Source organism: Streptomyces sp. NPDC033131, assembly GCF_055578365.1.
Map to the genome: position 1 here is coordinate 57,264 of NZ_JBVIPA010000011.1, position 55,656 is coordinate 112,919.

At 71.5% G+C, this 55,656-nt stretch carries 52 protein-coding genes, 1 tRNA gene, 1 pseudogene and 1 riboswitch (2 of these 55 running past the window's edge); of the genes and pseudogenes, 15 read left to right on the forward strand and 39 right to left on the reverse strand.

Annotated features, from left to right (window positions below):
- On the forward strand, positions 1–374 hold the 3' portion of the coding sequence (locus ACZ5XS_RS16415) for an NUDIX hydrolase family protein (protein ID WP_217236484.1). It extends 163 nt beyond the left edge of the window; 374 of the gene's 537 nt are visible here — the last part of the coding sequence; its start codon lies beyond the left edge, outside the window; it ends in the stop codon at positions 372–374.
- 62 nt (positions 375–436) lie between these two features.
- On the forward strand, positions 437–511 hold the full coding sequence (locus ACZ5XS_RS16420; protein WP_468652059.1) for a hypothetical protein: 75 nt from the start codon (positions 437–439) through the stop codon (positions 509–511).
- A 156-nt stretch (positions 512–667) separates the two neighbouring features.
- Here ACZ5XS_RS16420 and ACZ5XS_RS16425 read toward each other — a convergent pair whose 3' ends face one another.
- Together ACZ5XS_RS16425 and ACZ5XS_RS16430 are read right to left on the reverse strand one after the other, a co-directional pair.
- Positions 668–1,000: a DUF2218 domain-containing protein gene (locus tag ACZ5XS_RS16425; protein ID WP_468651784.1), complete on the reverse strand. Its 333-nt coding sequence runs from the start codon at positions 998–1,000 to the stop codon at positions 668–670.
- 110 nt (positions 1,001–1,110) lie between these two features.
- Positions 1,111–1,184: transfer RNA gene (locus ACZ5XS_RS16430), tRNA-Pro, on the reverse strand.
- Positions 1,185–1,318: 134 nt separating this feature from the next.
- Between ACZ5XS_RS16430 and ACZ5XS_RS16435 the strand changes: the two genes are divergently transcribed.
- A complete protein-coding gene (locus ACZ5XS_RS16435; RefSeq protein WP_468651786.1) occupies positions 1,319–2,026 on the forward strand; it encodes a transketolase in 708 nt (235 codons plus the stop codon).
- A 39-nt stretch (positions 2,027–2,065) separates the two neighbouring features.
- Positions 2,066–2,986 (forward strand): transketolase family protein, encoded by a 921-nt coding sequence (locus tag ACZ5XS_RS16440; RefSeq protein WP_468651788.1) that lies wholly within the window; start codon positions 2,066–2,068, stop codon positions 2,984–2,986.
- Positions 2,987–3,102: 116 nt separating this feature from the next.
- Here the strand turns inward: ACZ5XS_RS16440 and ACZ5XS_RS16445 are convergent, their stop codons facing one another.
- The 10 genes from ACZ5XS_RS16445 to ACZ5XS_RS16490 form a co-directional block, all read right to left on the reverse strand.
- Positions 3,103–3,462: an MmcQ/YjbR family DNA-binding protein gene (locus ACZ5XS_RS16445; RefSeq protein ID WP_468651790.1), complete on the reverse strand. Its 360-nt coding sequence runs from the start codon at positions 3,460–3,462 to the stop codon at positions 3,103–3,105.
- Positions 3,463–3,492: 30 nt separating this feature from the next.
- Entirely contained in the window at positions 3,493–3,969 is a 477-nt protein-coding gene (locus ACZ5XS_RS16450; protein WP_468652060.1) for a GNAT family N-acetyltransferase, read from the reverse strand.
- A gap of 48 nt (positions 3,970–4,017) precedes the next feature.
- On the reverse strand, positions 4,018–4,920 hold the full coding sequence (locus tag ACZ5XS_RS16455) for a LysR family transcriptional regulator (protein WP_468651792.1): 903 nt from the start codon (positions 4,918–4,920) through the stop codon (positions 4,018–4,020).
- Positions 4,921–4,974: 54 nt separating this feature from the next.
- A complete protein-coding gene (locus tag ACZ5XS_RS16460) occupies positions 4,975–6,174 on the reverse strand; it encodes a glycine C-acetyltransferase (RefSeq protein ID WP_468652062.1) in 1,200 nt (399 codons plus the stop codon).
- Positions 6,175–6,191: 17 nt separating this feature from the next.
- The gene (gene tdh / locus ACZ5XS_RS16465; RefSeq protein ID WP_468651794.1) at positions 6,192–7,220 is read right to left on the reverse strand and encodes an L-threonine 3-dehydrogenase; all 1,029 of its coding nucleotides are present in this window, start codon (positions 7,218–7,220) and stop codon (positions 6,192–6,194) included.
- A 176-nt stretch (positions 7,221–7,396) separates the two neighbouring features.
- Positions 7,397–7,975, reverse strand: a complete 579-nt coding sequence (locus ACZ5XS_RS16470) for a GAF domain-containing protein (RefSeq protein WP_468651796.1) — start codon at positions 7,973–7,975, stop codon at positions 7,397–7,399.
- 61 nt (positions 7,976–8,036) lie between these two features.
- Positions 8,037–8,636: a GTP-binding protein gene (locus tag ACZ5XS_RS16475; RefSeq protein WP_217236497.1), complete on the reverse strand. Its 600-nt coding sequence runs from the start codon at positions 8,634–8,636 to the stop codon at positions 8,037–8,039.
- On the reverse strand, positions 8,614–8,985 hold the full coding sequence (locus ACZ5XS_RS16480; protein WP_217236617.1) for a DUF742 domain-containing protein: 372 nt from the start codon (positions 8,983–8,985) through the stop codon (positions 8,614–8,616). The genes ACZ5XS_RS16475 and ACZ5XS_RS16480 overlap by 23 nt, the downstream gene beginning before the upstream one ends.
- Positions 8,986–8,987: 2 nt before the next feature.
- The gene (locus ACZ5XS_RS16485) at positions 8,988–9,422 is read right to left on the reverse strand and encodes a roadblock/LC7 domain-containing protein (RefSeq protein WP_217236498.1); all 435 of its coding nucleotides are present in this window, start codon (positions 9,420–9,422) and stop codon (positions 8,988–8,990) included.
- A 68-nt stretch (positions 9,423–9,490) separates the two neighbouring features.
- On the reverse strand, positions 9,491–11,581 hold the full coding sequence (locus ACZ5XS_RS16490) for a sensor histidine kinase (protein ID WP_468651798.1): 2,091 nt from the start codon (positions 11,579–11,581) through the stop codon (positions 9,491–9,493).
- Positions 11,582–12,197: 616 nt separating this feature from the next.
- Here ACZ5XS_RS16490 and ACZ5XS_RS16495 point away from each other — a divergent pair.
- From ACZ5XS_RS16495 to ACZ5XS_RS16510, 4 genes are read left to right on the forward strand one after another with little or no spacing between them, the layout of a single operon-like run.
- On the forward strand, positions 12,198–13,103 hold the full coding sequence (locus tag ACZ5XS_RS16495; RefSeq protein WP_468651800.1) for an AAA family ATPase: 906 nt from the start codon (positions 12,198–12,200) through the stop codon (positions 13,101–13,103).
- Positions 13,100–14,281, forward strand: a complete 1,182-nt coding sequence (locus ACZ5XS_RS16500) for a hypothetical protein (RefSeq protein WP_468651802.1) — start codon at positions 13,100–13,102, stop codon at positions 14,279–14,281. Before ACZ5XS_RS16495 ends, ACZ5XS_RS16500 begins: the two co-directional genes overlap by 4 nt.
- Positions 14,278–16,866 carry a hypothetical protein gene (locus tag ACZ5XS_RS16505; protein ID WP_468651804.1) on the forward strand — a complete coding sequence of 863 codons (2,589 nt, stop codon included), beginning with the start codon at positions 14,278–14,280 and terminating at the stop codon, positions 16,864–16,866. The genes ACZ5XS_RS16500 and ACZ5XS_RS16505 overlap by 4 nt, the downstream gene beginning before the upstream one ends.
- A 32-nt stretch (positions 16,867–16,898) precedes the next feature.
- Positions 16,899–18,140, forward strand: a complete 1,242-nt coding sequence (locus tag ACZ5XS_RS16510) for a toll/interleukin-1 receptor domain-containing protein (RefSeq protein WP_468651806.1) — start codon at positions 16,899–16,901, stop codon at positions 18,138–18,140.
- 598 nt (positions 18,141–18,738) lie between these two features.
- On the opposite strand, the pseudogene ACZ5XS_RS16515 reads toward ACZ5XS_RS16510, so the two are convergent.
- A pseudogene (locus ACZ5XS_RS16515) lies at positions 18,739–20,265 on the reverse strand (diguanylate cyclase domain-containing protein); the annotation flags it as partial.
- A gap of 191 nt (positions 20,266–20,456) precedes the next feature.
- Positions 20,457–21,722, reverse strand: coding sequence for an MBL fold metallo-hydrolase (locus ACZ5XS_RS16520; RefSeq protein ID WP_468651808.1), 1,266 nt, complete (start codon positions 21,720–21,722; stop codon positions 20,457–20,459).
- Positions 21,723–21,883: 161 nt separating this feature from the next.
- On the opposite strand from ACZ5XS_RS16520, the gene ACZ5XS_RS16525 reads away from it, so the two are divergent.
- Both ACZ5XS_RS16525 and ACZ5XS_RS16530 read left to right on the forward strand, forming a co-directional pair.
- A complete protein-coding gene (locus tag ACZ5XS_RS16525) occupies positions 21,884–23,062 on the forward strand; it encodes a glutamate dehydrogenase (protein WP_468651810.1) in 1,179 nt (392 codons plus the stop codon).
- 124 nt (positions 23,063–23,186) lie between these two features.
- Positions 23,187–23,798 carry a TetR/AcrR family transcriptional regulator gene (locus ACZ5XS_RS16530; RefSeq protein ID WP_468651812.1) on the forward strand — a complete coding sequence of 204 codons (612 nt, stop codon included), beginning with the start codon at positions 23,187–23,189 and terminating at the stop codon, positions 23,796–23,798.
- A gap of 165 nt (positions 23,799–23,963) precedes the next feature.
- Here the strand turns inward: ACZ5XS_RS16530 and ACZ5XS_RS16535 are convergent, their stop codons facing one another.
- The 4 genes from ACZ5XS_RS16535 to ACZ5XS_RS16550 all read right to left on the reverse strand — a co-directional run bounded on the left by ACZ5XS_RS16535 (position 23,964) and on the right by ACZ5XS_RS16550 (position 29,440).
- Positions 23,964–24,749, reverse strand: a complete 786-nt coding sequence (locus tag ACZ5XS_RS16535; RefSeq protein WP_468652064.1) for an SGNH/GDSL hydrolase family protein — start codon at positions 24,747–24,749, stop codon at positions 23,964–23,966.
- A 145-nt stretch (positions 24,750–24,894) separates the two neighbouring features.
- A complete protein-coding gene (locus tag ACZ5XS_RS16540) occupies positions 24,895–25,611 on the reverse strand; it encodes a DUF6250 domain-containing protein (protein ID WP_468651814.1) in 717 nt (238 codons plus the stop codon).
- A 273-nt stretch (positions 25,612–25,884) separates the two neighbouring features.
- Complete coding sequence (locus ACZ5XS_RS16545; RefSeq protein ID WP_468651815.1) at positions 25,885–26,898, reverse strand: M23 family metallopeptidase; 1,014 nt, start codon at positions 26,896–26,898, stop codon at positions 25,885–25,887.
- A gap of 2 nt (positions 26,899–26,900) precedes the next feature.
- Positions 26,901–27,060: riboswitch (cyclic di-AMP (ydaO/yuaA leader) on the reverse strand.
- 307 nt (positions 27,061–27,367) lie between these two features.
- Positions 27,368–29,440, reverse strand: coding sequence for an alpha-galactosidase (locus ACZ5XS_RS16550; RefSeq protein ID WP_468651818.1), 2,073 nt, complete (start codon positions 29,438–29,440; stop codon positions 27,368–27,370).
- 181 nt (positions 29,441–29,621) lie between these two features.
- Between ACZ5XS_RS16550 and ACZ5XS_RS16555 the strand changes: the two genes are divergently transcribed.
- On the forward strand, positions 29,622–30,419 hold the full coding sequence (locus ACZ5XS_RS16555; RefSeq protein ID WP_468651820.1) for a tyrosine-protein phosphatase: 798 nt from the start codon (positions 29,622–29,624) through the stop codon (positions 30,417–30,419).
- Between the two features lie 4 nt (positions 30,420–30,423).
- Here the strand turns inward: ACZ5XS_RS16555 and ACZ5XS_RS16560 are convergent, their stop codons facing one another.
- The 20 genes from ACZ5XS_RS16560 to ACZ5XS_RS16655 all read right to left on the reverse strand — a co-directional run bounded on the left by ACZ5XS_RS16560 (position 30,424) and on the right by ACZ5XS_RS16655 (position 51,584).
- Positions 30,424–30,546 carry a DUF6126 family protein gene (locus tag ACZ5XS_RS16560; protein WP_329335324.1) on the reverse strand — a complete coding sequence of 41 codons (123 nt, stop codon included), beginning with the start codon at positions 30,544–30,546 and terminating at the stop codon, positions 30,424–30,426.
- Entirely contained in the window at positions 30,543–31,187 is a 645-nt protein-coding gene (locus ACZ5XS_RS16565) for a helix-turn-helix domain-containing protein (protein WP_468651822.1), read from the reverse strand. The genes ACZ5XS_RS16560 and ACZ5XS_RS16565 overlap by 4 nt, the downstream gene beginning before the upstream one ends.
- A 75-nt stretch (positions 31,188–31,262) precedes the next feature.
- Positions 31,263–32,681, reverse strand: coding sequence for an aspartate aminotransferase family protein (locus tag ACZ5XS_RS16570; RefSeq protein WP_468651824.1), 1,419 nt, complete (start codon positions 32,679–32,681; stop codon positions 31,263–31,265).
- Complete coding sequence (dxs, locus tag ACZ5XS_RS16575; protein WP_468651826.1) at positions 32,678–34,597, reverse strand: 1-deoxy-D-xylulose-5-phosphate synthase; 1,920 nt, start codon at positions 34,595–34,597, stop codon at positions 32,678–32,680. The genes ACZ5XS_RS16570 and dxs overlap by 4 nt, the downstream gene beginning before the upstream one ends.
- A 27-nt stretch (positions 34,598–34,624) precedes the next feature.
- The gene (gene ispG / locus ACZ5XS_RS16580) at positions 34,625–35,782 is read right to left on the reverse strand and encodes a flavodoxin-dependent (E)-4-hydroxy-3-methylbut-2-enyl-diphosphate synthase (RefSeq protein WP_468651828.1); all 1,158 of its coding nucleotides are present in this window, start codon (positions 35,780–35,782) and stop codon (positions 34,625–34,627) included.
- Positions 35,783–35,786: 4 nt separating this feature from the next.
- On the reverse strand, positions 35,787–36,809 hold the full coding sequence (gene hpnH / locus ACZ5XS_RS16585) for an adenosyl-hopene transferase HpnH (RefSeq protein WP_468651830.1): 1,023 nt from the start codon (positions 36,807–36,809) through the stop codon (positions 35,787–35,789).
- 5 nt (positions 36,810–36,814) lie between these two features.
- Positions 36,815–37,462, reverse strand: coding sequence for a phosphorylase family protein (locus ACZ5XS_RS16590; RefSeq protein ID WP_468651832.1), 648 nt, complete (start codon positions 37,460–37,462; stop codon positions 36,815–36,817).
- Positions 37,462–39,453: a squalene--hopene cyclase gene (gene shc, locus ACZ5XS_RS16595; RefSeq protein ID WP_468651834.1), complete on the reverse strand. Its 1,992-nt coding sequence runs from the start codon at positions 39,451–39,453 to the stop codon at positions 37,462–37,464. Before shc ends, ACZ5XS_RS16590 begins: the two co-directional genes overlap by 1 nt.
- A 118-nt stretch (positions 39,454–39,571) precedes the next feature.
- Positions 39,572–40,636: a polyprenyl synthetase family protein gene (locus ACZ5XS_RS16600; protein WP_468652066.1), complete on the reverse strand. Its 1,065-nt coding sequence runs from the start codon at positions 40,634–40,636 to the stop codon at positions 39,572–39,574.
- Between the two features lie 71 nt (positions 40,637–40,707).
- Complete coding sequence (gene hpnE / locus ACZ5XS_RS16605; RefSeq protein ID WP_468651836.1) at positions 40,708–42,135, reverse strand: hydroxysqualene dehydroxylase HpnE; 1,428 nt, start codon at positions 42,133–42,135, stop codon at positions 40,708–40,710.
- A complete protein-coding gene (locus tag ACZ5XS_RS16610) occupies positions 42,132–42,272 on the reverse strand; it encodes a DUF6380 family protein (RefSeq protein WP_468651838.1) in 141 nt (46 codons plus the stop codon). Before ACZ5XS_RS16610 ends, hpnE begins: the two co-directional genes overlap by 4 nt.
- Entirely contained in the window at positions 42,272–43,222 is a 951-nt protein-coding gene (hpnD, locus tag ACZ5XS_RS16615) for a presqualene diphosphate synthase HpnD (protein WP_468651840.1), read from the reverse strand. Before hpnD ends, ACZ5XS_RS16610 begins: the two co-directional genes overlap by 1 nt.
- On the reverse strand, positions 43,219–44,106 hold the full coding sequence (gene hpnC, locus ACZ5XS_RS16620; RefSeq protein ID WP_468651842.1) for a squalene synthase HpnC: 888 nt from the start codon (positions 44,104–44,106) through the stop codon (positions 43,219–43,221). The genes hpnD and hpnC overlap by 4 nt, the downstream gene beginning before the upstream one ends.
- A gap of 402 nt (positions 44,107–44,508) precedes the next feature.
- The gene (locus ACZ5XS_RS16625) at positions 44,509–45,288 is read right to left on the reverse strand and encodes an ABC transporter ATP-binding protein (protein ID WP_468651844.1); all 780 of its coding nucleotides are present in this window, start codon (positions 45,286–45,288) and stop codon (positions 44,509–44,511) included.
- Positions 45,281–46,210 carry an ABC transporter permease gene (locus ACZ5XS_RS16630; RefSeq protein WP_468651846.1) on the reverse strand — a complete coding sequence of 310 codons (930 nt, stop codon included), beginning with the start codon at positions 46,208–46,210 and terminating at the stop codon, positions 45,281–45,283. The genes ACZ5XS_RS16625 and ACZ5XS_RS16630 overlap by 8 nt, the downstream gene beginning before the upstream one ends.
- Positions 46,211–46,306: 96 nt before the next feature.
- Positions 46,307–47,152 (reverse strand): glycosyltransferase family 2 protein, encoded by an 846-nt coding sequence (locus ACZ5XS_RS16635; protein WP_468652068.1) that lies wholly within the window; start codon positions 47,150–47,152, stop codon positions 46,307–46,309.
- Between the two features lie 44 nt (positions 47,153–47,196).
- The gene (locus ACZ5XS_RS16640; protein WP_217236524.1) at positions 47,197–47,976 is read right to left on the reverse strand and encodes a CDP-alcohol phosphatidyltransferase family protein; all 780 of its coding nucleotides are present in this window, start codon (positions 47,974–47,976) and stop codon (positions 47,197–47,199) included.
- Positions 47,954–49,015 (reverse strand): iron-containing alcohol dehydrogenase family protein, encoded by a 1,062-nt coding sequence (locus ACZ5XS_RS16645; protein ID WP_468651848.1) that lies wholly within the window; start codon positions 49,013–49,015, stop codon positions 47,954–47,956. The genes ACZ5XS_RS16640 and ACZ5XS_RS16645 overlap by 23 nt, the downstream gene beginning before the upstream one ends.
- Positions 49,003–49,755: a phosphocholine cytidylyltransferase family protein gene (locus ACZ5XS_RS16650; protein ID WP_468651850.1), complete on the reverse strand. Its 753-nt coding sequence runs from the start codon at positions 49,753–49,755 to the stop codon at positions 49,003–49,005. Before ACZ5XS_RS16650 ends, ACZ5XS_RS16645 begins: the two co-directional genes overlap by 13 nt.
- Complete coding sequence (locus ACZ5XS_RS16655; protein ID WP_468651852.1) at positions 49,752–51,584, reverse strand: DUF5941 domain-containing protein; 1,833 nt, start codon at positions 51,582–51,584, stop codon at positions 49,752–49,754. Before ACZ5XS_RS16655 ends, ACZ5XS_RS16650 begins: the two co-directional genes overlap by 4 nt.
- 288 nt (positions 51,585–51,872) lie before the next feature.
- Between ACZ5XS_RS16655 and galE the strand changes: the two genes are divergently transcribed.
- The 3 genes from galE to idi all read left to right on the forward strand — a co-directional run bounded on the left by galE (position 51,873) and on the right by idi (position 54,704).
- On the forward strand, positions 51,873–52,844 hold the full coding sequence (gene galE / locus ACZ5XS_RS16660; protein ID WP_468651854.1) for a UDP-glucose 4-epimerase GalE: 972 nt from the start codon (positions 51,873–51,875) through the stop codon (positions 52,842–52,844).
- A 143-nt stretch (positions 52,845–52,987) separates the two neighbouring features.
- Positions 52,988–53,923 carry a cation diffusion facilitator family transporter gene (locus ACZ5XS_RS16665; RefSeq protein WP_468651856.1) on the forward strand — a complete coding sequence of 312 codons (936 nt, stop codon included), beginning with the start codon at positions 52,988–52,990 and terminating at the stop codon, positions 53,921–53,923.
- Positions 53,924–54,110: 187 nt separating this feature from the next.
- The gene (gene idi / locus ACZ5XS_RS16670; RefSeq protein WP_468651858.1) at positions 54,111–54,704 is read left to right on the forward strand and encodes an isopentenyl-diphosphate Delta-isomerase; all 594 of its coding nucleotides are present in this window, start codon (positions 54,111–54,113) and stop codon (positions 54,702–54,704) included.
- A 6-nt stretch (positions 54,705–54,710) separates the two neighbouring features.
- On the opposite strand, the gene ACZ5XS_RS16675 is transcribed toward idi, so the two are convergent.
- A complete protein-coding gene (locus ACZ5XS_RS16675; protein WP_468651860.1) occupies positions 54,711–55,220 on the reverse strand; it encodes an ATP-binding protein in 510 nt (169 codons plus the stop codon).
- 302 nt (positions 55,221–55,522) lie between these two features.
- On the opposite strand from ACZ5XS_RS16675, the gene ACZ5XS_RS16680 reads away from it, so the two are divergent.
- On the forward strand, positions 55,523–55,656 hold the 5' portion of the coding sequence (locus ACZ5XS_RS16680) for an enoyl-CoA hydratase/isomerase family protein (protein ID WP_468651862.1). The gene runs 619 nt beyond the window's last position; 134 of the gene's 753 nt are visible here — the first part of the coding sequence; it begins with the start codon at positions 55,523–55,525; its stop codon lies off the right edge, out of view.

The following is a 55,656-nucleotide window of genomic DNA, read 5'->3' on the forward strand; positions in this document are numbered from 1 at the left end:
GAACGGTCAGCCGGACTCTGGTCTCGGGCCGCGTCCTGCACCACGAACGGGTCCGCGACGCCCTGCTGCGCAACCTGGAGAAGGACCTCGGCCCGATGGCGCTGCCCCAGATCCCGCCCTCCCTGCAGCCCTTCACCGTGGCCGAGTACTTCCCCACACAGGGCGTCACGCCGTACCACGACCCCCGTCAGCACGCCGTGTCCCTCGCCTACGTCGTCCCGGTCAGCGGCGACTGCCGCCCCCGGCAGGACGCCCTCGACCTGGTCTGGTTCAGCCCGCAGGACGCCCTGTCGCCCGCGATGCAGAGCGAGATGCCGGGCGGGCACGGAGTGCTGCTCAAGCAGGCGCTGGCGCACGTGGGCTGCTCGGTCTGAGCGGCGGCCCGGCGGCGGCTGCGCCGGTCGCGGCCGTCGGGGCGGGGATCGTCGGTTCGTCGATCGCGTACCACCTGGCCCGCCGCGGAGCCTCCGTGGCCCTGGTCGACCTCGGTCCGGCCCCTGTCACGGGGTGACCGGCGCGTCCTTTGCACGCATCGGCGGCTCCGGCGGGGACTGGCCGGGTGGCGCGCGCGACCGGACGGCTGGTCGCGCAGGACATCGTCACGGGGTGCCGGCAGCCCGAACTGCGCCGGTGCCGGTTGGCGCGCGGCGGGTCCTGACGCGCGAGGTCACTCCGGGTCTTCGGGCTTGCGCTGGGTCGTGCCGGGTTCGCCCGTTTCCCGGCGCCACTCGACGACCAGCTCGTCCTTGGTGCCGAAGCGGACCAGGTGACGGCCGACGACGTCTTCGAGGAGGTCGAGGTGTTCGGTCTCCGTCTCCACCGAGAGCAGCAGGGCCCCGTCGACGGCGGTGAGCGAGCCGGTGCCGTTCTGGAAGATCAGCCGGCCCTCACCGGTCTCCTCGTCCCAGTGGGTCTCGCTGCGCCGGCCCAGGTGGGAGGCGAGTTGCTTGGCGTAGCGGTGCGGCCGGTCGGTGACGACGCGGGCCTCGGAACGGGACATGGCATACTCCGGGGGATCATGGTGCGGCGAACGGCCAACCGCGAAGACCGGGTCCGGCCAACGCGAAAAGGGCCCTCACAAGCTCTCGCCTACGAAGACCCCTCGCACCGTCGGGACGACAGGATTTGAACCTGCGACCCCTTGACCCCCAGTCAAGTGCGCTACCAAGCTGCGCCACGTCCCGGTGCCGTCTGACCTGGGGTTTCCCCCGGCCGATCGCGCATGGAAACAATACCGCACTCGGGTCCGTGGTCGCGCCCACGTTTCACCGCACCCGCTCTTGACCTCAACTTTGCTTGAGGTTGCACGATCGTCGGTATGACGATCACCGAAGAACGAGGTCGCGGGTACGGGTACCGCGACCTGCCCCGCCTCATGGAGCTGATGACGGGCGACGAGAAGCACGGACCGGCGGCGACGTCGACGCTGGACGCGTTGTGGGTCCTCTACGACCGAGTGCTCCGGGTCGGGCCCGAGCGGCCGGACGATCCCGCGCGGGACCGGTTCCTGTTGTCCAAGGGGCACGGGCCGATGGCGTACTACGCGGTGCTGGCCGCCCAGGGCTTCGTACCCGTGGACTGGCTGCCGGGCTTCGGCTCGTACGACTCCCCGCTCGGCCACCACCCCGACCGCGTGCTCGTGCCGGGGGCCGAGATCGGCAGCGGCTCACTGGGACACGGGTTGCCGATCGCCGTGGGCACGGCGCTCGGGCTGCGCGCACAAGGGCTCGACGAGCCAAGGGTATGGGTGCTGGTGGGGGACGCCGAGCTGGACGAGGGCAGCAATCACGAGGCGATCGCCTTCGCCGGGCCCGCCGGGCTGGAGCGGCTGCACACCGTCGTGATCGACAACGCCTCCGCCAGTCACGCCCGGCCCGGCGGGATCGCCGCGCGCTTCGCGGCCGCCGGCTGGTCCGCGGCCACGGTCGACGGCCGTGACCACGAGGCCCTGTACGCCGCCTTCACCGCCCCGCACCCGGGCCGCCCGCACGTGGTGGTGGCCCGGGTCGAGCCGAAGTCCGCCTGAACGTCCGCCCCGACCTCTCCGGAAAGGCCCGAACCTTCCATGGACACCATGCGTGACCGTCTCCCCGCCGTCGTCTCGCGCCTGCTCGACGAGGATCCGCGGGTCGCGGTCGTCCTCGCCGAGATCGGCCGGGACGGCTTCACGGAGGCCTGGCACCGGCACCCCGACCGGGTCGTCAACGTCGGCATCCGCGAGCAGCTCCTCGTCGGGGCGGCCGCGGGGATGGCCCTGACCGGGCTGCGGCCCGTCGTGCACACCTTCGCGAGTTTCCTCGTCGAGCGGCCCTTCGAGCAGATCAAGCTGGACCTCGGACACCAGGACGCGGGGGCGGTGCTGGTCAGCGCCGCCGCGTCCTTCGACTGGCCCGCGGGCGGGTACACCCACATGTCGCCCGGGGACGTGGCACTGCTCGACACCCTCGACGGCTGGACCGTGCACGTGCCGGGCCATCCGGACGAGGCCGAGACCCTCCTGCGGCATGCGGTCGCCGCCGCCGACGACAAGGTGTACGTACGGCTGTCCGTGCAGGCCAACCGGGAAGCGTTCCCGGTCGACGGCGAGCGGTTCCGCACCGTCCGCGAGGGCCGCTCGGGTGTGGTCGTCGCCGTCGGTCCCCTGCTGGACGCGGTGCTCGCCGCCGTGGCGGACCTGGATGTGACCGTGCTGTACGCGACGACCGTACGGCCCTTCGACGCGGCCGCCCTGCGCCGGGCCACGGAGACGGCGGGAACCGACGTCGTGCTCGTGGAGCCGTATCTCGCGGGTACGTCGACGGCGGCCGCGAACGACGCCCTCGCCGACGTACCCCACCGGGTGCTGGGCCTCGGTGTGGGCCGCCGCGAGCTGCGGCGTTATGGCCGCGTCGAAGAACACATCGCCGCGCACGGCCTGGACGCCCGGTCCCTGCGGGAGCGGATCGGCGGGTTCGTGGCGGGTGGGGCGGTGACGGGGGATGCGTGAGACGGACCGGTCGTGGACCGGGCCGGCGTGAGACGGGTCGGTCTGTGGAGCCGGGCGGGCCTTCTCCCCCGAGGCCGTCCGCTCCCGTGCCGCCGCCGAACCCGAGCCCGCGCGTCCTACTCCCCGGCCGGCCGGCCCAGTTCCGGGTGCGCGTCGAGCAGTCGCGTCGGTGCCGCCTGGCGCCAGGAGTCCGCGAGGATGTCACGCACCTCGTCCTCGTCCTCCAGCGCGGCCAGGCGGGCCCGCACCCAGGCGAACTGCGCCTCGTGGTCGGCGATCCAGAACTTCTCCGGTTCGGCCAGCACCAGTTCGTTGCGCTCCTCCTTGGGGCAGCGCACGGCGAGGGACGTCTCGTCCTCGGGCAGTGTGGCGAACATCTTCCCCGCCACCCGGAACGTGGGCATGCTCCAGGCGATCTTCTCCGTCGTGTCCGGCAGGGACAGGGCGATTCGGCGTGCGTCTTCGGCGTCCGGCATGACAGGCACCGTAGTGGCTGCCACTGACAATCACCTGGTGACAGCTGTGACTCCGCTCCCTGCGGCCGCCCCCACGTACTTGCAGCGGAGCGTCGTCGGCCGCAGCACCCCGGCCGGGTCCGCCGCGTAATCGGGGATCACTCCCGCCCGCGTCCGGCCGGCGGCCGTGTAGAGGTGCTCGGCGGGGCTGTCGGTCGCCGTGTCCAGGTGGAGGAGGGTGATGCCCGCACCGACGGCCGCCTCCTCGGCGGTCGCCGGCAGCCTGCGGCCGAGGCGCCGTCCGCGGGCCTCCCGGCGCACCATCAGCTTGACCAGTTCGGCGCGGTGGCGGCTGTTGGGCTTGTCGGGGAGCGCCAGGCTCACGGTGCCGAGTGTCCGGCCGTCGTCCCGCGCGACCCACACGGCGAGCTGCCCGGCGGCCACGCCCGCCGCCCGCTCCCGCCACCAGGCGAGGGCCGCCGCCCGCCCTGGCGGGCTCGTCGCCTCCGTCAGGGCCGGAAGGGTCATCGTCACACGCATGACGGTCCAGCCTGCGTGCGGCCGGTGGCCGATTCCCTACCCCCGTGCGGCGTCTGCGAGCGCGTCGAGGACCGGCCGGATCAGCGGGTGTTCCTCGGCTCCCCGGCGTACGGCCGCGAAGACCCGGCGGGTGGGCGCGACTCCGTCGACGGGCCGTACGACCACACCGGCGAGGTCCATGCCGATCAGCGCCGAGCGGGGTACGAGCGCCACGCCCGCGTCGGCGGAGGCCAGGGCCACGACCGCGCGGAAGTCGTCCGAGGAGTGTTCGAGGCGTGGCTGGAAACCGGCACTCTCGCAGGCCAGGACGACCACGTCGTGGCAGGGGTTGCCGGGGTAGGGCCCGATCCACGGGTCCTTGGCCAGGTCCGCGAGCGGGACCTCCCCGGCGTCGGCGAGGCGGTGGGCGGGGGGAAGGACCGCGTCGAAGGGCTCGGCGTAGAGGGGCACGTGGGTGAGCCGGGGGTCGTCGGCGGGCGGGGCCCCGCGGTACTCGACGGCGACCGCGACGTCGACCTGCCGGTCGAGGACCATCGGCAGGCTGGCATCGCCCTCGGCGTCCTGGACGCGGAGGCGGATGCCGGGCGCGGACTCGGCGAGGCGGGCCACCGCGGGCGCCACGACCAGGGCGATGCCGGTCGCGAAGGAGGCGACGGTGACGGTGCCGGCGGCGCCCGAGCCGTACGCGGCGAGCTCGGCCTCGGCCCGCTCCAGCTGGGCGAGGACCAGGTGGGTGTGACTGAGCAGGATCTCGCCGGCCGGGGTCAGCCGTACGCCCTTCGCGCCGCGCTCGACCAGCCGGTGGCCGGTCTCCTGCTCCAGGGCGGTCAGCTGCTGCGACACCGCCGAGGGCGTGAGGTACAGCGCGGCGGCAGCCGCGGTCACCGTGCGGTGGTCGGCCACCGCACGGAGGATGTGGAGCCGCCGCGCTTCGATCATGAAGACGATTATCGCAATATGTCCGGCCGGGCTGTACGTCTGTACCTGTAGCCGTCAGCCTTCGAGTTCCGCGCGGGCCGACACGAACGCGTCGACCGCCCGGTTCACGTCCGCCGTCGAGTGCGCGGCGGACAGCTGCACCCTGATGCGGGCCTGGCCCTGCGGCACGACCGGATACGAGAAGCCGATCACGTACACGCCACGCTCCAGGAGCAGTTCCGCCAGGCGGGCCGCCTTCGCCGCGTCGCCGATCATGACGGGCGCGATGGCGTGGTCGCCGGGCAGGACGTCGAAGCCCTCCGCGGTCATCCGGCGGCGGAAAAGGGCGGTGTTCTCGGCCAGCCGCACCCGCAGGCCGTCCGCCGATTCGAGCAGGTCGATCACCTTCAGCGAGGCGGCGGCGATCACCGGGGCGAGGGTGTTGGAGAAGAGGTAGGGCCGGGAGCGCTGGCGGAGCAGGGCGACGATCTCGGCCCGGGCGGCGACGTAACCGCCGGAGGCGCCGCCGAGCGCCTTGCCGAGGGTGCCGGTGATGATGTCGACGCGGTCCATGACGCCGTGCAGCTCGGGGGTGCCGCGGCCGCCGGGGCCGACGAAGCCGACGGCGTGGGAGTCGTCGACCATGACCATGGCGTCGTGGCGGTCGGCGAGGTCGCAGATCTCGCGCAGGGGGGCCACATAGCCGTCCATCGAGAAGACGCCGTCCGTGACGATCAGCTTGCGCCGGGCACCCGCTTCGGTGGCCTCCTTCAACTGCCGTTCCAGGTCGGCGAGATCACGGTTGGCGTAGCGGAAGCGGCGGGCCTTGGACAGGCGGATGCCGTCGATGATGGAGGCGTGGTTCAACGCGTCCGAGATCACCGCGTCCTCGGGGCCCAGCAGCGTTTCGAACACGCCGCCGTTGGCGTCGAAGCAGGAGGAGTACAGGATCGTGTCCTCCTGGCCGAGGAAGGCCGCGAGCCGCGTCTCCAGTTCCTTGTGCACCTCCTGTGTGCCGCAGATGAAGCGCACGGAGGCCATGCCGTAGCCCCAGCGGTCCAGGGCCTCGTGGGCGGCGGCGATCACCTCGGGATGGTCGGCGAGGCCGAGGTAGTTGTTGGCGCAGAAGTTGAGCACTTCGCCGCTGCGGCCGCCCGCGGTGACGTTCACGGTCGCGGACTGCGGGCTGCCGATCACGCGCTCGGGCTTGTGCAGGCCGGCGGCGCGGATCTCGTCGAGGGTGGCACGGAGGTCGTCACGCACGGAGTCGAACATCATCAGTCCTTGGTGGGTCAGAGGGTCCAGTCGAGGATGACCTTGCCGCCGCGGCCGCTCGCCGCGTCGGCGAACGCCGCCTCGTGGTCGCGGTAGCCGTACCGGCCGGTGATCACGGGCGCCAGGTCGAGACCGCCCTCCAGGAGCACCGACATCGCGTACCAGGTCTCGAACATCTCACGGCCGTAGATGCCCTTGATCGTGATCATCGAGGTGACGATCCGGGCCCAGTCGACCGGGAACTCCTCGGCCGGCAGGCCGAGCATCGCGATCCGGCCGCCGTGCGTCATGTTGGCGATCATGTCCCGCATGGCCTCGGGGCGCCCGGACATCTCCAGGCCGATGTCGAAGCCCTCACGCAGACCGAGTTCCCGCTGACCGTCGGCGATGGTCGACTCGGCGACGTTCAGCGCGAGACTCGCACCGATCTTGCGGGCCAGCTCCAGCCGCTCCTCGCTGACGTCGGTGATCATGACGTTCCGCGCCCCGGCGTGCCGGGCGACGGCGGCGGCCATCAGGCCGATCGGCCCGGCACCGGTGATGAGGACGTCCTCCCCCACCAGCGGGAAGGACAGCGCGGTGTGCACGGCGTTGCCGAACGGATCGAAGATCGCGGCCACGTCGAGCTCGACGGGGATGCGGTGCACCCAGACATTGGCGGCGGGCAGCGCCACATACTCGGCGAACGCCCCGTCGCGGCCGACCCCGAGCCCGATCGTGGCCCGGCACAGATGCCGCCGTCCGGCGAGGCAGTTGCGGCACCTGCCGCACACCAGGTGGCCCTCGCCGCTGACCCGGTCGCCCGCCGCGATGTCGGTGACGTCCCGGCCGGTGTCGACGACCTCGCCGACGAACTCGTGGCCGAGTACGAGCGGGGTGCGGATCGCCTGCCGCGCCCAGCCGTCCCAGGACCGGATGTGCAGGTCGGTGCCGCAGATCCCGGTGCGCAGCACCTTGATCAGTACGTCGCCGGGTCCGACTGCGGGCTCGGGCACGTCCGCGAGCCACAGCCCCGGCTCCGCCTTCTCCTTGACCAGCGCCTTCACGCTACGGCTCCTGTGCGTGGGTCCCCGGGTCCAGGCATGCCGAAAGCGGCCCGTTCCGGGGAGAGGGGTGGGATCGCGTAGCAATCTGCCGTACGGCGGCGCCCCGGTCCATCGAGGATTTCTTAAGCGGCGCCACAGCTCTGCTTCACGCCCGCCCCCCGGCGCGCGTCAGCCAGTCAGAGCCAGAACCCGTCGGTCTCCCGCCGCTCCACCCGTACGACGAGTTCGGCGGCCGCGGCCTTGATGGTGTCCAGCCCGGACCTGCCCCAGGGGCGCGGCTGGACATCGGCGATGCACACCGTGCCCAGCACCATGCCGGTGGTGTCGATGAGCGGAGCGCCGAGATAGGAACGGATGCCGAACTCGTCGACGACCGGGTTGCCCGCGAACCGCGGATAGTCGCGGACGTCCTCCAGCACCAACGCCTTGCGCCGGACGACCACATGGGGGCAGAACCCGTGGTCGCGTTCCATGAGGCGGCCCATCTCCGGCTTGGTCTCCTCGTCGGGGGACGTGCGGGGTCTGACGTCCGGAACGCGCAGGCCCGCGAAGAACTGCCGGTGCTCGTCGATGAAGTTGACCATGGCGTACGGCGCTTGCGCCCGCCCCGCGAGATGGGCCGCGAAGGCGTCGAGCGCGGGCTCCGGATGCTCTCCCAGCCCCAGCAGGCGCAGCCGCCGCACACGGGCGGGCGCCTCCTTGTCCTCGGGGGTGAGCAGCAGTCGACCGGCCGGGCGGGGCAGGTCGTAGCTCATGGGCGGGCTCCGTCGCTGTGGGCATACGTCATATGCGGCTCCGTTGCGGGGTGTGCGGGGGTCACATGTGGGCGCCGTGGCTCGGCGCGGGTGCCGGGCTGTGGGCGATCAGGTGCCGTACCAGGGTCAGCAGGGTCTGGACGCCCGAGCTGGAGATCCGGGCGTCGCAGCGCACGACCGGGATCTGTGGATCGAGGTCGATGGCGGCGCGGACCTCCTCGGGGTCGTAGCGGTAGGAGCCGTCGAACTCGTTGATCGCGACGATGAAGCCGAGACCGCGCTGCTCGAAGAAGTCGACGGCGGCGAAGCACTCCTCCAGGCGCCGGGTGTCGGCGAGGATGACCGCGCCGAGCGCACCCTCGGACAGTTCGTCCCACATGAACCAGAAGCGCTCCTGTCCGGGCGTCCCGAACAGGTACAGGACGTGTTCCGGGTCGAGGGTGATGCGGCCGAAGTCCATGGCCACCGTCGTCTCGACCTTGTTCTCGATGCCTTCGAGGCTGTCGGTCTCGGCGCTGACCGTGGTGAGCAGCTCCTCCGTGCTCAGGGGCGCGATCTCGCTGACCGCGCCCACGAAGGTCGTCTTGCCTACTCCGAACCCGCCCGCCACCAGGATCTTCAGTGCGGTGGGGAAGGGGTCAGAGCTGTCGTCGTAGTCCATCGAGCACTGCCTCCAGAAGGGCCCGGTCAGTCGGGTTGTGGGTGAACTCGGGGGGTTTGGTGGTCAGCGCCCCGCAGTCGACGAGGTCGGCCAGCAGCACCTTGGTGACCACCGCGGGCAGCTTCAGGTGGGCTGCGACCTCGGCGACCGAGACGGGGGCGCGGCACATGTCGAGTACCTGCGCGTGTTCGGGGCCGAGGTAGCCGAGGGGGGTGGCTCCGGTGGCCATCACGTGCGACAGCAGGTCGAGCGCGATGGTGGGCCGGGTACGGCCGTTGCTGACCGTGAAGGGGCGCACCAGCCGTCCGGCCGCGTCGTCGAGCCAGGGCCCGTCACCGGCCGCCGCCACGCTCAAGGCCTCATCGCAGACGGTTCGACGGAGTGCTGGCGGGGCGCGGTCACCAGGTAGGGGCGGACGCTCTTGACCAGCATGGCCATCTCGTAGCCGAGCACCGCCGCGTCGGCCTCGCGGCCGGCCAGCACGGCGAGACAGGTGCCGGATCCGGCGGTGGTCACGAACAGCAGGGTCGCGTCGAGTTCGACGACGACCTGGCGGACGTCACCGCCGTCGCCGAAGCGGACGCCCGCGCTGCGGCCGAGGGAGTAGAGGCCGGACGCCAGGGCGGCCATGTGGTCGGCGCTGTCGGTGTCGAGACCGTGGACCGACTTCACGAGCCCGTCGCAGGACAGGAGGACCGCACTGGTGGTGTGCGGTACGCGCTGCACGAGGCCGCTCATCAGCCAGTCGAGATCGGATACATGGCCGGTCGGCGCTTCGCTCGCCATGGTGGATCGACTCCTTGAGGTACGAAGGTCTGCGGGAGCGCTGGGGGGTGGGGTGAACGTGGGGGTGGTCATCCGGCGGGTGCGCTCCCGTCGTGCCGGGTGGTGTGGTCGAGATCGAGCCCGGGCGCGGACAGGCCGTCCCGCACGCCGCGTACGTCGTACGCCCCGGGCCCGTGCCCGGGGTGCGCCTCGGCTATGTGGGACGGGTCCATGGGGTGTGCGTCCATGGAGGGCGGGGTGGCCATGTCCGTGACGTCCGTGTGGCCGAGGTCCAGGGGCGCGAGGGGCACGAGGGGCGCGGTGCGGGGACGCGGCACGGGCGCGCGTACGAAGTCCATCGGGGCGGGCTCCACGCCGGACAACCCCAGGCCCTGGCCCGCGGGTGCCGTCGGCTCGTCGGACGCCGCCTCGAAGTGCTGTTGGGCCTCGGCCAGGCCGATGCCCCGCTGGAAGGCGGCCATCAGGCCCGGGTCGTGGCCTGCCAGGTACTCCGATTCCTGGCGGGGCGCCGGCCCGTCGCGCAGTTGGGGAGCGATGTGCTCCTGGGCACGGCGCCGGGGCAGCTGCGGCTTGCCCATGGTGCCGCGCACGGCGCCGTTGCGCGGGGTGGGCGGTGCGGCCACGTGCTCCTCGACCAGGTGCCGGTTCTCGGGCCGGACGCCGGGCACGGCCTCCGCCGGGGTGGGCCGCTGCTCGCGGGCTCCGCGCACCGGCAGCGGTGCCGGTCCGTCGCCCTTCTTGAGCGGCGGCGCGGTCTCCCGCTGTCGAGGGTGCGGCGGGGCCGACGGCGCGCCGGGTGCGCTCGGTGTGCCCCGGTGCCCCGGCTCCGGTCGCGGCTGGGGCTGAAGCTGAAGCTGCGGCTGCGGCTGCGGCTGCAACGGGACCGGTTCGGAGGGGCTCGCCCCGCTCCCCGGCGCGTCCGGCGGTTGCGGTACGGCTCCGGGGGCGTCCGGCGTCGCCCCCAGGAGCACCTGCGGCACCACGAGGACCGCCTGGACTCCGCCGTAGATGTTGGTCTGCAGCCGGACATGGATGCCGTGCCGCTTGGCGAGCTGCGAGACCACGAACAGCCCGATGCGGCCGTCGGCCAGCAGGCTCGCCACGTTGACCTGGTCGGGGTCGGCGAGCAGGGCGTTCATCCGGCTCTGCTCGCCGACGGGCATGCCCAGCCCGCGGTCCTCGACCTCGACGGCGAGCCCCGAGGTGACGAGGTTGGCGCGCAGCAGCACCTGGGTGTGCGGGGCGGAGAACACCGTGGCGTTCTCGACGAGTTCGGCCAGCAGGTGGATCACGTCGGCGACGGCGTGGCCGCGCAGGGTGCCGTCGATCGGCGGCACGAGCTTGACCCGCGAGTACTGCTCGACCTCGGCGATGGCGGAGCGCAGCACCTCCGTCATGGGGACCGGGTTGCTCCACTGCCGGCGGGAGACGGCCCCGCCGAGCACGGCGAGGTTCTCGGCGTGGCGGCGGATGCGGGTGGCGAGGTGGTCGACGTGGAAGAGGCCCTTGAGGAGGTCGGGGTCCTCGATCTCGTTCTCCAGCTCGTCGAGGATCGAGATCTCGCGGTGCACCAGCGACTGCAGGCGCCGGGCGAGATTGAGGAAGACCTCGAGTTTCTGTTCGCTGCCGGCCTGGCTGGAGAGCCGCGAGGCCTGGACGACGGCGGTGACGGCCCCGTCGTGGGCGCGTGCGAGGTCGGCGGCGAGCAGTTCGAAGTCGTCGGCGTCCTCGGGCAGGGCGCTGCGCGGTGTGCGCTGGGGCGGGCTCTCTCCGCGGCGCAGCGTCTCGACCAGGGCCCGCAGGTCGGCCTCGCCCCGCGCGTTGCTGCGGCGCAGGGCGCCGATACGGTCGCTCACCGAGTGGGCGGCGCGGTCGGCGGCCACGGCGGCGATCAGGATGCCCGCGCAGGTCACCGAGAGGGCACCGGCGAGCACGCACCACAGGGTCAGGCTGGGGCGGGCGCCGGTGGAGCGGACGGTGAACAGTACGGCGGCGCAGGCGCTCAGGGCCACGGCGACGGGCGGCAGCACGGCCAGACGCAGCAGTTGGGGCCGTATATGGGTCTCGGGCAGCGCGGGAACGGCTCGGGCGGCCGGCCGGCCGTGCCGCCCGCCCTCACGGCGGTCTGCGCGTGTGGCCGGGGCGCGGAGGTGAGACATCGGTGTCCTCGTCGTACTGGTCCGTCGGGCCTGATGGCCCTGGAAGGCTCGCTGCTGCACGTGTCGGATGCGTACGCGGGCACGCGCATGCGGGTGTCGATCGGCAGAACCGAACTTTCCGGCCCTGCGCCGCCCGACGGACACTGACAGTAGTCGCCGACGCATCATGTGCGGTGGGCAGTTGACAAAGTCCCACGGACAGCGTCCCGCTCTGGTATGAGTCCTCGTACGACAGACCGATAAGTTCGTCAGGCACACGCCTCCATCGAACCCGAGATCGATCAATGCTGGTCAGAACCGGTCACGAACGAATGAGCGGTCCAGGGAGCCGCCCTCCTGGAGTTCCGCCCGGTTCGCCGTCCGCACCCGCTCCCTGCCGCTTCGAGTGGCGGACCCGAGCGTTCCAGACCCGCTTCGGCCGGACACGAGCACTCCCGCGAGGTTCACACTCCGTAATGGGCAAGACCGTTCGAAGGGGTGCTCCCGCGGGATATGCCGGACGGAATTGCGGGCGAGCACTCCACCCTGCGACCGGACGGGTACAGAATGTCGATCGACTGCGCGTCCGGCGAAGTCACCCGTCCCAGACCCCAGTTGACCGGACACCGGAGGACAGTTGCTCCAGTACGAGAAGGAGTTCGACCCAGCCGTCGACGCCTCCGCGGCGGACGGCGGCCGCCCGGCGGAGCACGCTCCCGGGTCCGGATACGCGGCGGACGACGAGGTGTACGTCTTCGACGACGACCGTCTGGTGCTCGCCGTCAACGTGGCGCTGAAGACGGGCCGGCCGCTGCTGCTGTTCGGTCCGCCGGGGTCCGGGAAGTCGTCGCTGGCGCCCAACGTCGCACGCATCCTGGACTGGGAGTACCACGCCCACGTCGTGACCGCCCGCACCGAACCCGAGGACCTGCTGTGGCGGTTCGACGCGATGAAGCGCCTCAACGACGCCCAGGCGCAGCTGCTGAGCGCCGAGATGGCGGACTACTACACCCCCGGGCCGCTGTGGCGGGCCTTCGAGGCGGGGAGCGCCGAGAAGCGGTGCGTCGTACTCATCGACGAGATCGACAAGGCCGACCCCGACCTGCCCAACAGCCTGCTGGGACCCCTCGGTTCGCTCTCCTTCCCCAAGCCGTGGGACGACCGCAGCCACGTCACCGTCGCCGACGAGCGCGCTCCGCTGGTCGTCATCACCACCAATGACGAGCGGGAGCTGCCGCGGCCGTTCCTCCGCCGCTGCATCGTGTTCGACCTGAGCCCGCCCACCCGACGGCATCTTCTCCGGGTGGCCGAACAGCACTTGGGCGCGCACTACGACCAGGGACTCGCCGGGAGCATCGCCGATCTCCTCCTGGAGATCCGCGGCGACCGGGGGGACGATCCGTCCGGCCCCAGTACCGCGGAGTATCTGGACGCGCTCAAGGCCAGCCACCAGCTGGGGGTCGCGCCGGGCACCACGGAGTGGGACGTGCTGGAGGCCGTCACGCTGCTGAAACGGCGTGAGGGTCCGGGACGCACCGTATGAGCGCGCGGGGCGGTCTCTTCCTCGGGGACCTGGTCAAGGCCGTCTCCCTGCTGCACCCCCGGGACCGGGCCACGGCCGTCGCCATGGCCCGGCTGGTCGGACTCGGTGCCGGGGAGCGGGAGTGGGTCGTGCCCCCCGGTCTCACCGCCGGGCCCGCGTCCGTCGCGGGCGCGGCCCTCGCCGGGCCGGAGGCCACCCTCGCCGGGCCGTCGGCCGAAGAGCCGCCGCCCTCCTCCGCCTCCGCCGTCGACCGCCCCTCCGCCGTCGACCGCCCCGCTGCCGTCGACCGTCCCGCGCCCGAGGGCGTCGTCGCGTCGGGCGGGTACGCCGCGCCGGAGCAGACCGTCCCGGACGAGACGGTGTCGCCGCCCTCCGTCGCAGAACGTCCGTTCCCCGCCGTCAGATTGACGGAGCGACCCGTCGCGTTCTCGCTCGCCCTGATCCGGCCGCCGTCGGAGGACCGGCACCGGTCGGCCGCCGGCCGGACGGACGACGGACCGGGGGAAGCGCCGGGCGATGGCGTGGGGGCGGTCCACTCGGCCGGCCTCGAACCGCCCTGGACTCCCGAGTGGGCGCGCGGAGTGATGGTCGCCGCCGTGTCCGCCCCGGTCGCGAGCAGGCGGCTCGACCAGCGGGCTCTGGTCCGGAAGGTCTCCCGGCAGCAGGTCCTGCGAACCGTGCCGTGGCAGCGTCGCCCCAGCACCCGGCGCGGCGTCCAGCTGCTGCTCGACCACAGCCCCGGCATGGCTCCCTTCCATGAGGACCGGCGGTGGCTGCACGGGCTGATGGCCAGCGTCGCCGGCCGGGACCGGGTGGAGGTGCTGCGCTTCTCCGGCTCTCCCCGGCGCGGGGTCGTGCACGCCGGCTCCGCCGCGGGGCCGCAGGCCTATCGGGCACCCGCTCCCGGTACCCCCGTGGTCCTCGTGTCCGACCTGGGGATGCTCCGGCCGCCCCTCACCGGCGACCGCACGGCCCGGGTCCCCGAGTGGCTGGACTTCCTCGACCAGGTGCTGCGCTGCGGTTGTCCGCCGGCGTGCCTCACCCCGTTCCCCGCGACGGCGTATGCTCCGCAGGTGCGCGAGAGGGTCGCCCTGATCCCGTTCGACCGGCGGATCTCGCTGCGGCACGCGCGCGAGGCGACCCGGAAGATCCATCGGCTGCTGGAAGAGCGGTCATGACGCGGACGGCCGAGACGATCGCCCACCTCTCGCGGACCCGGCCCGACCTCGTCGAACTGGCGACGTGCGTCTCGTTGACGATCAGTGTCGACCACGGTTTCCTGCGCAGGGCACGGCTGCGCTTCCTGCCCCGCACGTCGGCCGGGCTGGAGGCCGAACTGTGGTTCTCCGCCCTGGTGGAGGCGGCCGGCAGTCAGTCCCTGCTCCTGTATCCCGAGGCCGCGGAGCATCTTCGTACGGATCTCGCCCGGCGCTCGCCGCGACTGCTGCGCGACATACGGGACTTCACCGCCGCCGAGCACGCGCGGGCCCCGCTCGTCGTCCGGCTCTGCGAGGAGCTCATCTGGTCCGGGATGCACCCGGCCGACGACGCCGAGCCCGAGGTGGCCCGCCACGCGGACCTCGTCCTGCGGACCGTGTCGGGGCAGGACACGGCCGAAGGCACGGCCGACGACATGGGCCGCTGGGTCCTGCACTACGCGCACCGACTGCCGCGGCACCTCCAGGGCCGTGACGACGTCTGGCGGATCCAGGTCGCCTCGTGCGAGCGTCTCGGCCTCGATCCGCCCCAGGACCCGGTCGGACGCCCGGCGACGGTGACAGCGGAGGCCCGCGCGCGGGTCCAGCACACCCTGACCGTCGGCGTGACGGCCAGGTCGGACGGCATCGTCCTCAGCAGACCGCCCGCGGGCGGCGCGCGGATCCTGCACGCCAGGGGGACCCGGCACAAGGTACGGATCGACGCGCTGAGTTCGCTCACCCACATACCGGACCCGGTCCGCCTCGAAGTGCCGGAAGGGCACAGCGTGCATCTGCCCTACACGGTGGTGCAGCGGATCGGCCCGGACGGCGACGTGCGCATGAGCCTGAGTCATCCGGGGGCGGCCCTGGACGTGGCGGTCTGCGACTTCACCGGCACGAGTGCCGAGGCGGCGCACTGCGCGGTGCTGCTTCCCGACGGGACGATCGTGCTGCACGGCGGTGACGGGTCGGAGAGCGGGCGGCTGGCACCGGACACGACGCCCGGCGCCCGGAGCGGGCTGGCGCTGTCCGCGGACGGGAGCGTGGTGTCGTACGTCCAGGACGGCGTCCGGCACCATCGGCCGCTGCGCGTCGGCGCCACCCCGTGGACCGGCCAGGACGAGCGGAGCGCGTCGCCGGTCCCCGGCGAGGTCACGGCCGGGCCCGGAGCCAGGTCGAGGGACGGCCTGGTGAGCGTGCGGGCCACGGCCGACGGGCGGATCCTCGCCACGTCGGCGGGGCCGTACGGCGAGCCGACGACCCGCCAGATCGGGCAGGCACCCTGGCAGGTGACCTCGCTGGCCGTCAGCGGTCCCAGGCGCCTGGTGGCGGCGGTCGGAAACGATGCGACGCTCCTCGAACTCCCCTTCCCCGGCACCTCCCTGGTCTCGGGGGACCGCACGGTGAACCAGTGGGAGACCCTGCTGCGCTTCTGCGCCGACCGGGTCTTCGCCATGGGCGACGACAGCTGGGTGGTCGCCGGGGGCGGCGGACCGGTGGAGCTGAGCACCGAGGACGGCCGGGCCTACCGCGTCCTGCCGGACACCGAGCGGGCCGCCGAGACCCCCGCCGTCCCCGCCTGGAGCCGGGGCTGCGTCGTGGTCGAGGCGCCCGTGGCACTGATGGCGGCCCTGGCCGCGATGCCGGGCGTGGACTGCCTGGCGGCCGATGCCCCCCGTGCGGTCGGCGCCGGTGATCCGGACGACCTCGCTCAGCACCTGGCCGCGGCACGCCGGCAAGGAGTCCGGGTGGTGGTCGGCGTCGACGTGTCCACGCCGGGCGACGAAGTCCTCGACGTCCTCGTCCACTGGCTGGACCAGGACGTCGACGGGGTACTGCTCACCGGCGCGGAAGGCGTCGGCGCGGCCCTGCTGGAGGACGTACGCCATCTGCTCGACGGATACGACGCGCGCCTGCTGTTGTGTGCCGCCGCGCCCGCGGATCCCCCGCGCGGTGTCTTCCACGTGCTGCCCGCCTCGGCGCTGGTCTCGGCGCTGGGCTTCGCCGTCCGCAGCCGCTCGATGCCGGGCGGGGCCTTCGAGCAGGCGCTCGCCCAGCTCAGAAGCGAGATCGAGAGCACGTTCGCGCCCGCGTCCCGGCCCACCCGGCAGGTGAAACCGGCCGAGTGGGGACTCGGTCTGCCGCCCGCGCTGCCACCGGCCGCCCGGCGGCTGGCCGCGGCGATCCTGCTCTCCCTTCCCGGGTGTCCGCTCCTGCCCGGCCGGATGCTTCTGGACGATGCCGGGGCCGGCCCCGCACTGCGCACGCTGCTGGAACTGCGGAGCAACCATCTGGCGCTGACCCGTGGACTGTGCGAAGTCCTCGACGCCGGCAGCCCTCAGGTACTCGCCGTGCTGCGCCGGTACGGCGACGACGCGGTCCTGTGTCTGGTGAACGTCGCGCACATCCCGACGACGGCCGTGCTCGACCCCCGACGCCTCGGGGGTACGGCCCGGTTGCAGGACGCCCTCGACGGTTCCGTCCTCGCCCTGCCCGAGGGGGCGTCCGTGCCCCTGCCCATGGCGGCGAGCTCCGTCCGGTGGTTCCGGATGCCCGCCCGATGAGAACGCCCACGACCGCCGGCAGGAGTCCGTACATGGCACGCCCGAGAATCTTCGTCAGCCACAGCTCCGGCGCCGAGAAGTGCGCCGCCGGGGGCTGTGCCTGCGTCGCGCACCGCGAGGCGGTCGTCGCGCTCCTGTCCGAGGTGGGCTGCCACCCCGTTGTCGACCAGGACGTCCTCAGAGTGGGCGACGAGTGGCACCGCAAGCTCACCCTGGAGTTGTCCCGTTGCCAGGGCACGGTGCTTCTGCTGTCACCGCACGCGTTCGACTCCGAGTACGTCATGCACGAAGCGGTGCTCTCCGTGCTCCTGAGGGAGGTGACCGGGGAACGGTTCCTGGTCCTGCCCGTGATGCTGCCCGGCGCGGGGCGCGACGACCTCGGGGACAGCCTGCTGGCGCACCTGGAACTCGAACGCCTCGACATGGCGGACTGGGCCACGGCGGCCGGCCCCGCCGAGGTGACGGACCGACTGCGGTTGCTCGTGGAGCGGCACGGGTCGCTGCCCCACCCGGAGGTGACGGAGTACGTCGCGAGCCGCCTCGAGCAGGTGCCGGCCACGAGACTGTCGGACATCGCCCGGCTGCTGGGCGTGGCCCACATCGCCTACGCCGCCGACCACATGAACCACGTGGTCTCCGCGGGCCTGCTGAGCGAGCGTCCGGTGGCGGAGTTCGGGGCGGCCTGCGCGATGCGCAAGGCCCTTCGCGGCCTGCTGCCGCTGCTGCGGCACCGGGAGCACCGCCAGGACGTCGTCGACATGGTGGTGCCGTTCGCCCGGGTGCCCTCGGTGGCCGCCGCGCAGCTGCACGACCTGTGCGACACCGCGCCGGAGAGCCGCGTCGCCCTGCTGGCGGCGCGGACCACCAAGACCGCGGAGCTGTACGTACGGCGCGCCAGTGAATCCCCGGACCCCTGGCCCGTGCACACGCCCGTGCCGCGGCCCGGCATGGACTTCGTCGACAGTGTGGTCACCGACATCCGCGAATTCCTCCTCAACCGGTTCCTGGTGTTCGACACGCTCGACGAGGACGAGCTGCACCGCTGGCTGGCCCGGGAGGAAGAGGAGTCCGGGCCCGTCACCATCGTCCTGGGCGTCCAGCCGGACGCCGAGCTGCTACGGCGCCTGCTGACGGCGTTCCCCCGGCTGCTGTTCCTCTTCGCGCACCAGGAGGCCGGGACCGGCGGGAGCACGCCCGGGCACACCCGTCTCAAGGCCCTGACACCGAGTCAGGAGCACGACATGCTGAGCACCTACCAGCAGTTCAGCCAGTAGCGCCGGCCGCGACGCGCACCTGCACCTCGGCCAGGGAGCGGCGCAGCTCCACGAGTTCGGGGTCACCGTCGTCGAGTGCCTCCCGCAGCGTCAGCCGACGCAGCCGGCCGGCCTGCGCCAGCCCCTTCAGCGGCGGTACGGCGTGGCCGGGGCCGACCTCGACGAACATCACCCCGGTCCGGGCCGCCCCCACCCAGTCCCGCAACGGACCGCAGCCGGTCACGGTGAGGAAGCGGAGCCTGCGGCAGCCCTCCAGTTCGTCCAGGTACGACAGCGCCCGGTTGTCGGCGATCATCAGCGACCGCAGGGCCGGAAGGCGGTGCAGCGGGCTCAGGTCGGCGATGTCGCCCCGGCAGACGACGTGGTGGACGTGCGCGGTGTCCGCGAGCCGGACGAGTTCCCGGCCGGACCGCACCTCGACCGTCTCGGCAGCCGGGGCGGCGGGCGTCCCGTCGGTGGGCCACGTCCGGACGATCTTCCGCTGCACGACGGGCCGTTGGGGGACCCAGGGCGTGACAGGACGTTCGGGAAGCGTTCCGGCAACCCTGTGTTCCGACACGACGGCAGGGCGCGTCTCCTCCTCCGCGTCGACCGTCGCGCGGGATCTCTTGTCGTCGTACATGCGCATGTCGGCGGTGTTCAGCACGTCCTTGACGGACGTTCCGCACGCGGCCCAGGCGTTGCCGAAACTGGCTCCCACGCGCACGACGCGCCCGTCGATCCGCATCGGGGCGGTGACGGCCGCCCTGAGGGTCTGTGTCAGCTCCCGGCACTCCTCGGGGCCGAGTCCGTCGGCCAGCAGGACGAACTCGTCGCCCCCGAACCGGGCGACGGTGTCCCCGTCCCGCACGGCGTCTGCCAGTCGCCGGCCGACCTCGACGAGGACCAGGTCGCCGATGTCGTACCCGAATCGCTCGTTGACCGACTGCATTCCGTCGAGATCGCAGAAGATCACGGCTAGGCCCCTCGCATGGCCGTCCTCCTGGCCGTCGGGATCCACCGTGTGGACGTGCTGTTCCTCTGCCCGGCCCGCGGGGTCGGCGCAGAGCCGCTCTGAGAGCCGTGTCCGGAGTTCCGCGGAGTTCGGCAGGCCGGTGAGCGTGTCGTGCGAGGCACGGTGGACGAGCTGGATCTCGCGGCGCTTGCGTTCCTCGATGTCCTCGACGTGCGTGAGGAGGAAGCGGGGGCCGTCGACAGCGTCGGCGACGACGGAGTTGCGCAGGTGGACCCAGATGTACGTGCCGTCGCGGCGGCCGAGCCGGAGTTCCGCCCGGCCGCCCTCGGCGGAGGTGCGCAGCAGGGTGCCCATGTCCTCGGGGTGGACGAGGTCGGAGAAGGAGTAGCGGCGCATCGCGGAGGCGGGGCGGCCCAGCAGCCGGCACAGGGCGTCGTTGGTGCGCAGGATCCGGCCGTGCTGGTCGCCGCCCATCTCCGCGACGACCATGCCGGAAGGGGCGTACTCGAAGGCCTGCCGGAAGCTTTCCTCGCTGGCGCGCAGGGCCTGCTGCTCCCTTTCGAGCCTGACCAGTGCACGCTGCATGTTGCCGCGCAGACGGGCGTTGCTGATCGCGATGGCCGACTGGAAGGCGTACATCTGAAGCGCCTCGCGCCCCCACGCGCCCGGACGGCGGCCGTTGCGCGGCCGGTCCACGGACACCACGCCGATCAGCTCACCACATCCGCCGCCGGGCTGACCCGGCGTGAACATCGGCGCGAAGAGCCGGTCGCCGGGGTGCCACTCGTCCGCGGAGCTCGTCACCGGTTCGTCGGGGTGGCCCGGCAGGTCGTGGTCCCCGAACGCCCGGCCTTCGGTGTACGGCACGAAGCGCAGGTCGCCCCACTCCTCGCCCGCTTCCAGCCGTCGATCCCAGGACTCGCGGGAGACCACGAGTCCGGCCCGATCCGCCTCCCTCGCACCGCCCCCGGCGACCGCCGCGACGACGACGTCACCGTCGGGGCCCACGAGATGCACACTGCCCAGCTCGTACCCCAGGGCCTCGACAGCTCCGTCGGCGACCGTCTGCAGCGTGTCCGCGAGGCTCCGCGCGGTGTTGACGTCGGCCATGGTCCGATGCAACCGCCGCAGACTCGCCAGCCGGACGTACGGCTCGCTCTCCGTCCCCATCGGCAGGTACGACCCACCGACCGGAGCATCCTCCGCCACCATGTGCGCCCCCAACTCCGGACTCCCCCTGGGAATTCAGGATAGGAGGTCGACGCGCCCACCAGCAGGGACCGGGGCCTGTCCGGCGGGGATCCTGTGGAGGGCGCGCCGCCGAGGCGCCCTCCACAGGACCCGGCCGCCCGTCCCGAACCTCAGCCCGCCGGGACGGGCTCCGGCTCGCCACTGGCCTCGCCCTTGCCCTCCGGCGCGTCACCGGCCCTGTCGGCCTGCGCCCGGGCCGCCGAGTCGGCCGAGGTCTTGATCGCCGCCGCGGCCGGCACGTCGGAAGCCGGCCACCCGCCCGCGGGGGTCAGGGCCACCCCTCGCCACCACGGTTCGGCCGGCACGGTCGCGGCCGTGGGCTCGAAGGGCTCGCCTGGCCGGGGCAGGGCGATCGGGGCCTTCGCCGTGCGGGCGGCGGAGACGGTGCCCTCGCCGGGATCGGTCCACGCGTGCGTGGCGAGGTTGAAGGTGGCCCAGTGGATCGGCAGCAGCACGCCGTGCGGCTGTCCGCCCTGGAGGTCGAGGTGGGCACGCACGCCCTCCTCGGGGGTCATGTGGATGTCCGGCCAGAACTCGCTGTACGCACCGATCTGGATCATCGTGGCGTCGAAGGGGCCGTGCTCGGCGCCGATGTCCTGGAAGCCGTCGAAGTACCCCGTGTCGCCGCTGTGGTAGATGCGGTGCTCGTCCCCGGCGACGACCCAGGAGGCCCACAGCGTGTGCTGGGTGTTGCGCAGGCCGCGGCCGCAGAAGTGACGGGCCGGCGTGGCCGTCAGGGTGAGACCGCCCACCTTCGTCGCCTCGTGCCAGTCCAGTTCGCGCAGCCGGTCGGCGGACACCCCCCAGTGCTCCAGGTGGGCGCCGACACCGAGCGGCACGGCGAACAGCGTGTCCGTGCCGGCCAGCGCCTTGATGGTGGGCATGTCCAGGTGGTCGTAGTGGTCGTGCGAGATCACGACGACGTCGACCGGTCCGAGCGCCGCCAGCGGCAGGGGCACCGGATGCAGCCGCTTGGGGCCGGCGAAGGCGAACGGGGAGCAGCGCTCGCCCCAGACGGGGTCGAAGAGCACCCGGTGCCCGTCGATCTCGGCGAGCACGCTGGAGTGCCCCATCCAGGTCAGCCGCAGCCCGGTGGCCGGGGGCTCGGCGATGTCGGCGAGCGTGGTGGCGTGCACCGGAACCGTGCCCTTCGGGGCCCGCCGGCTCCGCCCGTCCTTGTCGAAGAAGGTCTTCGCGAGCTCCATCGACGAGCCTGAGGGCCGGGTGCTGGTGGTGCCCCCGGGATTCTGGAACACCCCGTCCTTGAAGTGGGGCGATCTGCGGATGCGCGCCAGGCGCTCACCGCTCGGGTCCGCACCGAAGGCAGCGGGCCGCAGCGCGCGAAGCCCGGTGCTCGGGGAACGGAAACCGGTCACGGTGTACCTCCAGGGTGGAGTCGGTGAGGCGTTCCATTATGGTCGCCCCCTCTGACAACCGAGTTACCGCGTGATCCCTTCCCTGCTGACCACATTCCTTGCATTGACAGGACACGGCCAACGTCTGAATACTGACTCACCGTTCAGTTGGAGGAGACCGCATGACCGCCCCCCTCATGTCGCTCACCTGGACCGACCACCTCACCGGTCGTCAGGGATACCTGGTGGTCGACCGGCTGGTGCGCGGCGTCTCCAGCGGCGGGCTGCGCATGCGTGCGGGATGCACGCTGGACGAGGTCGCCCAGCTGGCCCGCGGCATGACCATGAAGGAGGCGCTGCACTACAACCCCGACGGCCGCTACATCCCCCTCGGCGGCGCCAAGGGCGGCATCGACTGCGACCCCCGGGAACCGGGGGCGTACGAGCTCCTGGTGCGCTACCTGCGCGCCGTGCGGCCGTACGTCGAGAGCCTGTGGACCACCGGCGAGGACCTCGGCCTCAGCCAGGACCTGGTGGACCGGGCGGCCTCGGAAGCGGGGCTCGTCTCTTCGATCCAGGCGGTGTATCCGCTGCTCGACGACGAGGTCACGGCCCGGCGGCGGCTCGCGGACGCCTTCGCGGTGGAGGTCGACGGCATCGGGCTCGACGAGCTGGTCGGCGGCTGCGGGGTCGCGGAGTCGGCGCTGACGGCCCTGGACCGGGCCGGTGTGGCCTACGCGGGTACGCGGGTCGCCGTGCAGGGTCTGGGCACCATGGGCGGGGCCACCGCGCGCTTCCTCACGCGCGCGGGGCTCACCGTCGTGGCCGTCGCCGACATCAAGGGCACGATCGCCAACCCGGCGGGACTCGACGTCGAGGCGCTGCTCGCGGCGCGGGACGCCCACGGCACGGTGGACCGGTCCGCGCTGCGCCCCGACGACCGCGAACTGCCGGGTGACGCCTGGCTGTCGGCGGGCGCACAGGTGCTGGTGCCCGCGGCCGTCTCGTACGCCGTCGACACCACGAACCAGGAGCGGATCACGGCCCGGTGGATCATTGAGGCGGCCAACATGCCGGTCCTCCCCGAGGCGGAGGAGCTGCTGTCCGCGCGCGGGGTGACCGTCCTGCCGGACGTGGTCGTGAACTCCGCGACGAACGCCTGGTGGTGGTGGACGCTGTTCGGCGACATCGACGCCGGCGCGGACGCGGCCTTCGCCCACACGCGTCGCTCGATGCGCGCCCTGGTCGAGCAGATGCTGACCCGCGCGGAACGGGACGGAACGAGCCCGCGGGCGGCAGCGCACGCCATCGTCGCGGACCGCCTGCCGGTGATCGCCGAACGGTTCGCGTGGTACCGGTAGGCGCGGCCCCCGTTCCCCGGCGCGAGCGGTCCTGTCAGGGGGGGGCATGACCGGCCATGGACGTCCCGGCCGGGAAACGACCTCCGCCCCGGCGCGCCACGGCACCACGGATTAGGGTGACCGCGTGGCGAGAGTGCGGTTGAGCGTGGCGGAGCGGCGCGCGGAGCTGTTGCGGGCCGCGATCGAGCAGATCGAGGTGCGGGGCGTGGCGGCGGTAAGGATCGCCGACGTGGCCTCGGCGCTCGGCGTGAGCAACGCACTGGTGCTCTATCACTTCTCCACGAAGGAGAAGCTGGTCGCCGCGGCGTTCACGTACGCGGCCGAGGACGACCTCGGCCGCCTGCGCAAGCTGCTGGGCCGTCGCACCACGGCGCTGCGCCGGCTGCGGGCGGCGGTGCGCTGGTACGCCCCGACCGGCCCGGCCAAGGGCTGGCGGCTGTGGATCGAGGGCTGGGCGGCCGCGCTGCGCGAGCCCGCGCTCCAGGACGTCACCCGTGACCTCGACCGGCGGTGGAAGGCCGCCCTCGCCGAGGTGATCGCCGAGGGCGTGGCAGCGGGTGAGTTCCACTGCCCCGACCCGGGCGGCACGGCCCTGCGCCTCACGGCCCTGCTGGACGGGCTCGCCGTACAGCTCACGTCGTACTCGGGCGCGGTCTCGCGGTCACGGGCGCAGGAGTGGGTGGACGAGGCGCTGGCCCGGGAACTGGGGCTGGCCCGGGAGGCGTTGACGATGTAGGGCACCGACGCCCCCGCCCGCGTGGGCCACCACGCCCCGGCGCGCCGCGGCCGCATGAGCCGAGCGCCCGGCCGCGCCCCCGCACGCCGGCCGCACCGGTCACCCTCAAGCCCTCAAGCCCTCAAGCCCTCAAGCCCTCACGCACAGGCTCACGCCCTCACGCCCTCACGCCACCGAAGCGATCCGCGTCTTGATGTCGTCCGGCGACAGTCGGCCCTTGGCGATCACGTGGTCGCCGGAGGACTCCCCGCGCAGCCGGCGGCCGATCCACGGCACCAGGTACTCGCGCGCCCAGTGCACGTTGTCCCGCCGGACCTCGAGCGTGCCGCGCGGCGGCAGCGGCGGCCAGGGCTGGTCCGGGTCGGCCGGGATCTCCAGGCCGAGGACCTGCCCCGCGCGCAGCGCCACGCGCGTGTGCCCGTCCGCCGACAGGTGGAGCCGGTCACCGTCCCAGGCCCGCCGGTCCTGAATGGTCTTCAGGGACCACAGGTCGAGCACCGGACAGCCGTGGCGGTCGGCGATGGCCCGCACATGTCCGTTGTAGGTCGCGATCTTGCCGCGCAGATGCTTGAGGACGGGCACGCCACGGGTGTCGAACCCGGTCGTCACCATCACCGTGCCCGCGACGGCGGTGAGCTGGACCACCGCCCGCTCGAAACGCTCGGCGACCTCGTCGGGGTCGGTGCCGGGCCGCAGGATGTCGTTGCCGCCGGCACAGAAGGAGACCAGGTCCGGGGCCACTTCGAGGGCCTGCGGAAGCTGGTCCTCCACCACCTGGTCGAGCAGTTTCCCGCGGACCGCGAGGTTCGCGTACCTGAAGTCGCCCTCGGGCCGCCGGTCCGCGAGCAGGACCGCGAACCGGTCGGCCCAGCCGACGAACGACCCGTCGGGGCCGGGGTCGCCGACGCCCTCGGTGAAGCTGTCCCCCACCGCCACGTACGACCCGATCACTGATCTGTTGTCACTCTTCGAATCGTCTGCCACGTCGGCCCATGATTCCCCTTGGGATGTGAGCTACGCGACCGTAGGAATGGGTTGACGGGCGGTGAGATAAGCCACTCTTCAAGGATTGGTCAAAGCAGGAATAGCCCTGCTCTCACCGCTGTTGCGTGGGCAACCGCCATACCCGGAACCCGCTGATCCGGAAATGGCTCCAGGTGGTCCGGAAGGCGAAGTGCCCGCTCGTGTAGGGCTCCGGATCGCTGTAGTCGAAGACGAGCCGCCCGTTGTTCCACCACCTCACGCGCGAACCGTCGGAGACGATCCGGACCCGGTTCGGCTCGTTGGGCACGAGCAGCGGCTCGGAGTAGTCGAACACGAGCGGCCGGACGCCCGCCTCTCCGACGTAGCGGCGCAGCCTGGTCGTGGTGTTGGTGTTGGCTCCGTAGCCGGCGTAGTACGTCTTGAGGAAGTCGTACTCCGCGAGCGCCCCGCCCCGCCGGACGGCGAAGAGGTCGTCGGGGGAACGGACGTCGACGGCGTTCCAGAAGTTGTTGAGGTCGGAGACCCGGTCGTTGACCCCGCCCGCCGACACCGGCGTGGCGGTGTACTCCAGGACGTACGGCCCTTCGAGCCGCTTCGTGAACCAGACCGTCGCGCCGGCGGGCACGTCGACCTCCAGGATCCCGCGGGCGGCGGTGACGGTGCCGCCCTTCTCGAGTTCCACCGCCCACTGGCCGAGCCCGCGGCGGAAGTCGTCGTGGGCGATCAGCCGGCGTTGACGAGGCGTGGCGCTCGCGTCGGTCGCGGGGGCGAGGGCCGCCAGGGCGGCGCCCGCGGTGAGAGCTCCGAAGGCTCTTCGCGTGGTCGTCACGGGAGGCTGCTCCTTCCGGGAGGGTGATCGAGGACTTCGGCACAGACGGAGAAAGCGCTTGCACCGCTGCGGAGTTCACTGTGTCCTCTCACTCCCCTCACTGTCGACGCTCCGGGCACCCCTGCCACAAGACCGCAACGAAGTGATCATGAGCAAGGAAGGCAAGGAAGGGCGGACACGCCGAAGGCCGGACACACCGAAGGCCGGACCCGGGGATCGGGGTCCGGCCTTCGGTGGCGTGCGGGGCACCCTCAGGGCGCCGGAAGAAGAGCGTCAGCCGACGGCGACACCCTTCGAGCGGAGGTAGGCGACCGGGTCCACGTCCGAGCCGTAGTCCGGCGTGGTGCGGATCTCGAAGTGCAGGTGCGGGCCGGTCACGTTGCCGGTCGCGCCGGAGAGGCCGAGCTGCTGGCCGGCGGTCACCGACTGGCCGCTGGAGACGGAGAGCGAGGACAGGTGGGCGTACTGGGCGTAGTAGCCGTCGGCGAGCCTGACGACGACCTGGTTGCCGTACGCGCCGCCCCAGCCCGCGGAGACGACGGTGCCCGCGCCGACCGCCTTCAAAGAGGTGCCGGTCGGGACGACGAAGTCGACGCCGGTGTGGTAGCCGCTGGACCACATGCTGCCCGCCGTGCGGTAGGCGGTGCCGACGCCGGCACCGCTCACCGGGGTGCTGAAGCCGCTGGGGGCGGCGGCGGTGTCGGCGCTCTGGGCGGCCGACTCGGTCTTCGCCGAGGAGGAAGAGGACTTCGACGACGCGGTCGAATCCGACGAATCGGACGACGAAGCCGAAGTCGACGACTTCGAGGACTTCGAGGACTTCGAGGACTTCGACGAAGAGGACGAAGAGCCCGAGGGATCCGTCGACTTGGGCGTGCTCGTCGTGGCCTTCTTGCCGATCGCGAGCTTCAGACCGGGGTGGATCAGCGACGGATCGTCGCCGACGGCCTCACGGTTGTCGGCGTAGAGCTTCTTCCAGCCACCGCTGACATCCTGCTCGTCCGCGATCTTCGCGAGATAGTCACCGGTCTGCACGGAGTACGTCTTCGTGCCCGCGGTCTGCGCAGAGGCCTTCTTTTCGGCCGCCGCCTTTTCGGCCACCTTTGTCACGGTGGCCGGAACGGACGACTCAACGGCCTTTTCCGAGACGGACTGCGCAGTGGCGGCGTGTGCGCCGGTGGCCCCGAGAAGCGGGAGGGCAAGTGCGGCGCCGCCCGTTCCGGCGGCGGCGATGGAGCGAGTGAAGCGCTGGGACTTCGGTCGGCGGTGCTTACCCTTCGCGGGCATGGCGAATTCCTCTCCGGCGCCTGCGAGGTGAGCTGTCGGGTGCGGACTGGAGATGCCCGGCCGTACCGAAGTACGACTTAACCCCTAGCCGTTCCGGAGACCGGAACAGGCGGTTCTACCTGTGGGTCCCCCGCTCCTGCCGTGTACGGGTGATTGTGTGCGGGCTCCGGGCGGCGGCAGGATTGGGCGTCCGTCCGGATCGGAGGTGAACGTAAGCGACCAAGACGCAAAGGGACAAGTAAGTGGTTGCGTTTGAATGCGTTTCTGTTGGTCACCCGAGAGAATTCCCCGTCACACTGAGTGCAATGGGGACTGGCCTTTTGACCAAACACCCTTGTGAACCATGTTGATTACGTGAACATGACGGGCGACGCACGGTCACGAATATGACGCTCCTCACGTGCGGCCTCCCCAGGCGCCTTAATTCCAGATGGAGTTGGAATGAAGGCGCCAATTCGGGCAGAAAGCCCTAGATGCGACGGAGGCGGAGAACCATCGCATCGAGGTCACCGCGCAGCCCTGTCCGCAGTCCGTGATGCAGCAGTACGGCTCCTCGGTGAACTTCGCCCGTTTCGCGGCATTCATACGATGCCGACGGGTCGAGGCCTCGCAGGCGCAGCGCCGGTACGGGCTCGCCGTGGCGCTGGGCCTGGAGCCAGGCCAGGACGACGGCCTCGTCGCCCAGCACGTACTGCACCGCACTCAGCCCGCCCTCCGGGGGCCGCAGCCGGTGGAGGTCGCCGCGCTGCACGAGCGGGCGGATCTCCTTGTAGAGATCCACCCAGTCACGGGCCTCGGCGAGCTCCTCCTCGGTCCACTCGGCGAGGTCTCCGCCGACACCGAGCACCCCGGCCATGGCACTCACGAAGCGGAAACGCAACGAGCTGACCCGGCCGTTGAGCTGGGTGTTGGGGCTGTCGGTGACCCAGGCGGCCATGACCCGGGCGGGGTGGATCTGGCTGAAGCCGTGCTGGATGGCGAGCCGGTCGAGCGGGTCGGTGTTGTCCGAGGTCCACACCTGGTCCGTACGGCTCATCACACCGAGGTCGATGCGGCCGCCGCCGCCCGAGCAGGACTCGAAGGCGACGCCCGGGTGGGCGGCCCGCAGCCGGTCCAACAGGCGGTACAGCGCGTGCACGTGGTCGACCCACAGGCGCTGCGGATCGGGCTCGCCGGGCCAGCCCGCGTCGGTGAAGCAGCGGTTGAAGTCCCACTTCACGTAGTCGATCGGGGCACTGGAGAGGAGCTCGTGGAGCTGCCCCCAGAGGTATTCCTGGACGTCCTCGCGCGCGAGGTTCAGGACGAGTTGATTGCGCAGTTCCGTCCGCTTTCGTCCCGGCTGGTACTGCACCCAGTCCGGGTGGGCCCGGTACAGCTCGCTGTCCGGGTTGACCATCTCCGGCTCGACCCAGATGCCGAACTGCATACCGAGGGCGTGGACGTAGTCGCCGAGCGGCTTGAGACCGCCGGGGAAGCGGTCGGGGTTGGGCTGCCAGTCGCCGAGCCCGGCGCGGTCGCTGGTGCGGGCCCCGAACCAGCCGTCGTCGACGACGAACAGCTCGACGCCCATCGCCGCGGCCCGCCGCGCCAGCACTCCCTGCTGCTCCTCGGAGATGTCGAACTCCGTGGCCTCCCAGGAGTTGAACAGCACCGGCCGGTCCTGGTCCGCGTCCGGGATCACATACGCGCGCTGGTAGGCGTGCCAGGCGCGGCTCGCCCCGCCGAAGCCGCCGTCGCTGAACAGGCCGGCGAAGACGGGCGTCGTGAAGGACTCCCCCGCCGCCAGCCGCAGCAGGCCGGAGTCGTCGTATCCGGCCCCGCCGGTGATCTGCACACGCGCGTCCGGGAGTTGGGCCACGGCGATCCGCCAGGACCCGGACCAGCCGAGGGCGCAGCCGTAGACCTCGCCGCGCTCCTCGGTCGCGTCGGTGTCGAGCGCCACCCAGGGCAGGTGCTGGTGTCCGGTGTGGCCACGGCGGCTGCCGATGACCTTCTCACCGTAGGTCAGGGGGGAGCGTACGAGCCGGGACTCCGCGGCCCAGCGGCCGTGCAGCTGGGACAGGCGCCAGCCGTCGCGGTCGGGCAGGGTCCACACTGCGGAGTCGGCGCGCAGGAGCTCCCGGGCCGGCCCGTCGTTGTCCAGGGTCACCCAGCGCTCGACGACGTCGTGGCGCATCCGGTAATGCAGCGTGATCGCCAGCCCGCCGTCGCGGAACCGCAGCCGCAGCTCGTCCTCCTCGGCACGCTCGTACGCCTCGAAGGACCACTCGGTGCCGCGCCCCTCCTCCGTGCGCACCGACAGGGCGGGCCGGACGAAGCGGGGGCCGCCCTCGACGGGGTACTCCTCGCGGCCGTCGAGCGGGGACTCGAAGGGCCAGTAGTCCGGCAGTGGACGTACGGCGAGCGCCTCGGCGTCGGCGAGGGCGATCCGTGGTCCCCAGTGCAGGTGCAGGAGCTCGTCGTCGGCCGTGAGGTGGACGGCGTAACTGCTGGTCGGCCCGGACAGGAGCCATGTGCGGCCGTTCTCGGCGATCTCCAGCATGCAGTCCCTCACAGATTCGAACAGGCCCGAACAGGTGCGCTCAAGCAGCAACATCATCAAGGTCCGTGCGCCCTCGGTGCAACGCCTGTGGACAACTCATTGCCTCAGGAACCCATGTCGTATCGTCGAGTGGGTGCCCGTCGCCGAGCCGCGTCGGCGGGACGGAGTGGGAGGAGCTTTCGTGACGCAGCAGGTCCCGTCGACAGAACCGCAGCTGGCAGCAGTGCGCAACTTCCGGGACGTGGGCGGGCTGCCGACGGTGGACGGACGGCGCGTCAGGCACGGCGTGCTGTTCCGCAGCGGTCACCTCGCGCACGCGACCGAGGAGGACTCCGCGTTCCTTGCATCCCTGGGGCTGCACACGATCTTCGACTTCCGCAATGCCGCGGACCAGAAGTTCGAGGGTCCCGACGTCGAGCTGCCGGGCGTGCGCAATGTGAACCTTCCGCTGAGCGACCCGGCGGACGGCGCGGAGTTCTGGAAGATGGTTCGCGACGGCGACCTCGACCAGCTGCGCGAGCTGCTCTCCGACGACAGGGGCGCGCAGCGGATGATCGCGTCGTACCGGATGCTCATCAAGGAGCGCACGGGCGAGCACTCCCGGGTGCTGCGTTCGCTCGCCGAGGACGGCGTCCCGGTGCTGATGCACTGCGCTGCGGGCAAGGACCGCGCCGGGCTGTCGATAGCGGTGACGCTGCTCGCCCTGGGTGTGGAGCGGGAGGCGATCGTCGCCGACTACCTGAAGTCGAACGCCAGGCACCGCCGCTACAAGGTGCGCCGCAGCAGCAGCGCCGCCTCGGCCTACTCCCCCGAGGTCATGGAACTGCTCAGCCCTCTGTTCGACGCGCGTGCCGAGTATCTGGCGACGGCCTTCGACACCATCGAGGAGACCTGGGGCGGCGTCGAGCCATACCTGGAGCAGGGGCTCGGGGTCACGCCCGAGATCCGGGAGCGGCTGCGGGAGCGGCTGCTCGACTGACCGCTCACTGCTTGGCCCCCAGGGCGAACAGCAGGTAGATGAAGGCCGCGAACAGGTGCCCCACCGCCAGGTAGATGATCAGGCGCACCCACAGGGCGCGGGGGAACTTCTCCTCCATGTTGCTCATGGCATGTCTCCGATGACGGGGCCCAGGCACAGCGCGGCCGTGGGGCTCTGCAGCAGGGTGTGGACGAACAGGAGCTCCACGCCGCCGCGGTCCTCGGCGACGATGCGGTGCGGTGTCAGCGAGTCGAAGTGCGCGCTGTCGCCCGCCGCGAGCAGGTGCGTGGTGTCACCGAGGCGCAGCCGCAGCCGCCCCTCGAGCACGTACAGCCACTCCTCGCCGGGGTGCACGCGCACGATGTCGCCCTGGGAGCCGTAGGGCACGCGGACCCGCAGGGCCTGCATGCCACGGCCGGGTGCGCCGGCCGGCCAGTAGGTCCAGCCGCCCGCCGCGGTCGGCTCCATGTCGGCGGCGCGCACGACGGCGTCCCGGTCGGCGACCGTCTCGCCGAGCAGTTCCGAGACCGTCGTACCGTAGATACGGGCGAGGCCCAGCAGCATCGGCAGCGAGGGCTGGCGCTGGCCGGTCTCCAGCCGGGAGAGGTGGGCGGGCGACAGCCCGGCGGCGCGGGCCGCCGCCTCCAGGGTGAGGGAGGCCCGTCGGCGCAGGGCACGCAACTGCGGTGCCACCAGAGGGACCGCCTCGGCCGCGGGGCCGGGCGGCCCGGGTGCCTCGGTGGCGGGCTCGGACTCGAGAGAGCTCATGCGCTCCATTCAGCCGGAACCTTGCCTCTGTGGCAAACTTATTGCCTCAGAGGCAAAAGACTCCCAGAGCGCCCCTCACCGGTTGGCGACCGCCTGTTTGATCAGCGTCTTGCCGAAGTCCCACATCAGACCGCCACCGCTGTGCGCGTCGTCCATCACGTCCGTGAAGGCCTCGACGAACCGGTCGACCTCCCGTTCGCCGATGACCAGCGGCGGGATCAGCTTGATCACCTCCAGGTGGTCGCCGGACACCTGGGTGAGGATCCGGTGGCGCTGCAGCAGCGGCACCACCACCATCTGCGCGAACAGCCCCTTGCGGGCGGCCTGCAGCATGGCCCAACGGCTGCGCAGCTTCAGCGACTTGGGGCGGCCGAACTCGATGCCGATCATCAGGCCCCGGCCGCGGACGTCGGCGAGCAGCTCGTACTTGTCGACCAGCGCCGTCAGCCGGGACTTCAGCTGCTCCCCCGTCGCCCGGGCGTTCGCCACGACCTGCTCGTTCTCCATGACGGAGAGCACGGCGAGCCCCGCCGCCATGGCCTGTGCGTTGGAGCCGAAGCTCGCCGAGTGGACCAGCACCCGGTCCATCGAGGAGTAGACCTTCTTGAAGATCCAGTCCTTCCCGAGGGTGGCGCCGACCGGCACATAGCCGCCGGAGAGCGCCTTGGCCACGCACACCAGATCGGGTTCGACCCCGTCCTCGTGCTGGTAGGCGTAGAAGTCACCGGTCCGGCCGAGGCCGGTCTGCACCTCGTCCAGGATCAGCAGCGCCTTGTGCCGGTGCAGCAGCTCCTGGGCGGCGCGGAGGTAGCCGGGCGGGGCCTCGTGCACGCCCTTGCCCTGGATGGGCTCGACGACGAGGGCGGCCACGTCGCCCTTCTGCAACTCCCTGGCCAGGGCGTCGAGATCGCCGAGCGGCAGGGCCGTGTCGGGCAGCAGCGGGGCGAAGCCGTCCCGGAACCCGTCCTCGCCGTTGACGGACAGGGCCCCGGTGGTCAGGCCGTGGAAGGCGTGGTCGCAGTACAGGATCCGCGGCTTGCCGGTGGCGTAGCGGGCGAACTTCAGCGCGCCCTCGACCGCCTCGGTACCGCTGTTGCCGAAGAACACCCGGTCCAGGTGCGGACTGTGCGCGAGCAGCTTCTCGGCCAGCAGCCCGGGCAGCGGCTGGCAGTCGAAGCGGGTGAGGTCGGCGAGCTGGGCGTCGAGCACGTCGTGCAGCGCCTTGCGGACGACGGGGTGATGGCGCCCCAGGCCCATCACCCCGAACCCGGCGAGCATGTCGAGGTAGTCGTTGCCGTCCGCGTCCCAGAAGTACGGGCCCTCGGCGCGCTCGTAGACCTTGTCGAAGCCGATGGTGTGCAGCATGCGCGGGAGCTGGTGGTTCAGGTACTTGCCGTGCAGCTCGTAGCGCTCGGCCCCGCGCTCGGCCAGCAGCGCGCCGAGGTCGAACTCCCCGGCCTGCGAGGAGGGCGACGCGGGCTTGGCGGTGGTCATTCCTGTTTCTCCTTGGACAACTCTTCCCGGACGGCCGGGTTCGCTTCCTTGACGGCCAGGCTCGCGCCGATCCGTCCGGCGACCTCGACGGGCGTGAGACCGATGTCGGCGAGCACCTCACCTCGCTTGGCGTGCGCGAGGAACTGTTCCGGGATGCCGAACTGCCGCACCGGGACGTCGACGTCGGCGTCCCCGAGGGCGAGCGCCACCGCGGCGCCGACCCCGGAGGCCCGGCTGTTGTCCTCGACGACGGCGACCAGCCGGTGCCGGGCGGCGAGGCCCGGGAGCGCCGGGTCGACGGGCTTGACCCACCGCGGGTCGACGACCGTGCAGTCGATGCCGCGGGCTTCCAGCAGTTCCGCGGCCTGCAGGCAGACGGGCGCCATGACACCGACGGCCACGAGGAGCACGTCGGGGGTCTGCGACCCGCGGTGCAGGACGTCCAGCCCGCCCACCCGGTCGATCGCCGGGACGGACGGCCCCACCGACTCCTTGGGAAAGCGCACCAGCGTCGGCGCGTCGTCCACCGCGACCGCCTCCCTGAGCTGCGCCCGCAGCTGGTCGGCGTCGCGGGGCGCGGCGATCCTGAGGCCGGGGACGACCTGGAGGATCGACATGTCCCACATGCCGTTGTGGGAGGCGCCGTCGACACCGGTGACGCCGGCCCGGTCCAGCACGAACGTGACGCCGCACCGGTGCAGGGCGACATCCATGAGGAGCTGGTCGAAGGCGCGGTTCAGGAACGTCGCGTAGACGGCGACGACCGGATGCAGCCCGCCCGTGGCCAGGCCGGCCGCGGACACGGCGGCGTGCTGCTCGGCGATGCCGACGTCCCACACCCGGTCCGGGAAACGGGCCGCGAACTTGCCGAGCCCCACCGGGTGCAGCATCGCCGCGGTGATGGCCACGACGTCGTCGCGCTCCTCGCCGATCCGCACGATCTCGTCCCCGAACACCGAGGTCCACGACGGCCCGCCCGAGGGAGCGAGCGGCGCGCAGGTGAGCGGGTCCATCACACCGACGGTGTGGAAGTGGTCCTCCTCGTGGGCGAGGGCGGGTTCGTAGCCGCGTCCCTTCTCCGTCAGGCAGTGGATCAGGACCGGCCCGTGGAAGCGTTTCGCGCGCCTGAGCGCCGATTCGACGGCCCCCAGGTCGTGCCCGTCGATCGGGCCGACGTACTTGAGGCCGAGGTCCTCGAACATGCCCTGCGGTGCGAAGGCGTCCTTGAAGCCCTTCTTGGCGCCGTGCAGCGACTCGTAGACCGTGCTGCCGACCAGCGGGGTCCGCAGCAGTACGTCCTTCCCCCAGGCCAGCACCTTCTCGTAACCGTCGGTCGTGCGCAGGGTGGCCAGGTGGTTGGCGAGGCCGCCGATGGTGGGCGCGTACGACCGCTCGTTGTCGTTGACGACGATGATCAGCGGCCGGTCCTTGGCGGCCGCGATGTTGTTGAGCGCCTCCCAGGCCATGCCGCCGGTCAGCGCGCCGTCGCCGATCACCGCGACGACATGCCCCTTCTCGCCCTGCACCTGGCGGGCCTTGGCGAGCCCGTCGGCCCAGCCGAGCGCGGTGGAGGCGTGACTGTTCTCGATGACGTCGTGCTCGGACTCCTCGCGCGAGGGATAGCCGGACAGGCCGCCCTTGCTGCGCAGCTTGGAGAAGTCCTGACGCCCGGTCAGGAGTTTGTGTACGTAGCTCTGGTGGCCGGTGTCCCACAGGATGCGGTCGACCGGAGACTCGAAGACCCGGTGGAGGGCGATGGAGAGTTCCACCACCCCCAGATTGGGTCCGAGGTGTCCGCCGGTCCTGGCGACCGCGTGCACCAGGAACTCACGTATCTCTTCGGACAGTTCGCCGAGTTCCGCCTCGGACAGCGCCTTCAGGTCGCGTGGTCCCCGGATGTTCTCCAGAATCGTCACGTCGGGCCCCCTATCGGTCCGTGCTGTTCAGCTCACGGTGACGGCCGGCTCCCCCGCCGCGACGCCGTCCTGCTCCATCTGTTCGGCGATCTTCATCGCCTCTTCGATCAGGGTCTCGACGATCTTCGACTCGGGGACGGTCTTGATGACCTCGCCCTTCACGAAGATCTGCCCCTTGCCGTTCCCGGAGGCGACGCCCAGATCGGCCTCCCGTGCCTCTCCCGGGCCGTTCACCACGCATCCCATGACGGCGACCCGCAGCGGCACCTCCATGCCCTCCAGGCCCGCCGTGACCTCGTCGGCCAGCTTGTAGACGTCGACCTGGGCGCGCCCGCAGGACGGGCACGACACGATCTCCAGCCGCCGCTGCTTCAGGTTCAGCGACTCCAGGATCTGGAGGCCGACCTTGACCTCCTCGGCGGGCGGCGCCGACAGCGACACCCGGATGGTGTCGCCGATGCCCTGGCTGAGCAGTGCCCCGAAGGCCACGGCGGACTTGATGGTCCCCTGGAAGGCCGGACCGGCCTCCGTGACACCGAGGTGCAGCGGGTAGTCGCAGCTCTCGGCGAGCAGCCGGTAGGCGTTGACCATCACCACGGGGTCGTTGTGCTTGACCGAGATCTTGATGTCCCTGAACCCGTGCTCCTCGAAGAGCGAGGCCTCCCACAGGGCGGACTCCACCAACGCCTCGGGCGTGGCCTTGCCGTACTTCTGCAGCAGCCGCCGGTCCAGCGAACCCGCGTTGACCCCGATCCGGATCGGCGTGCCGTGATCCCTCGCGGCCCGCGCGATCTCCTTCACCTTGTCGTCGAACTGCTTGATGTTGCCGGGATTGACGCGTACGGCCGCACAGCCGGCCTCGATCGCGGCGAACACGTACTTCGGCTGGAAGTGGATGTCCGCGATCACCGGGATCTGCGACTTGCGGGCGATGGTCGCGAGCGCGTCCGCGTCGTCCTGTGTGGGACAGGCGACCCGGACGATCTGGCAGCCGGACGCGGTGAGTTCGGCGATCTGCTGGAGGGTGGCGCCGATGTCGGACGTACGGGTCGTCGTCATCGACTGCACCGACACCGGGGCCCCGCCCCCGACCGCCACCGGCCCGACCTCGATCCGCCGCGACATGCGCCGCTCGGCGATCGGCCGGACCGGTACCTCGGGGACGCCCAAGGAGACGGCGGTCATGGCCTCAGTCCCGGTTTCCGGAGACCGTCTCGCGCATGGCGCGCAGCGACTCCTTGAGGGAACCCATGGTGGCGAGGACGGCGGTGGGCTCGTAGCCGCAGTGCGCCATGCAGTTGGCGCAGCGCGGGTCCTTGCCGCGGCCGTACTTGTCCCAGTCGGTCTCCTCGATGAGTTCGCGGTACGTCGGGACGTACCCGTCGCTCATCAGGTAGCAGGGGCGCTGCCAGCCGAAGAGCGAGTAGTTCGGGATCGCCCAGGCCGTGCACGGGAAGTCGACCTTGCCCTCCAGGAAGTCCAGGAAGAGCGGCGAGTGGTTGAGCCGCCAGCGGCGCCGGTTGCCGCCCGCGAAGGCCTTCTTGAACAGCTCACGGGTCTGCTCGACGCCCAGGAAGTGCTCCTGGTCGGGGGCCTTCTCGTAGGCGTAGGCGGGCGAGATCATCATCTCGTCGACGTGGAGGTCGTCGTTGAGGAAGTTGAGCACCTCGATGATGGTCTGCGGGGTGTCCGTGTTGAAGAAGGTCGAGTTGGTGGTGACCCGGAAGCCGCGCTTCTTGGCCTCCTTGATCGCCTCCACGGCCTCGTCGAACACCCCCTCCTTCGCCACCGACGCGTCGTGGCGCTCCCGCAGCCCGTCGATGTGCACGGCGAAGGCGAAGTAGGGAGAGGGCTTGAACTTGTCCATCTTCTTGCGCAGCAGCATGGCGTTGGTGCAGAGGAAGACGTACTTCTTCTTCGCCACCAACTGGCGCACGATCTCGTCGATCTGAGGGTGCATCAGCGGCTCACCACCGGCGATGGACACCATCGGCGCACCCGACTCCAGCACCGCCCCGACGGCCTGGGCCACCGGCATGCGCTGCTTGAGCACCCCGGCGGGGTGCTGGATCTTGCCGCAGCCCTCGCATGCGAGATTGCACGCGAAGAGGGGTTCCAGCTCCACGATGAGCGGGAACTTGTCCCGCTTACGGAGCTTTTGTTCGGCCAAGTATGTAGCGACCTTGATGGACTGACGCAGCGGCATGGCCATCTGGCTCACCTCCTGGGGAGCAGCAAGGAACGGTGCCATTCGTAGAAAGCAGGAAGAACGGAACGAAGAACGCGGAAGGCTGATATTCCACCGCGCACCGTGCCGATCCGGACGAGTTCATGTTCTGGAGCGTCCACCACCACCCGGACGGCCGCAACAGGGCGCTCGCCCGCGCGGACGGCGCTCAGGAGCGTGGCCGCGGACTCCATGTCGACCGCGATCGCGCCGGTCGCGAGCAGATCCGACCGTTCCTCACCACGCACGACGTGATCGGAGCCGGTGAGCGGCCCGGTGTGGACGGTACGTCCGGGCAGCGTCCGTACGAGTTCCTTGACGAGCAGGTCCGTCCCGACACACGCGACGGTGCCGCGGGGGTCCCGGGTCTCCTCGGCGACGACCAGGTCGCCGGGGTGCATGCCGGGGGCCAGCCCCGCACAGAAGCCCGTGGCCACCACGGCGGCCTCGCCGAGCGCCGGGTCGGCCAGCACCCGGGTCACGGAGCGCTCGGCCGCGGCCGGGCCCATGCCCGTGCGCAGGACGGTGACCGGCCCGCCGGCGCCGCCGCGGTCGCCGCTGCGCAGCGCCAGGCGCTCGATGCCGAGCGCGCAGGCGACCAGGAGCGGGGCCAAGGCCGGAGCGGACTGGGTGGCCATCAGCCCCCCTTGACCCCGGAGAACGGCTCTCCGTGGACGTAGCGGCCGAGTGCGGTGAGCGGGAACACCTGCCGGTAGAGGTGGTAGTTGATGGAGAAGTCCCAGGGGAAGCCGGTGCCGGTGAAGTACGGCTCGTCCCAGGAACCGTCCTCGCGCTGCGTGCTCGCCAGCCACTCGACGCCACGCTCGACGGACTTGGCGTCCTTCTCCCCCGCCGCCAGCAGGGCCATCAGGGCCCACGCCGTCTGCGAGGCGGTGGAGGCGCCCCGCCCGCTCCACTCCTTCGCGTACTTGTAGGAGCGCAGGTCCTCGCCCCAGCCGCCGTCGTCGTTCTGCACGGACTCCAGCCAGGTGACCGCGCGCCGCATCGCCGGGTGCGAGGCGGGGATTCCGGCGGCGGCCAGGGCGGGTACGACGGACCCGGTGCCGTAGACGTAGTTGACGCCCCAGCGCCCGAACCAGGAGCCGTCCGGTTCCTGTTCGGCGAGCAGCCACTCGATGCCGCGGCGGGTGCGCGGGTCGTGCGAGAGCCCTTCGACGGCCAGCATCTCCACGACGTGCGCGGTGACGTCGGCCGAGGGCGGGTCGATGACCTCGCCGAAGTCGCAGAACGGCAGCCGGTTGGGGAACGGGCTGGTGTTGTCGACGTCGAAGGCGCCCCACGCGCCGTTCTTCGACTGCATCCCGAGATTCCAGCGCACCCCGCGCCCGATGGCGTTCTCCACCCGCTGCGGGTCGTGGTGTCTGACGCGGCGCAGCGCGAGGACGACCTCGGCGGTGTCGTCGATGTCGGGGTAGTTGTCGTTGTGGAACTCGAACGCCCAGCCACCGGGCTGCAGTCGGGGTCGCTTGACGGCCCAGTCGCCGGGCCGCACGATCTCCTCGCCGAGCATCCAGTCCGCCGCCTTGACTAGCTGCGGATGGTCGGCGGGCACCCCGGCGTCGGCGAGCGCGATGGTCGCCAGGCAGGTGTCCCAGACCGGTGACTGGCAGGCCTCGATCATCCGGGTGCCGTCCTCGCGCCAGATGGCGAAACGGTCCAGCGACTCGAGCCCCGCGCGCATCACGGGGTGTTCGAGGTCGTAGCCGAGCAGGTGCAGGGCGATGACCGAGTACACGGCCGGCGGCTGGATGCCTCCCCAGCAGCCGTCGTTCTCCTGCCGCTCGATGATCCAGCGGGCGGCGCTGTTCATCGCGGCCCTGCGCAGTCGGCGCGGCGCGACCTTGCGCAGGGCGTGCAGAGCCCTGTCGAGGCGCTGGAAGGCACCGTCCCAACTCGCGACCGGAGCAAGGGGCTTGGCCGGGTTGGGGTTCGCCGGGTCGGCGTGCAGCTCGTCGAGCGGGAAGGGCGCGGGGCGGACCGGCCGCTTCGCGGAGACGATCGTCAGCGGGACGATGGTCTGCCGGGCCCAGCACCCGAAGTCGTAGATGTTGAGCGGCAGCCAGGTGGGGAAGTAGATCAGTTCCGGCGGGAGTTCGGGCAGGTCCTCCCACTTCCACCAGCCGAACAGGGCCAGCCAGATCCGGGTGAAGACCCGGGCGGAGGCGATACCGCCCCGGGCACGGATCCAGGCGGACGCCTTCGCCATGTGCGGCGCGTCCGGCGCGTCCCCGGCCATGCGCAGGGCGACGTACGCCTCGATGGTGGTGGAGAGTTCGCCGGGGCCGCCGTAGAAGGAGGCCCAGGTGCCGTCCTCGCGCTGCTCGCCGCGGATGAAGAGGGCGGCTGCGTGGGTGGTGGACTCGTCGCGGATGCCGAGGAACTGACGCAGCAGCAGATCCTCGGCGTCCATCGTGACGTTGGTCTCGAGGTCGCCCTTCCACCAGCCCTCGGCGTCCTGCCGTGACAGCAGGAAGTCGGTGGCGCGTTGCACGGCGCGTACGGCGGCGTCGTGCACCCCGGCCGCCACGGGGGTGTTGATGTCGGTTTCGCTGGCCGCGGCAGCGCGGGGCGGCAGGGCCCCGGTGCTTCCGTCGGTCGTCGCTGTCATGGCTTCCCCTTCGTGCAGTGTGCATACGGTGCGTCTGCTGTGGGTCCGCCGTCGGCCGGTGCTCGTGATCCCGCGACACCGGCCGGCGACTACGCGAGGGCTATTCGACCGATAGTGATCATCTCTTTCGTACGACGACGAAGTCGGCGAGTGCCGTGAACTGCGCCCGCACCCCGTCGGGCATGTCGACGGCATCGAGGGCTTCGATGGCGATGGTGTGCTGACGTCGGGCTTCCTCGGCGGTCCACTCGCGGCCGCCCGCCTTCTCGATGAGGGCGGCGCGGGCCGCGAACTCCTCCTCCGAGAAGTTCTCGAAGTCGCTGCTCCTGGCGTCGGCGGCGAGCAGCTCGCCGAGCCGCTCGGAGGCGGCACCGCCCGCCGCGAGCGCCGCGACGACCGGCAGGGACTTCTTGCGCTGGCGCAGGTCGCTCCAGGTCTGCTTGCCGGTGGAGACCGGGTCGCCCCAGATGCCGAGCAGGTCGTCGACGGCCTGGAAGGCGAGGCCCAGGTGGTAGCCGTACTTCTCCAGGGTGTCGGCGGTGCGGTCGTCCGCGCCGCCGAGCACCGCGCCGATGGAGCTGGCGCAGGCGAGCAGGGCGCCGGTCTTGTTGCCCTCCATCTCCAGGCACTCCTCGACGCTGACGCGGTCGCGGTGCTCGTAGGAGATGTCCTGCGCCTGACCGTCGATCAGGGCACGGGTGGCGGTGGTCAGACGGCGGGTCGCCCGTCCGGCCTCCACCGTGCCGAGCTCCAGGAGGACCTCGTTGGCCAGGGCGAACAGGGCGTCGCCGACCAGGATCGCCTGGGCGGGGCCGTGCACCTTCCAGACGGTGTCGCGGTGCCGGCGCTGTTCGTCGCCGTCCATCAGGTCGTCGTGCAGCAGCGAGAAGTTGTGGACCAGCTCCACCGCGACGGCACCGGGAATGCCGACGTCGGGCGAGGCACCGGTGACCTCCGCGGAGAGGACCGCGAGGGCGGGCCGTACGGCCTTGCCGCCGTCCCCGTCCGCGGGGTTGCCCTCGGCGTCGATCCAGCCGAAGTGGTAGGCGGCGACCGTGTCCATGGGAGGTGCCAGGCGGTCGACGGCCGCCCGCAGTACCGGCGTGGCAAGGGTCCGGCCGCGCTCCAGGAGCGCGGTCACGTCCACCGCGGTCCTCCGAGCGGCCGTCGGGGCCGGGGGCACAGTGGGCACAGTCTCTCCTCTTGTTGCGGTACCGAAGGTGCGGGGGCCGGCCGTGCCGTGCTGATCGAGCATCAGGCCGCCTCCTCGAACTCGAAGAGCCGACGGGGGCGGGGCCGGCCCAGGGCGTCGAGCGCGGCGTCCGCCGCGCTCACACCACTGCGGACCGCACTCTCCATGGTCGCGGGCCACCCGGTGGCGGTCCACGCTCCGGCCAGGTACAGGCCGGGGGCTTTGGTGCGGGCGCCGGGCCGCAGCCGTCCGACGCCGGGAGTGGGAGCGAACGTCGCCGTGCGTTCCCTGGTCACGAAGAAGTCCCGCACCTCGGCCCCGCGCGCGCGGGGCAGCAGCCGCTCCAGCTCGGGCAGGTAGCGCTCGCGCAGCGCGGCGACGGGTTCGTCGATCTCGTCGTGCGCGGCCGACTGGGACAGGGCGAGGTACTGGCCCCGGTGGAGTCCGGATGCCTCGGTCCGGTCGAACACCCACTGCACCGGGCTGCCCAGGGCCGCGAAGAACGGCCTGCCGAGCACCTTCCGGTCGTAGACGACATGGACGTTGAGGATCGGCGCGGTGCCGATCTCCAGCAGCCGCTCCGGCGCGTCGAGCGCCCCCAACGGCAGCAGGTCGTGGGACTCGCGCTGCGGTACGGCGAGGACGACCGCGTCCGCCCGGAGCGTCTCGCCGGGAACCTGAACGCTCCAGGTCCCGTTTTCGTCAGTGGAGATGGAGGTGACGCGTGTACGGGTCTCGGTACGCACGCCCGCGGAGTCGAGCGCCTTGCGGGCCAGCCGGTCATGCAGTTCACCCAGCGGGACGTGCGCCCATCCGATGTCGGCCGCGCCCGGGTCGGACAGCAGACCGGTCTTGAACACCATCGCGGCGAGCCCCAGCGAGGCGTCGCCCGCGACCGCGTTGAGGGTGGCGACCCCGACCAGGTCCCACAGGGCCTCGACGGCACGCGCCGACTGACCGTGCGCGGTCAGCCAGCTGCCGAAGTCCTGCGTGTCCAGGTTCGGATCGGCGAGGTCGAGCCCCTTGAGCGCGAGCGCGGCCCGCCCCACCCTGGCCCGTTCGGCGAGTGAGAGATGCGGGTACGTGGCGAGGCTGCGCCCCAGATGCAGGGGCACCGGCAGCGCGTCGCGCCGCAGCCTGCCCAGCCGCCGGCCCTCGGGCCGCGCCAGGTCGAGTACGGGCACGTCGAGACGATCCTGCAGCGGAGCCAGCGCCGCGCCCTCGACGCGGTCGAGGAACCACCGGTAGGCGGTGCAGCAGCGCAGGTACACGTGCTGCCCGTTGTCGACGGTCAGTCCGTCGCGCTGGAAGGAGAAGGCGAGCCCGCCCAGCCGTGGCCGGCCTTCGAGCAACGTCACCCGGACTCCGGCGTCGGCGAGAGCGAGCGCGGCGGTGATGCCGGCGAGCCCTCCGCCGATCACCACGGCGTCCCGGCCCGGCCGTCCCGACCCGTCCGCGAGCGACCCGCCGGACTGCGTACCGTCCGTCATCGTGCACCCTCCCCCGAGCGCCCGCCGGGCGAGGTGATCCGTGCGCGGCAGGCCGTCGCAGTCAGGGACGCCGTGCCCGACCGGAGGGTTGCGTGCCACTTTTCTCCGACGGCATCACCTTGGACCGAATTGTCCATCAGGCGCGCCTCCTGACGGTCCGCCGGGTCACGTGCCGGGCGTCCAGGCCGGACAGGCCCCGTACGGCGACGTACGCCTTCTCCCGGCCGGGCAGCGAGACCCGGCCGCGCAGCACGGCCTCGGGGTCGCGCTCGATGCGGTCGAGGAGGCGGCGATAGATGCCGGCCATGGCGGCGACACAGGCGCCGCTACGCCGGTCGAGCATGGGCAGCAGCCGGTAGCCCTCGGCGAAAAGGGCGCGGGCCCGACGCACTTCGAAGTGCACGAGGCCCGCGAAGTCGGCGCCCTCCGGTGGTTTCGGCCCCTTGAAGCCGGCCGAGCAGCCGAACTTGGCGAGGTCGTCGGCGGGCAGATAGGTGCGCCCGCCCTCGGCGTCCTCACGGACGTCCCTGAGAATGTTGGTGAGCTGGAGCGCGAGCCCGAGCGTGTCGGCGTACTCCGGCGCGCGCTCGGCGCCGCGCGCCCCCGGTTCCGTACCGAACACGCCGAGCGAGAGCCGCCCGATGGCGCCCGCCACACAGCGGCAGTACACCTTCAGGTCGTCCCAGGTCTCGTAGGTCTCGCCGCGTACGTCCATCAGGACGCCGTCGATGAGTTCGTCCAGGCCGCCGAGCGGGATCGGGAAGGTCCCGGCGGCGTGAGCGAGGGCGACGGCGACCGGGTCGGTGTCGTCCTCGGAGACCGAGCCGTGCCGCACCCGGGCCAGCATCGCCCGGGTGTCCTCGAGTCTCGCGCTCTTGACGTCGCCGGCCAGCACGCCGTCGCCGATGTCGTCGACGCGCCGGGAGAAGGCGTAGAGCGCCGACATCGCGCGGCGCTTGGGCGTCGGCAGCAGTCTGATGCCGTACGCGAAGTTACGTGCCTGCTGTCCGGTGACGGCCTCGCAGTAGCTGTAGGCGGCGAGTACCGGTGCGGGCACGTCCTGTTCCGACTCCACGGTCCGGATCACCCCTTTCCTCGCAGAGTCACGCCCACCTGACGCAGCAACTGGATCTTGCCGGGCTTGGGCGGGCCGGGAAGTACGTCGTATTCGGCGGCGGCGATCGCGCTGATCGCCGCCCTTCCTCCTGCCACGAACCCTGCGAGCAGCAGCCTCAGCCTGCCGTGGACGCTACCCACCAGGGGGGCGCCTTCATTCAGGAGATCGCGGGCGCGTTGCGCTTCGTATGCAACCAGGGCACGCACCGACGCGCTCCCGGTTTTCGTGGCGAGGTCCGCTTCCTGGACGTGAAAACGCTTCATGTCCGCGGCGGGCAGGTAGATGCGGTCGCGGCCGAGGTCCTCGGCGACGTCCTGGAGGTGTTCGACGATCTGGAGGGCCGTGCAGATCGCGTCGGAGAGCCGGACCCGCTCGGGGGTCGAGGTGCCGGTGACGGCGAGGACGAGACGGCCGACGGGGTTGGCGGACAGCTCGCAGTAGGCGAGCAGGTCGTCGTAGGTCTCGTAGCGCGTGACCAGCTGGTCCTGCCGGTTGGCGGCGATCAGTCCGAGGAAGGGCCCGGGGCTCAGTGCGCGGCGGCGGACGGCCGGCTGGAGGCGGCGCAGCAGCGGATGGCGCGGGGTCGAGTCGAAGACCCTGCGGAGGTCCGCCTCGAAGGCGTCCAGCAGGAGCAGCCGGTCCTCGGCGTCCTCGGGCGACACGCCGAGCAGGCGGGCGTCGGCCCCGCCGGGTGCCAGGTCGCCGTCGCCGATGTCGTCGACGAGGCGGGCGAAGCCGTAGACGGCCATGAGGTCCTCGCGCCAGGCCCTGGGCAGGAAGAAGGGAGCCACCGGGAAGTTCTCCGCCGCCGCCTTGTCGAGCGTGCCGCGCTCCGTCTCGCCGGGGCGCGGCATGCCGCTGCCCGTCACCGCTGACTGCCCGCGGCGGGGACGGCACACGCTGCGTGGAGCTGGGGAGTTTCCGTAGCCATTGCCGTCACATCTCCCGTTCTACACCGCCGACCCAATGCACACTATTTCGGACACGCCGCCCGGCCTTCCGCGCAGCCGCCCCACTGGAGGGTGTCGCGCTTTATCGCCCTACTTGCCGCGATTGGGGACCGGTCCAGCTTACGTTGTACAACGCTCCAGGGATCTCCGGGGTGTCCTGCGCATCACAACAACACACCGATTGGGGTCAAGATTCCTGAGCGGGGCCGAAGTTGACGCTTCCTTTGCAGACGCGGAGCCCCGCCGGAGCAGTTCCGGCGGGGCCCTGGGAAGCCAGGTGGGCTCTTTCGCCCACGTCCTGGTGGACTACTTGCCCGTGAACTTCTCGTACTCCTTGAGGACCTCGTCCGTCGGGCCGTCCATGCGCAGCTCGCCCCGTTCCAGCCACAGGACACGGTTGCAGGTGTCACGGATCGACTTGTTGTTGTGACTGACGAGAAACACGGTGCCGGCCTCCTTGCGCAGTTCCCGGATGCGCTCCTCGGAGCGCTTCTGGAACTTGCGGTCGCCGGTGGCCAGGGCCTCGTCGATCATCAGGACGTCGTGGTCCTTGGCGGCGGCGATGGAGAACCGCAGCCGGGCCGCCATGCCGGAGGAGTACGTGCGCATCGGGAGAGTGATGAAGTCGCCCTTCTCGTTGATGCCGGAGAAGTCGACGATCTCCTGGTAGCGCTCCTTGATCTGCTCGCGCGTCATCCCCATGGCGAGCCCGCCCAGTATGACGTTCCGCTCGCCCGTGAGGTCGTTCATGAGGGCCGCGTTGACGCCGAGCAGGGAGGGCTGACCGTCGGTGTAGACCTTGCCCTTCTCGGCGGGCAGCAGGCCCGCGATGGCACGCAGGAGGGTCGACTTGCCGGAGCCGTTGGAGCCGATCAGGCCGATGGCCTCGCCGCGGTAGGCGACGAAGGAGACGCCCTTGACGGCGTGCACCTTGCGCACACCGCGCTCCTCGCCACGCTTGAGTATGCGGCTGAGCGCGGCGGTGGCGCTGCCCTTGCCGGTCTTGGCGCCGTTGACGCGGTAGACGATGTGCAGCTCGTCCGCGATGACGGTGGGGATGTGCGCGTCGTTCCTGTCCTCAGCCACGGCCGTACCTCTCCTCCGCCTTCCAGAAGTACACGAAACCGCCGAGGGCGAGGAGCAGGGCCCAGCCGCCCGCCGCGGCCCACACGTGATCGGGCAGGTTCTCGCTGCCGTAGGGGTCCATCAGCGCGAAGCGCATCAGGTCCATGTAGATGGCCGCCGGGTTCCACTGCAGGACCGTCGCGATCCAGGCCGGCTTGTCCGCCAGCATGATCGGGATGGAGAACATCACGCCGGACGCGTACATCCACGTACGCATCACGAACGGCATGAGCTGGGCCAGGTCCGGGGTCTTGGCTCCCGCCCGGGCCATGATCAGCGCGAGGCCGGTGTTGAAGAGGAACTGCAGGACGAGGACCGGCGCGATCAGCAGCCAGGACAGGTCGGGATAGTGGCCGAAGCCGATCACCACGGCGAACAGCACGATCATCGAGGCCAGCAGCTGCTGGAGCTGCTGGAACGCGAAGGACACCGGCAGCGAGGCCCGCGGGAAGTGCAGCGCGCGGACCAGGCCGAGGTTGCCGGAGATCGCGCGGACACCCGCCATGACCGAGCTCTGCGTGAAGGTGAACACGAACACGCCTGTGACCAGGAAGGGAATGTACACCTCCTTCGGCATGCCGCGGCTGGCGTTCAGGATGACGCCGAAGATGAAGAAGTACACGGCCGCGTTCAGCAGCGGGGTGGCCACCTGCCACAGCTGCCCGAGCTTGGCCTGGCTGTACTGGGCGGTCAGCTTCGCCCGCGAGAAGGCGATGATGAAGTGACGCCGGTCCCAGAGCTGGCGGACGTACTCGACGAGGGAGGGCCGGGCGCCGCTCACGGTCAGACCGTACTTCTCGGCGAGCCGTGCCGCCGTCAGGACCTCGTCGGGCGGTACGGGCGCGCTCACCGCGACCGTGCCGTCGTGCGTTGTCTCACTCACTAGTGGAAACTTTCGTCTTCGGGATGCGCAGCCTGTGCGGGCATGGCGTGAGCCCGGAACCTCGGTACGGCCCCGGTGCTCTCGGGAACGAGCTTGTCAGATGACAGGGGGCCGGCCCAGTCGAGTCAGCCGCCACACCGTACGCCACTTCATGGGCCGGCGCGGGCCGCAGGGCGTGGTCCAGCCTTCCCGGAATCCGCCGAGCCACGCCTTCAGGGCGGGGCGCGACGGGCGGCGCACCAGGGTGAGCAGCAGCCAGACCCCGAGGTAGACGGGTATCAGGGGCCTGGGCAGGTTGCGGCGGGCGAGCCAGACGCGGTTGCGGGCGACCATGCGGTGGTAGACCGCGTGCCGCGAGGGCGCGGTCGTGGGGTGGTACAGCACCATGTCGGACCGGTAGTCGATCATCCAGCCCGCGTCGAGGGCCCGCCATGCCAGGTCGGTTTCCTCGTGGGCGTAGAAGAATGCGTCAGGCAGCCCGCCGACGTCCGCGAAGACCTGCGTGCGGACGGCGTTGGCGCCGCCGAGGAAGGTGGTGACCCGGGAGGAGCGCATCGGGTCGGCCGCGCGCAGGCGCGGGACGTGGCGGCGCTGGGTGGTCCCGGTGCCGGGGTCGGCGATGCGGAAGCTGATGATGCCGAGTTCGGGGTCGGCCTCGAAGGCCTGACGGCACAGCTCGGCGGTGTCGTGGCCGGCGAGGAGGCCGTCGTCGTCGAGGAACAGCAGGATGTCGACGTCGCGGCCGCCGGGGCCGAAGGCCTCGATGCCGACGTTGCGACCGCCCGGTATGCCGAGGTTCTCCGGCAGTTCGATGGTGCGGACGCCTTCGGGGACGTCCGGGACGGGCGAGCCGTTGCCGACGACGACCGCCTCGACGCGGTCGCCGTCCTGCTTGGCGACCGAGTCGAGCAGGGCGCGCAGTTCGTCGGGGCGGTTGCCCATCGTGATGATGACCGCGCCGACCTTGAGGGCGGAAGCCGCGGCACTCACTTCAGCCTGCTCGACGCGAGGATGGACACGAGGTGCAGCAGGGTCTGCAGCAGTGCGATGCCGGCCAGCACCGCGACACCGAGGCGGGAGAAGAACAGGTCGTCCCGCACCGTGTCCAGGATGGCCAGCACCAGGATGAGCAGGGACGCCTCGATGCCGAGCACCAGGCGGTGGAACTTCAGTGCCGCGGCGGCCCGGCGGGCCAGCGCCATGCCGGACGAGCGCGGCTCGGACGCCGCCTCCTTGACGGGCGGCAGCCCGCCCTGGTGGCGGGCGACGCCGACGAGGTCGGTCTCGGCCTTGATCAGGATCGCGCCGAGGGCGGCGAGCGTGCCGAGGAAGGCCCACAGCCAGTCGATCCGCCCGGAGCCCCACAGGTCGGCGGCGCGCAGGCCGAAGCCGACGAGCACCGCCGCGTCGGTCAGATAGGCGCCGACCCGGTCCAGGTAGACCCCGCCGAGCGAGTACTGCTTCTTCCAGCGCGCGATCTCGCCGTCGACGCAGTCCAGCAGCAGGTACATCTGGACGCACACCACACCGAGCACGGCGCCCGGGATCCCCGGCACCAGGAGTGCCGGGGCCGCGAGGACACCGAAGACGGTCATCAGGTACGTGAGCTGGTTGGGCGTGACCCTGGTGTTGACCAGGTAGCGGTCGACCCGCAGGGACACCTCACGCATGTAGAGGCGCCCCATCCAGTGCTCGCCGCTGCGCCGGTCCTTCACCCCCGGGGGGTGGACGACCGGTCGGAGTTCAGCTACCGATGGCCTTGACATAGTCGGCGTAGATGTCCTTGATCTGTTCGGTCTTGAGGTCGAGGTGTTCGAGGATCGTGTAGCGGCTGGGCCGGGTCTCCGGGGCGAACTCCACGGCCCGGACGAACTCGGCCACCGTGAAGCCGATCTCCTCCGGCAGCACCGGCAGCCCGTGCCGGCGCAGCACCTCGGCCATGTAGGCGGACTCCTCGTGGGCTCCTCGCAGGTACATCGCGAAGGCCGCGCCCAGTCCGCACTGCTCGCCGTGGGCGGCCGCCCGCTTGGGGAACAGCAGGTCGAAGGCGTGGTTGATCTCGTGGCACGCCCCGGAGGAGGGGCGGGAGTCGCCGGACACCGACATCGCGATGCCGCTGAGGACCAGCGCCTCGGCGAGCACCTGGAGGAAGTCGTTGTCCCCGATGCCGCCGGGGTGCCGCAGCACGGCCTCACCGGCCTGCCGGGCCATGGCCGCGGCGAGGCCGTCGATCTTCTCGCCCTTGACGCGGTTGGCGAGTTCCCAGTCGGCGATCGCGGAGATGTTGGAGATGGCGTCGCCGATGCCGGCGCGCACGAAACGCACCGGGGCCTCGCGGATGACGTCGAGGTCGATGACGACCGCGATCGGGTTCGGGACGCCGTAGGAGCCGCGGCCCGCGTCGTTGTCGAGGGTGGCGACCGGCGAGCACAGGCCGTCGTGCGCGAGGTTCGTCGGTACGGCGACCAGCGGCAGGCCGACGCGTGCCGCGGCGAACTTGGCGCAGTCGATGATCTTGCCGCCGCCGAGGCCCACGACGGCGTCGAAGTGGCCGGCCTTTATGTCACCGGCCAGCCGGACCGCGTCGTCGAGGGTGCCGCCGCCGACCTCGTACCAGGTGGCACCGGGCAGCGAGGGGGCGATGCGCGCACGGAGCCTGGCGCCGGAGCCGCCGCTGACGGCGACGGCGAGCTTGCCGGAGTGCGAGATGCGTTCGTCGGCGAGCACGCAGCCCAGGTCGTCGAGGGCACCGGGGCGGATGTCGACGACGAGCGGGGAGGGGATGAGCCGGGTCAGTACTGGCACGCGATCTCCCGTCCACGGGCGAGATCGTCGTGGTTGTCGATCTCCACCCACTTGACGTCGCCGATCGGCGCCACGTCGATACGGAAGCCGCGGTTCACGAGTTCCTGGTAGCCGTGCTCGTAGAACTGCTGCGGGTCGGTCTCCCAGACCGTCTTCAGCGCGTCGGCCAGCTCGGGGGCGGCGTCGCCCTCGATGAGCGTGACGCCGATGTACTCGCCGGTGGCCTCGGAGGGGTCCATCAGCTTGGTGATCTTCGTCATGCCCTTGGCGGGGTCGACGACGACCTTCATCTCCTCGTCGGCCAGGGACTTCACCGTGTCGAGGGCGAGGATGATCTTCTTGCCGTCGCCGCGGGCGGCTAGCAGCGTCCTCTCGACGGAGACGGGGTGGACGGTGTCGCCGTTGGCGAGGATGACCCCGTCCTTGAGGGCGTCACGGCCGCACCACAGGGAGTAGGCGTTGTTCCACTCCTCGGCCTTGTCGTTGTCGATGAGGGTGAGCTTGAGGCCGTACTTCGCCTCGAGGGCCGCCTTGCGCTCGTACACGGCTTCCTTGCGGTAGCCGACGATGATCGCGACCTCGGTCAGACCGATCTCGGCGAAGTTGCCGAGAGTGAGGTCCAGAACCGTGGGTTCGCCCTCTATGCCCGCGGGCCCCACCGGCACCAGCGCCTTGGGAAGGCTGTCGGTGTAGGGGCGCAGACGCCGTCCGGCGCCGGCCGCCAGCACGAGGCCGATCATGCGGGTTCTCCTTCATCGTGTACGGCGGGTGCGCCACCCTGATGGGCGGTCACCCAGAAGCGGATGCTCTCGACGAGCACCACCAGGGCCACGGCCACGGCGAGAACCGTGAGCGCGACCGTGAACTGCGAGGCGGAGAGCACCGCGGCCAGGACGGTGACGAGCAGCGTCCGCCCTTCGTGCCCCCCGATGGCGCGCACCAGCCAGGCCGGAGGCGCTCCGGCGTTGCCGCGGATGCGGTACACCGTGTCGTAGTGATGGTAGGCGACCGCCGCCACCAGGCCGAAAGCCGCAGGAAGGGCCCCGTTCACGTCCGCTTGGGCCGCCAGGACGAGGACGGTGCCGTACTCGGCGGCGCGGAAGAGCGGGGGGACCAGCCAGTCCAGGGAGCCCTTGAGGGGGCGGTACAGGGCCTGACCGGCGGTGATCGTGTAGACGACGGCACCGGCGACAGGCGCCCAGGTCACCCCGGAGAAGAGGGCCACGGCGAGGACGGCCGTCCCCGCGAGCGCCACCAGCAGCGGGGCGCCGAGGCGGGCACGGGTGGCGCGCGCCACGAGTGCGGCGAGCGGCCCGTTGTCCGCGAGGTCCGCCAGCGCCTGCGCCGCCCGGTTCGTCCGCTTCGCCTTCCGTGTCAGCGACCGCAGCACGCGGCCCGCCGTCGTGTAGGTCGCCGCGAAGGCGCAGCCGATGAGCAGCGCGTAGAAGGTGATGCGAGGCGTGGTCGCGGCGGTGAGGACGGCGATCATCGCCCAGCGCTCGCCGATCGGCAGGACGATCATCCGCCGTATCCACACCGTCCAGCCGACGCTGTCGAGCTTGTCGGAGAGCGCGGCGGTGGGGCTGGTGTTGGCGGTGGCGTCGTGGTTGGCCTCGTTGAAGGAGAAGTCCACGACGTGCCGGCAGGTCTGCAGGACCATCGCGCCGAGGGCGAGCGCCCATACGTCGTCACCGCCGCGGGCGGCTCCGAGGGCCAGGCCCGCGTAGTAGGCGTACTCCTTGGCCCGGTCGAAGGTGGCGTCCAGCCAGGCGCCGAGCGTCGAGTACTGCAGGGAGTAGCGGGCGAGCTGTCCGTCCGTGCAGTCCAGCACGAAGGAGAAGATCAGCAGGATGCCGGCGGCGATGAAGCCGCCGCGCGTGCCGGTCGCCGCGCAGCCCGCCGCGATCAGCGCGGTGATCAGGGAGGCGGTGGTGACCTGGTTCGGGGTCAGGCCCCGGCGGGCGCACCAGCGGGCGAGGTAGCGGGAGTACGGGCTGATGAAGTAGGTGGTGAAGAAGCCGTCGCGGGCCTTGACGGCCGACTTCAGGCGTACGGCCTCGTCGTCGACGGCGGCGACGGCCTGCCGTGCCTCGTTGCCGGCCTGCGGGTCGGTGGGGACCGCGGCGACCAGGCTGCCGAGCTCGGGGCGGTGCACGTCGGTGCCGTCGGCGGCCAGGGCGGTGACGATGCGGTCGGCGAGGCTGTCGACGTCCCCCACGCTCGACTTCGCTCGCGCCGGGGCACCCCCACCGGCCGTACCGCCGCCCGCGGAGTTCTCGCGGGCCACCGCCCGGGTCAGGGCCTGCCGGCCGGCCGGCTGGGCGGTCACCGCGCCCGGCACCGCGGCGATCGGGAAGCGGGGGTCGGTGAGGCCGAGGCGCAGCGCGTGGACGTGGCCCACGAACCGGGCGTCGACCATGGCGACCCGCCGGTCGGCCGGCACCTGGGCGAGGAGTGCCTCGGCGTCGGTGGCGTCGGAGGCGATCCGGACGTCGAAGCCGAGGGACCGCAGATCGCCCTCGATCGACGATCCGGGGACCGGCTGACCGGTGAGGATGGCGGTCGACAACCGAACTCACTCCCTGAGTGCCGACGCGTGAACGCCGGGCATGTGCATGGTGGGGGCGCCCCTTGGCGTGGCGTGGCTGCACCAGTCGGGCGGCGTGTCGGCAGAGGCTATCGGATGCCCGGAAGGCCGCGTTCACCGCCCGTTCACGGGCAGATCAACACCGTCTCCGGCGGCCTTCGCCGCGATCATCATCGGTGATTGCGGGCCCCGCCCACAAACTTGCACCCACAGACCGGGCATCCGGGACATTGCGCCCGACGCCGGGGCGGCGACATAGGGTGGGCGACCATGACATGGCTGATCACCGGCGGTGCCGGGTACATCGGGGCACATGTGGCGCGGGCCATGACCGACGCCGGCGAGCGCGTCCTCGTGCTGGACGACCTCTCGGCCGGCGTGCCCGCACGGCTCCCCGCGAACGTCCCGCTCGTCCGCGGCTCGGCGCGGGACGCGGACCTGCTGAAGCGGGTGTGCGCCGAACACGCGGTGACGGGCGTGGTGCATCTCGCGGCCCGCAAGCAGGTCGCCCAGTCCGTGGCGCAGCCGACGCGCTACTACCAGGAGAACGTGGGCGGTCTCGCCACGCTCCTGGAGGCGGCCGCCGAGGCCGGCGTCGAACGCTTCCTCTTCTCCTCGTCGGCCGCCGTCTACGGCAACCCGGACGTGGACCTGATCACCGAGGACACTCCGTGCGCCCCGGTGAACCCGTACGGCGAGACCAAGCTCGCCGGGGAGTGGCTGGTGCGGGCGGCGGGCCGGGCACACGGGATCTCGACCGTGTGCCTGCGCTACTTCAACGTCGCCGGGGCGGCCGCGCCGGAGCTGGCGGACACGGGCGTCTTCAACATCGTCCCCATGGTCTTCGACCGGCTCACCCGTGACGAGGCCCCGAGGATCTTCGGCGACGACTACCCGACGCCGGACGGCACCTGTGTCCGTGACTACATCCATGTCGCGGATCTCGCCGAGGCCCACCTCGCGGCGGCCCGGCGGCTCACCGAGAACGCCACTCCCGGTGACCTGACCGTCAACATCGGTCGCGGTGAGGGCGTCTCCGTACGGGAACTGATCACGGTCATCGGTGAGGTGAGCGGCGACCGCCGGCCGGCGCTCGTCGAGGCCCGGCGCCCCGGGGACGCGCCCCGCGCGGTCGCCTCGGCCGCGCGGGCCGCCGAGGAGCTGGGCTGGACGGCCCGGCGCGGTGTGCGCGAGATGGTCGAGTCGGCGTGGCAGGGGTGGCTGCGGCACCACGGCGGGTGAGCCTCGAGGGATCTGCGAAGCCCTGACCTGCGGATCGTTTCTGCAGGTCAGGGCACATGACAACGGTGTTCAGTGCCGCGTTGCCCCATACCCCCCGCCCGTAGTTCACTGTGCTCCCGGACGGAATACAGGAGGCGCTTGTCATGGGGGCTGGGCACGATCACGGGCATACGCACGGCCCGCCGGCGGGTACGGCGACCGCCGCTTACCGCGGGAGGCTGCGGGTCGCGCTGGCCATCACGCTCGGCGTCATGGTGGTCGAGATCGTCGGGGGCGTGGTCGCCGACTCGCTGGCGCTGGTCGCCGACGCGGCACACATGGCGACCGACGCGCTGGGCCTGGGCATGGCGCTCCTCGCGATCCACTTCGGGAGCCTCCCGCCCAGCGACCGGCGCACCTTCGGGCTGGCCCGAGCCGAGATCCTCGCCGCCCTCGCCAACTGTCTTCTGCTGCTGGGGGTCGGCGGATACGTCCTGTACGAGGCGATCCAGCGGTTCGTCACACCCGCCGACACGGAGGGCGGGCTGACCATCGTGTTCGGCGCGATCGGTCTGGTCGCGAACATGGTGTCGCTGTCGCTGCTGATGCGGGGCCAGAAGGACAGCCTGAACGTGCGCGGCGCCTTCCTGGAGGTGGCCGCGGACGCACTCGGCTCGGTCGCGGTGCTGATCTCGGCGGTGGTGATCCTGACCACAGGCTGGCAGCCCGCCGACCCGATCGCCTCGCTCGTCATCGGCCTGATGATCGTGCCGCGCACCTGGAAGCTGCTGCGCGAGACCCTCGACGTCCTGCTGGAGTCGGCGCCGAAGGACGTCGACATCGCGGACGTGCGGGCCCACATACTGGCGCTGGACGGCGTCGAGGACGTCCACGACCTGCACGCCTGGACGATCACGTCCGGGATGCCGGTCCTGTCCGCGCACGTGGTGGTGCGCTCCGACGTCCTGAACGCGATCGGCCACGAGAAGATGCTCCACGAACTCCAGGGCTGCCTCGGCGACCACTTCGACGTGGAGCACTGCACCTTCCAGCTGGAGCCGGTCGGGCACGCGGAGCACGAGGCGCGGCTGTGCCACTGAGACACGGGTTCGGACACTGACACCCGGGTTCGGACGGAACGCATCGGTCCGGTGGACGGCCGCGTCCTCATGCTCACAGCCCCACCCCGGACGGTTCCCCGGCCGCCGCGCCGGGCACGATCAACTGCCGGGAGTGCCGGTTTCGTACGGCACACTTGGGGCGCGAAGACCAATGCGAAGGATGGGTATGCCGATCACACCTGCCACCGCGACGCACAGTTCGTCGAACGGCACCGCAGACGGGATCTTGCTGGAACTGGTCGACGAGAACGGTGTGACGATCGGCACCGCGGAGAAGCTCGCCGCCCACCAGCCGCCGGGGCAGCTGCACCGCGCCTTCTCGGTGTTCCTCTTCGACGAGCAGGGCCGGCTGCTGCTCCAGCAGCGGGCGCTGGGCAAGTACCACTCCCCCGGCGTCTGGTCCAACACCTGCTGCGGCCACCCCTACCCCGGTGAGGCACCCTTCGCGGCGGCGGCCCGGCGGACCTTCGAGGAGCTCGGTGTCTCCCCGTCACTCCTCGGCGAGGCGGGCACGGTCCGCTACAACCATCCCGACCCGGCCTCGGGTCTGGTCGAGCAGGAGTACAACCACCTCTTCGTCGGCCTGGTGCAGTCCCCGCTGCGGCCGGACCCGGAGGAGGTCGGCGCGACGGCCTTCGTGACGCCCGCCGAACTGGCGGAGCGGCATGCGAAGGACACCTTCTCCTCCTGGTTCATGACCGTCCTGGACGCGGCCCGCCCCGCGGTCGGCGAGCTGACGGGCCCGTCCGCCGGCTGGTGAGCGGTCCTACGGGATCCGCGCGGACTTGAGCGGCAGGGCGGCCCAGATCACCTTGCCGCCACTCGCCGTGTGCTCGACGTCGCACACCCCGCCCGCCTCCCTGGTGACCTCCCGCACCAGGAGGAGACCGCGGCCGCCGGTCTGGCCGTGGTCGGCCTCCAGGGCGGTCGGCCGGTAGGGGTGGTTGTCCTCCACGGACACCCGCACCCAGTCCGCGCCGACCGCGATCTCCACGGCGAGCGTCGGCGAGAGGAGCGCCGCGTGCCGCACCGCGTTGGTGACCAGCTCCGAGACGATCAGCAGCAGCCCCTGCGCCAGCTCGTCCGAGACCGGCACTCCCTGGCGGTGCAGCAGGTCACGTACCGCGTGCCGCGCCTGCGGGACCGAGGCGTCGACGGCGGGAGCGGTGAACCGCCACACACCCTCGTACGGCAACGGTTCCGGCGGCCTCGGCTCGGAGGGCTCGTCCGTGCCGCCTGCTGGGCGTGGGGCGGACCCGCACCCATCGTCTTCCATCGTCCGGTCGCCACCCTTGCGCTCGATTGTCACCACATCCCGAGTGTTGGCAACGAGCCGCTCCACCCCTGAGAACTGAACAGAAGTCAGCGAGTATCGAGCGGATCTGACTGTTGGCGTATGACACGGTCAGTTGTGGGACCGCTCTTGTCCCCTTCTCGCCGACTTCGCGAATTATTCGGGTTGTACGGGTTTGAGGGCGCCCTTATCCGATTGCTCCCCCCTGTCGCTCGCACCTGCTGCCTTCACGTGCGGCCCCCTTCTTGATCGGCCCCTCGGCCTGGGCGGATAGCATCCGGCGCATGGAGCCGCAGCTGCTGCACACCGTCGCCGACTCGGTCGCCACCGTCGTCGTCCACCATCCGGCCAAGCGCAATGCCATGACGGCCGCGATGTGGCGGGCGCTGCCGCCGCTGCTGGACACGCTGGCCGCCGA

Excerpts from the sequence above, each read along its gene's own strand:
- ACZ5XS_RS16470 (WP_468651796.1), bottom strand. The coding sequence starts at position 7,975 with ATGAGCTACGACCTGCCCCGCCCGGCCGGTCGACTGCTGCTCACCCCC.
- ACZ5XS_RS16485 (WP_217236498.1), bottom strand. The coding sequence starts at position 9,422 with ATGGCGAGCGAAGCGCCGACCGGCCATGTATCCGATCTCGACTGGCTG.
- ACZ5XS_RS16500 (WP_468651802.1), top strand. The coding sequence starts at position 13,100 with ATGAGCGCGCGGGGCGGTCTCTTCCTCGGGGACCTGGTCAAGGCCGTC.
- ACZ5XS_RS16570 (WP_468651824.1), bottom strand. The coding sequence starts at position 32,681 with ATGACCACCGCCAAGCCCGCGTCGCCCTCCTCGCAGGCCGGGGAGTTC.
- hpnH (WP_468651830.1), bottom strand. The coding sequence starts at position 36,809 with ATGGCCATGCCGCTGCGTCAGTCCATCAAGGTCGCTACATACTTGGCC.
- ACZ5XS_RS16665 (WP_468651856.1), top strand. The coding sequence starts at position 52,988 with ATGGGGGCTGGGCACGATCACGGGCATACGCACGGCCCGCCGGCGGGT.
- ACZ5XS_RS16610 (WP_468651838.1), bottom strand. The coding sequence starts at position 42,272 with ATGGACAATTCGGTCCAAGGTGATGCCGTCGGAGAAAAGTGGCACGCA.
- hpnC (WP_468651842.1), bottom strand. The coding sequence starts at position 44,106 with ATGCCGCGCCCCGGCGAGACGGAGCGCGGCACGCTCGACAAGGCGGCG.
- ACZ5XS_RS16640 (WP_217236524.1), bottom strand. The coding sequence starts at position 47,976 with ATGTCAAGGCCATCGGTAGCTGAACTCCGACCGGTCGTCCACCCCCCG.
- ACZ5XS_RS16550 (WP_468651818.1), bottom strand. The coding sequence starts at position 29,440 with ATGCTGGAGATCGCCGAGAACGGCCGCACATGGCTCCTGTCCGGGCCG.
- ACZ5XS_RS16560 (WP_329335324.1), bottom strand. The coding sequence starts at position 30,546 with ATGAGCAACATGGAGGAGAAGTTCCCCCGCGCCCTGTGGGTGCGCCTG.
- ACZ5XS_RS16635 (WP_468652068.1), bottom strand. The coding sequence starts at position 47,152 with ATGGGCAACCGCCCCGACGAACTGCGCGCCCTGCTCGACTCGGTCGCC.
- ACZ5XS_RS16675 (WP_468651860.1), bottom strand. The coding sequence starts at position 55,220 with ATGGAAGACGATGGGTGCGGGTCCGCCCCACGCCCAGCAGGCGGCACG.
- ACZ5XS_RS16425 (WP_468651784.1), bottom strand. The coding sequence starts at position 1,000 with ATGTCCCGTTCCGAGGCCCGCGTCGTCACCGACCGGCCGCACCGCTAC.
- ACZ5XS_RS16440 (WP_468651788.1), top strand. The coding sequence starts at position 2,066 with ATGGACACCATGCGTGACCGTCTCCCCGCCGTCGTCTCGCGCCTGCTC.
- shc (WP_468651834.1), bottom strand. The coding sequence starts at position 39,453 with ATGACAGCGACGACCGACGGAAGCACCGGGGCCCTGCCGCCCCGCGCT.
- ACZ5XS_RS16505 (WP_468651804.1), top strand. The coding sequence starts at position 14,278 with ATGACGCGGACGGCCGAGACGATCGCCCACCTCTCGCGGACCCGGCCC.
- ACZ5XS_RS16525 (WP_468651810.1), top strand. The coding sequence starts at position 21,884 with ATGACCGCCCCCCTCATGTCGCTCACCTGGACCGACCACCTCACCGGT.
- ACZ5XS_RS16445 (WP_468651790.1), bottom strand. The coding sequence starts at position 3,462 with ATGCCGGACGCCGAAGACGCACGCCGAATCGCCCTGTCCCTGCCGGAC.
- ACZ5XS_RS16455 (WP_468651792.1), bottom strand. The coding sequence starts at position 4,920 with ATGATCGAAGCGCGGCGGCTCCACATCCTCCGTGCGGTGGCCGACCAC.
- hpnE (WP_468651836.1), bottom strand. The coding sequence starts at position 42,135 with ATGACGGACGGTACGCAGTCCGGCGGGTCGCTCGCGGACGGGTCGGGA.
- idi (WP_468651858.1), top strand. The coding sequence starts at position 54,111 with ATGCCGATCACACCTGCCACCGCGACGCACAGTTCGTCGAACGGCACC.
- ACZ5XS_RS16545 (WP_468651815.1), bottom strand. The coding sequence starts at position 26,898 with ATGCCCGCGAAGGGTAAGCACCGCCGACCGAAGTCCCAGCGCTTCACT.
- ispG (WP_468651828.1), bottom strand. The coding sequence starts at position 35,782 with ATGACCGCCGTCTCCTTGGGCGTCCCCGAGGTACCGGTCCGGCCGATC.
- ACZ5XS_RS16450 (WP_468652060.1), bottom strand. The coding sequence starts at position 3,969 with ATGACCCTTCCGGCCCTGACGGAGGCGACGAGCCCGCCAGGGCGGGCG.
- ACZ5XS_RS16510 (WP_468651806.1), top strand. The coding sequence starts at position 16,899 with ATGGCACGCCCGAGAATCTTCGTCAGCCACAGCTCCGGCGCCGAGAAG.
- ACZ5XS_RS16460 (WP_468652062.1), bottom strand. The coding sequence starts at position 6,174 with ATGTTCGACTCCGTGCGTGACGACCTCCGTGCCACCCTCGACGAGATC.
- ACZ5XS_RS16565 (WP_468651822.1), bottom strand. The coding sequence starts at position 31,187 with ATGAGCTCTCTCGAGTCCGAGCCCGCCACCGAGGCACCCGGGCCGCCC.
- galE (WP_468651854.1), top strand. The coding sequence starts at position 51,873 with ATGACATGGCTGATCACCGGCGGTGCCGGGTACATCGGGGCACATGTG.
- ACZ5XS_RS16590 (WP_468651832.1), bottom strand. The coding sequence starts at position 37,462 with ATGGCCACCCAGTCCGCTCCGGCCTTGGCCCCGCTCCTGGTCGCCTGC.
- ACZ5XS_RS16435 (WP_468651786.1), top strand. The coding sequence starts at position 1,319 with ATGACGATCACCGAAGAACGAGGTCGCGGGTACGGGTACCGCGACCTG.
- ACZ5XS_RS16490 (WP_468651798.1), bottom strand. The coding sequence starts at position 11,581 with ATGTCTCACCTCCGCGCCCCGGCCACACGCGCAGACCGCCGTGAGGGC.
- ACZ5XS_RS16475 (WP_217236497.1), bottom strand. The coding sequence starts at position 8,636 with ATGGACTACGACGACAGCTCTGACCCCTTCCCCACCGCACTGAAGATC.
- ACZ5XS_RS16650 (WP_468651850.1), bottom strand. The coding sequence starts at position 49,755 with ATGATCGGCCTCGTGCTGGCGGCCGGCGCCGGACGGCGTCTGCGCCCC.